At 71.3% G+C, this 40,747-nt stretch carries 40 protein-coding genes and 1 tRNA gene; 22 read left to right on the top strand and 19 right to left on the bottom strand.

From position 1 onward, the window contains the following. Positions 1-77: 77 nt before the first annotated feature. Positions 78-539, bottom strand: coding sequence for a MaoC family dehydratase (locus ACFVW8_RS20965; protein ID WP_389692107.1), 462 nt, complete (start codon positions 537-539; stop codon positions 78-80). Between the two features lie 133 nt (positions 540-672). Here ACFVW8_RS20965 and soxR point away from each other — a divergent pair, with 133 nt between their 5' ends. Continuing rightward, positions 673-1,215 carry a redox-sensitive transcriptional activator SoxR gene (soxR, locus tag ACFVW8_RS20970; protein WP_389692109.1) on the top strand — a complete coding sequence of 181 codons (543 nt, stop codon included), beginning with the start codon at positions 673-675 and terminating at the stop codon, positions 1,213-1,215. A gap of 75 nt (positions 1,216-1,290) precedes the next feature. On the opposite strand, the gene ACFVW8_RS20975 is transcribed toward soxR, so the two are convergent. Beyond that, on the bottom strand, positions 1,291-1,902 hold the full coding sequence (locus tag ACFVW8_RS20975) for a hypothetical protein (RefSeq protein ID WP_389692111.1): 612 nt from the start codon (positions 1,900-1,902) through the stop codon (positions 1,291-1,293). A gap of 231 nt (positions 1,903-2,133) precedes the next feature. Between ACFVW8_RS20975 and ACFVW8_RS20980 the strand changes: the two genes are divergently transcribed. Beyond that, a complete protein-coding gene (locus ACFVW8_RS20980; protein ID WP_389692113.1) occupies positions 2,134-4,980 on the top strand; it encodes a penicillin acylase family protein in 2,847 nt (948 codons plus the stop codon). 124 nt (positions 4,981-5,104) lie between these two features. Here the strand turns inward: ACFVW8_RS20980 and ACFVW8_RS20985 are convergent, their stop codons facing one another. Then, positions 5,105-6,391, bottom strand: coding sequence for an exo-beta-N-acetylmuramidase NamZ domain-containing protein (locus ACFVW8_RS20985; RefSeq protein WP_389692115.1), 1,287 nt, complete (start codon positions 6,389-6,391; stop codon positions 5,105-5,107). Positions 6,392-6,575: 184 nt separating this feature from the next. Here ACFVW8_RS20985 and ACFVW8_RS20990 point away from each other — a divergent pair, with 184 nt between their 5' ends. The 3 genes from ACFVW8_RS20990 to ACFVW8_RS21000 are packed head-to-tail and all read left to right on the top strand — an operon-like array spanning position 6,576 to position 9,627. Continuing rightward, entirely contained in the window at positions 6,576-7,340 is a 765-nt protein-coding gene (locus ACFVW8_RS20990) for an SDR family oxidoreductase (RefSeq protein WP_389692117.1), read from the top strand. Then, positions 7,337-8,995 carry an AMP-binding protein gene (locus tag ACFVW8_RS20995; RefSeq protein WP_389692119.1) on the top strand — a complete coding sequence of 553 codons (1,659 nt, stop codon included), beginning with the start codon at positions 7,337-7,339 and terminating at the stop codon, positions 8,993-8,995. The genes ACFVW8_RS20990 and ACFVW8_RS20995 overlap by 4 nt, the downstream gene beginning before the upstream one ends. A 38-nt stretch (positions 8,996-9,033) precedes the next feature. Then, positions 9,034-9,627 (top strand): TetR/AcrR family transcriptional regulator, encoded by a 594-nt coding sequence (locus tag ACFVW8_RS21000; protein ID WP_389692121.1) that lies wholly within the window; start codon positions 9,034-9,036, stop codon positions 9,625-9,627. Between the two features lie 3 nt (positions 9,628-9,630). Here ACFVW8_RS21000 and ACFVW8_RS21005 read toward each other — a convergent pair whose 3' ends face one another. Then, entirely contained in the window at positions 9,631-10,512 is an 882-nt protein-coding gene (locus tag ACFVW8_RS21005; protein ID WP_389692123.1) for a LysR family transcriptional regulator, read from the bottom strand. Positions 10,513-10,586: 74 nt separating this feature from the next. Between ACFVW8_RS21005 and ACFVW8_RS21010 the strand changes: the two genes are divergently transcribed. Further along, positions 10,587-10,751 carry a hypothetical protein gene (locus ACFVW8_RS21010; protein WP_389692125.1) on the top strand — a complete coding sequence of 55 codons (165 nt, stop codon included), beginning with the start codon at positions 10,587-10,589 and terminating at the stop codon, positions 10,749-10,751. A gap of 47 nt (positions 10,752-10,798) precedes the next feature. Here the strand turns inward: ACFVW8_RS21010 and ACFVW8_RS21015 are convergent, their stop codons facing one another. Together ACFVW8_RS21015 and ACFVW8_RS21020 are read right to left on the bottom strand one after the other, a co-directional pair. Further along, on the bottom strand, positions 10,799-12,013 hold the full coding sequence (locus ACFVW8_RS21015) for an acyl-CoA dehydrogenase family protein (RefSeq protein WP_389692127.1): 1,215 nt from the start codon (positions 12,011-12,013) through the stop codon (positions 10,799-10,801). Positions 12,014-12,021: 8 nt separating this feature from the next. Next, entirely contained in the window at positions 12,022-13,050 is a 1,029-nt protein-coding gene (locus ACFVW8_RS21020; RefSeq protein WP_389692129.1) for a phosphotransferase family protein, read from the bottom strand. A 155-nt stretch (positions 13,051-13,205) separates the two neighbouring features. Here ACFVW8_RS21020 and ACFVW8_RS21025 point away from each other — a divergent pair, with 155 nt between their 5' ends. Continuing rightward, positions 13,206-14,495, top strand: a complete 1,290-nt coding sequence (locus tag ACFVW8_RS21025; protein WP_389692131.1) for a glucarate dehydratase family protein — start codon at positions 13,206-13,208, stop codon at positions 14,493-14,495. 46 nt (positions 14,496-14,541) lie between these two features. On the opposite strand, the gene ACFVW8_RS21030 is transcribed toward ACFVW8_RS21025, so the two are convergent. Next, the gene (locus ACFVW8_RS21030; protein ID WP_389692133.1) at positions 14,542-14,883 is read right to left on the bottom strand and encodes a winged helix-turn-helix transcriptional regulator; all 342 of its coding nucleotides are present in this window, start codon (positions 14,881-14,883) and stop codon (positions 14,542-14,544) included. A gap of 110 nt (positions 14,884-14,993) precedes the next feature. On the opposite strand from ACFVW8_RS21030, the gene ACFVW8_RS21035 reads away from it, so the two are divergent. Both ACFVW8_RS21035 and ACFVW8_RS21040 read left to right on the top strand, forming a co-directional pair. Beyond that, positions 14,994-15,632, top strand: coding sequence for an NADPH-dependent F420 reductase (locus ACFVW8_RS21035; RefSeq protein WP_389692135.1), 639 nt, complete (start codon positions 14,994-14,996; stop codon positions 15,630-15,632). A 36-nt stretch (positions 15,633-15,668) separates the two neighbouring features. Beyond that, the gene (locus ACFVW8_RS21040; RefSeq protein WP_389692137.1) at positions 15,669-16,604 is read left to right on the top strand and encodes an NADP-dependent oxidoreductase; all 936 of its coding nucleotides are present in this window, start codon (positions 15,669-15,671) and stop codon (positions 16,602-16,604) included. Between the two features lie 18 nt (positions 16,605-16,622). On the opposite strand, the gene ACFVW8_RS21045 is transcribed toward ACFVW8_RS21040, so the two are convergent. The 4 genes from ACFVW8_RS21045 to ACFVW8_RS21060 form a co-directional block, all read right to left on the bottom strand. Beyond that, positions 16,623-16,934 (bottom strand): DUF202 domain-containing protein, encoded by a 312-nt coding sequence (locus ACFVW8_RS21045; protein WP_389692138.1) that lies wholly within the window; start codon positions 16,932-16,934, stop codon positions 16,623-16,625. Beyond that, complete coding sequence (locus ACFVW8_RS21050; protein ID WP_389692140.1) at positions 16,931-17,326, bottom strand: YidH family protein; 396 nt, start codon at positions 17,324-17,326, stop codon at positions 16,931-16,933. Before ACFVW8_RS21050 ends, ACFVW8_RS21045 begins: the two co-directional genes overlap by 4 nt. Positions 17,327-17,369: 43 nt before the next feature. After that, the gene (locus ACFVW8_RS21055) at positions 17,370-17,882 is read right to left on the bottom strand and encodes an NUDIX hydrolase (protein ID WP_389692142.1); all 513 of its coding nucleotides are present in this window, start codon (positions 17,880-17,882) and stop codon (positions 17,370-17,372) included. A gap of 71 nt (positions 17,883-17,953) precedes the next feature. Further along, complete coding sequence (locus ACFVW8_RS21060; RefSeq protein ID WP_389692144.1) at positions 17,954-18,847, bottom strand: DMT family transporter; 894 nt, start codon at positions 18,845-18,847, stop codon at positions 17,954-17,956. 218 nt (positions 18,848-19,065) lie between these two features. On the opposite strand from ACFVW8_RS21060, the gene ACFVW8_RS21065 reads away from it, so the two are divergent. Together ACFVW8_RS21065 and ACFVW8_RS21070 are read left to right on the top strand one after the other, a co-directional pair. Further along, positions 19,066-20,721, top strand: a complete 1,656-nt coding sequence (locus tag ACFVW8_RS21065; RefSeq protein ID WP_389692146.1) for an FAD-binding dehydrogenase — start codon at positions 19,066-19,068, stop codon at positions 20,719-20,721. 96 nt (positions 20,722-20,817) lie between these two features. Then, entirely contained in the window at positions 20,818-22,056 is a 1,239-nt protein-coding gene (locus tag ACFVW8_RS21070) for an aromatic acid exporter family protein (protein ID WP_389692148.1), read from the top strand. Between the two features lie 28 nt (positions 22,057-22,084). Here the strand turns inward: ACFVW8_RS21070 and ACFVW8_RS21075 are convergent, their stop codons facing one another. After that, positions 22,085-22,516 (bottom strand): ASCH domain-containing protein, encoded by a 432-nt coding sequence (locus tag ACFVW8_RS21075; RefSeq protein WP_389692150.1) that lies wholly within the window; start codon positions 22,514-22,516, stop codon positions 22,085-22,087. A gap of 110 nt (positions 22,517-22,626) precedes the next feature. On the opposite strand from ACFVW8_RS21075, the gene ACFVW8_RS21080 reads away from it, so the two are divergent. Next, complete coding sequence (locus ACFVW8_RS21080) at positions 22,627-23,391, top strand: molybdopterin-dependent oxidoreductase (RefSeq protein ID WP_389692152.1); 765 nt, start codon at positions 22,627-22,629, stop codon at positions 23,389-23,391. Beyond that, positions 23,333-24,022, top strand: coding sequence for a cytochrome b/b6 domain-containing protein (locus ACFVW8_RS21085; protein WP_389692154.1), 690 nt, complete (start codon positions 23,333-23,335; stop codon positions 24,020-24,022). The genes ACFVW8_RS21080 and ACFVW8_RS21085 overlap by 59 nt, the downstream gene beginning before the upstream one ends. A gap of 34 nt (positions 24,023-24,056) precedes the next feature. Here the strand turns inward: ACFVW8_RS21085 and ACFVW8_RS21090 are convergent, their stop codons facing one another. Beyond that, the gene (locus tag ACFVW8_RS21090) at positions 24,057-25,454 is read right to left on the bottom strand and encodes a GntP family permease (protein WP_389692156.1); all 1,398 of its coding nucleotides are present in this window, start codon (positions 25,452-25,454) and stop codon (positions 24,057-24,059) included. Between the two features lie 11 nt (positions 25,455-25,465). Then, positions 25,466-25,975 carry a gluconokinase gene (locus tag ACFVW8_RS21095; protein ID WP_389692158.1) on the bottom strand — a complete coding sequence of 170 codons (510 nt, stop codon included), beginning with the start codon at positions 25,973-25,975 and terminating at the stop codon, positions 25,466-25,468. 143 nt (positions 25,976-26,118) lie between these two features. Here ACFVW8_RS21095 and ACFVW8_RS21100 point away from each other — a divergent pair, with 143 nt between their 5' ends. Then, entirely contained in the window at positions 26,119-26,820 is a 702-nt protein-coding gene (locus ACFVW8_RS21100) for a FadR/GntR family transcriptional regulator (protein ID WP_389692160.1), read from the top strand. A 9-nt stretch (positions 26,821-26,829) separates the two neighbouring features. Here the strand turns inward: ACFVW8_RS21100 and ACFVW8_RS21105 are convergent, their stop codons facing one another. Beyond that, positions 26,830-27,543 carry a TetR/AcrR family transcriptional regulator gene (locus tag ACFVW8_RS21105; protein ID WP_389692162.1) on the bottom strand — a complete coding sequence of 238 codons (714 nt, stop codon included), beginning with the start codon at positions 27,541-27,543 and terminating at the stop codon, positions 26,830-26,832. Between the two features lie 52 nt (positions 27,544-27,595). Here ACFVW8_RS21105 and ACFVW8_RS21110 point away from each other — a divergent pair, with 52 nt between their 5' ends. The 4 genes from ACFVW8_RS21110 (at position 27,596) to ACFVW8_RS21125 (ending at position 32,712) form a co-directional block, all read left to right on the top strand. Then, entirely contained in the window at positions 27,596-29,155 is a 1,560-nt protein-coding gene (locus tag ACFVW8_RS21110) for an APC family permease (protein WP_389692164.1), read from the top strand. A gap of 50 nt (positions 29,156-29,205) precedes the next feature. Beyond that, positions 29,206-30,843: an amidohydrolase gene (locus tag ACFVW8_RS21115; protein ID WP_389692166.1), complete on the top strand. Its 1,638-nt coding sequence runs from the start codon at positions 29,206-29,208 to the stop codon at positions 30,841-30,843. Between the two features lie 154 nt (positions 30,844-30,997). Further along, positions 30,998-32,083 (top strand): S-(hydroxymethyl)mycothiol dehydrogenase, encoded by a 1,086-nt coding sequence (locus tag ACFVW8_RS21120; protein WP_389692168.1) that lies wholly within the window; start codon positions 30,998-31,000, stop codon positions 32,081-32,083. Beyond that, positions 32,083-32,712 (top strand): MBL fold metallo-hydrolase, encoded by a 630-nt coding sequence (locus ACFVW8_RS21125; protein WP_389692170.1) that lies wholly within the window; start codon positions 32,083-32,085, stop codon positions 32,710-32,712. The genes ACFVW8_RS21120 and ACFVW8_RS21125 overlap by 1 nt, the downstream gene beginning before the upstream one ends. An 11-nt stretch (positions 32,713-32,723) precedes the next feature. Here ACFVW8_RS21125 and ACFVW8_RS21130 read toward each other — a convergent pair whose 3' ends face one another. The 3 genes from ACFVW8_RS21130 to ACFVW8_RS21140 all read right to left on the bottom strand — a co-directional run bounded on the left by ACFVW8_RS21130 (position 32,724) and on the right by ACFVW8_RS21140 (position 36,909). Continuing rightward, the gene (locus tag ACFVW8_RS21130; RefSeq protein ID WP_389692181.1) at positions 32,724-33,659 is read right to left on the bottom strand and encodes a pseudouridine synthase; all 936 of its coding nucleotides are present in this window, start codon (positions 33,657-33,659) and stop codon (positions 32,724-32,726) included. Between the two features lie 115 nt (positions 33,660-33,774). Then, positions 33,775-36,687: a glycoside hydrolase family 2 TIM barrel-domain containing protein gene (locus ACFVW8_RS21135; RefSeq protein ID WP_389692172.1), complete on the bottom strand. Its 2,913-nt coding sequence runs from the start codon at positions 36,685-36,687 to the stop codon at positions 33,775-33,777. A 137-nt stretch (positions 36,688-36,824) separates the two neighbouring features. After that, positions 36,825-36,909, bottom strand: a tRNA-Leu gene (locus ACFVW8_RS21140). A gap of 183 nt (positions 36,910-37,092) precedes the next feature. Here ACFVW8_RS21140 and ACFVW8_RS21145 point away from each other — a divergent pair. The 3 genes from ACFVW8_RS21145 to ACFVW8_RS21155 all read left to right on the top strand — a co-directional run bounded on the left by ACFVW8_RS21145 (position 37,093) and on the right by ACFVW8_RS21155 (position 39,725). After that, positions 37,093-38,427 (top strand): M20/M25/M40 family metallo-hydrolase, encoded by a 1,335-nt coding sequence (locus tag ACFVW8_RS21145; RefSeq protein ID WP_389692174.1) that lies wholly within the window; start codon positions 37,093-37,095, stop codon positions 38,425-38,427. A 143-nt stretch (positions 38,428-38,570) separates the two neighbouring features. Continuing rightward, entirely contained in the window at positions 38,571-38,804 is a 234-nt protein-coding gene (gene chpH, locus ACFVW8_RS21150) for a chaplin ChpH (RefSeq protein ID WP_389692176.1), read from the top strand. A gap of 138 nt (positions 38,805-38,942) precedes the next feature. Continuing rightward, the gene (locus tag ACFVW8_RS21155; protein ID WP_389692177.1) at positions 38,943-39,725 is read left to right on the top strand and encodes a chaplin; all 783 of its coding nucleotides are present in this window, start codon (positions 38,943-38,945) and stop codon (positions 39,723-39,725) included. 65 nt (positions 39,726-39,790) lie between these two features. Here ACFVW8_RS21155 and ACFVW8_RS21160 read toward each other — a convergent pair whose 3' ends face one another. Continuing rightward, on the bottom strand, positions 39,791-39,979 hold the full coding sequence (locus tag ACFVW8_RS21160) for a DUF5703 family protein (RefSeq protein WP_250970632.1): 189 nt from the start codon (positions 39,977-39,979) through the stop codon (positions 39,791-39,793). A gap of 47 nt (positions 39,980-40,026) precedes the next feature. Between ACFVW8_RS21160 and ACFVW8_RS21165 the strand changes: the two genes are divergently transcribed. After that, positions 40,027-40,686, top strand: a complete 660-nt coding sequence (locus ACFVW8_RS21165; RefSeq protein WP_389692179.1) for a hypothetical protein — start codon at positions 40,027-40,029, stop codon at positions 40,684-40,686. The last annotated feature ends 61 nt before the right edge of the window (positions 40,687-40,747 follow it).

Consider the following 40,747-nt stretch of genomic DNA (forward strand, 5'->3'; position numbering starts at 1 on the left):
GGATGGGCGGGGGGTTCGGGCTGCGCCCGACCACCCCCCCCCCCGGCACTCGCGGGGGGCGGGGGCCCCGGCGGGCCTCAGAAGTAGTAGCGCGACACCGACTCGGCCACGCAGGCCGGCTTGTCGCCACCCTCGCGCTCGATCGTGACGACGGCGGTGACCTGTACGCCACCGCCCGCCTCCTCGACACTCTTCAGGACGGCCGTCGCCCGCAGCCGCGATCCCACGGGCACCGTCGAGGGGAAGCGGACCTTGTTGGTCCCGTAGTTGATTCCCATCTTCATGCCCTCGACCCGCAGGACCTGGGGCACGAGCGCCGGGAGCAGCGAGAGCGTCAGGTAGCCGTGCGCGATCGTCGTGCCGAACGGCCCGGCCGCGGCGCGCTCCGGGTCCACATGGATCCACTGGTGGTCGCCGGTGGCGTCGGCGAAGAGGTCGATCCTCTTCTGCTCGATCTCCAGCCAGTCGCTGTGTCCCAGCTGCTCGCCCACTCCGTCGCGCAGCTCCTGCGCGGACGTGAAGATCCTCGGCTCTGCCATGTCCCTGGTCCCTGCCTTCCCGCTCTCGACCAACCATGCACCGGCGCTGTCTAAGCGCTTGCTCAGCATGGTTCGCGGGTGCGTTCCTGTCAACGACGGACCGGCCGGGAACGGGCCACGTAGGGTTGGGGGAGTGCCCCAGATCCCACAGACACTCCATGAACTCACGGTCGGCCAGCTCTCCGCGCGCAGCGGCGCCGCGGTTTCGGCCCTGCACTTCTACGAGGCCAAGGGCCTGATCGACAGCCGCCGCACCAGCGGGAACCAGCGCCGTTACAGCAGGGACGCGCTGCGCCGGGTCGCCTTCGTCCGCGCCGCGCAGCGGGTCGGCATCCCGCTCGCCACCATCCGGGACGCGCTGGCCGAACTCCCGGAGGAGCGCACCCCGAACCGCGAGGACTGGGCGCGGCTCTCCGAGGCGTGGCGCTCCGAGCTGGACGAGCGGATCGAACAGCTGGCGCGGCTGCGCGACCACCTCACCGACTGCATCGGCTGCGGCTGCCTGTCGTTGGAGACCTGTGTGCTCTCCAACCCGGACGACATCTCGGGCGAGCGGATCAGCGGCTCGCGTCTGATGCCGGAGCGGAAGGTTCCGGAGCGGAAGGTGCCGGAGCGCAAGGCTGTGCGGCGCAAGGGCGGGGAGTGTGACAGCGAGGGGCGTGCGGGAGGGTGTTGAGCGCGGCCGTGGCCGGCCTGTGTTGCCCGTCCGGCAGCCGTGCGTCGCCGGACGCCGGGCGGGCCGCTCTGTTCCTCAGGCCACCGATGCCAGGTCGCCGATCCGGGTCCGCCGGGCCTTGGCCAGCGCCGCCTCGGTGAGCACGGGCTGCGGTACCACGATCCCGCAGCCGGTGCAGACCGGACCGGACCACGGCTCGCTGTGCAGGTCCTGTCGCCAGGCGATCCGGGCCTGTGCGCACACCGGGCAGCCGGTGCCCGGCTCGGACTCCAGGGCCGAGATCAGCCGGACCAGCACCTCCGCGAGCGGCGCCGCCGGGTGGACGGCCGGGTCGTCGCACCGCGCGACCCCGTTCCCGCCCCAGGTGCGCCGGTGCCAGTCGTCGAACGCGCCCGGCCTGCGCAGTCCGTCGTGCTTCTCGCGCCGGCGGCGTTCGGCGAACCCCGCCTCGTAGCCCAGCCAGACCGCCCGGGCCGTCTCCAGCTCCTCCAGTGCGTGCATCAGCCGCACCGGATCGGGGGCCCGGTCCTCGGGCCCGATTCCATGCCGGGCACACAGGTGATCCCAGGTTGCCCGGTGTCCATAGGGGGCGAAGCGCTCCAGGCATTTGCGCAGCGAGTACCGCCGCAGTGCCAGATCGCTCCGCGGATCGCGGACCTGTCTCGCAAGACTCCGGAAACCGGCCATTGCGCTGCCACCTCCGTCGCTCGTCATCCGTCGCCCGAATTTTCGGCGTCTATGAGTGGACGTACAACTGCCCGGATCGGTGCCATCCAAAGGTGTGATCGTCCATCTGGTGAGATGACCGCTCGTCATGTGACGGCATGTGGTGATTCGGAAAAGGTGACCGATGTTCACCTTACCGGCGGGTCATACCGCCGGTAACCTCCGGCGCATCGGCCTCTCCGAGGAGCATGCATGCCCCCACGCACCGGCACTTCCGCCCGCACCGGCAAGTCCCGCGCCGCCACGATCGCGGCCGTTCTCGCACTCGGTGCCTCCCTGCTGGCCACCGCGCCCCACGCGGGCGCCGCCGAGCCGGACCCCGTACCCGTCGCCGACTACTGCCAGGGGCAGTGCGACGACATCCTGCCACCGGGCGAGAACGGCAACGCCACCCTCGTCGACATTCTCGGCAACAAGGCGTTCGGTACGCATCCCGCGCACAGCGACGACCAGCTCGACCGCTACAACGGGCTGGTGGACGGGCATACCGGCCTCACCGACCAGAAGCTCACCGACTTCTTCAACGACGCCTCCTTCGGCGTCGCGAAGGACCAGGTCGAGTCCGTCACCTCGCCCCGCGACGACGTCACCATCACCCGCGACAAGGTGTCCGGTGTCCCGCACATCAAGGGCACCACCCGGTACGGCACCGAGTTCGGCGCCGGATTCGCGGCCGGGCAGGACCGGCTCTGGCTGATGGACCTCTTCCGTCACATCGGACGCGGCGAACTGACCTCGTTCGCCGGCGGCGCGCTGGCCAACCAGGGCCTGGAGCAGCAGTTCTGGCCGCAGGCCCCGTACACCGAGGCCGATCTCCAGGCCCAGGTCGAGTACATCAGGACCCATGAGGGCCCCCGTGGCGAACAGGCCATGGCCGACGCGCAGGCCTATGTGGACGGAATCAACTCCTATCGCGACAAGTCGAAGAAGGGCCGGTACTTCCCCGGTGAGTACGTCCTCACCGGCAAGATCGACGCCATCACCAACGTGGGCGAGATCCAGCCGTTCCAGCTGACCGACCTGATCTCGATCGCCTCCGTGGTCGGCGGCCAGTTCGGCGGCGGCGGTGGCGGTGAGGTGCAGGCGGCGCTCTCGCTGCTGTCCGCCCAGCAGAAGTACGGCGTCGCCGAAGGCACCAAGGTCTGGGAGTCGTTCCGGCAGCGCAACGACCCCGAGGCCGTGCTGACCGTCCACGACGGCACCTCCTTCCCGTACGCGAACAAGCCGGACAAGGCCGTCGGAACGGCTCTTCCCGACTCCGGCTCGGTCACCGCGGAACCGCTGATCTACGACCGCACCGGCTCCGCCGGCACCGACGAGAAGGACCCGGTCAAGGCCCCGGCCCAACTCAAGAAGGCCCAGGGCATCTACGACGACGGAGTCATCCCGGAGGGCTCGCTCCCCGGCTCCGGCTCGGGTGCCCAGAAGCGCGGCATGTCCAACGCCCTGCTGGTCTCCGGCAAGAGCACCGCGAGCGGAAACCCGATCGCCGTGTTCGGCCCGCAGACCGGCTACTTCGCCCCGCAGCTGATGATGCTCCAGGAGCTCCAGGGCCCCGGCATCAGCGCCCGCGGTGTCTCCTTCGCCGGCGTCGGCATGTACATCCAGATGGGCCGCGGCCAGGACTACGCCTGGAGCGCCACCTCGGCCGGCCAGGACATCACCGACACCTACACCGTCCCACTCTGCGAGCCCGACGGCTCCACGCCCACCAAGAACTCCACGCACTACCTCTACCGCGGCGACTGCACCGCCATGGAGAAGCTGGAGCGCACCAACTCCTGGAAGCCGACCGTCGCCGACTCCACGGCGAAGGGCTCCTACCGGATGCAGGTGTGGCGCACCGGCTACGGCGTCGTCACCCACCGCGCCACGGTGGACGGCAAGCCCGTCGCGTACACCACGCTGCGCACCACCTACCGGCACGAGGCCGACTCGATCATCGGCTTCCAGATGCTCAACGATCCGTCGTACGTCACCGACGCCGCCTCCTTCCAGCAGGCGGCGAGCAACATCGACTACGCCTTCAACTGGTTCTACGCCGACTCGCGCACCGCCGCCTTCTACAACAGCGGTATGAACCCGGTGCGTGCCCCGGGCGTCGACCCGGCGCTGCCCGTCAAGGCCGAGAAGGCGTACGAGTGGAAGGGCTACGACCCGGCGGCCAACACCGCCGAGTACACCCCGTTCGCCGAGCACCCGCACTCCAGCGGCCAGGACTACTACGTGTCCTGGAACAACAAGCAGGCCGAGGGGTACGCCTCCGCGGGCTTCGGGCTCAGTGCGGTGCACCGGGCCGATCTGCTCGACGAGCGGGTGTCGAAGCTGGTGGAGGAGGGTGGCGTGACCCGTGCATCCCTCACCCGTGCGATGGCGGACGCCGCCCTCACCGATCTGCGCGGGGAGCAGCTGCTGCCCGAACTGCTGAAGGTGATCCGCTCCCAGCCGGTGACCGACCCGGAGTTGAACGCGGTGGTCCAGCAGCTGGACTCCTGGCGGGCGGCGGGCGCCCAGCGCAAGGAGAGCAGCCCGGGTTCGCAGACGTACACGTACGCCGACGCGGTACGGATCATGGACGCGTGGTGGCCGAAGCTGATCGACGCGGAGTTCAGGCCCGGCCTCGGCGACGACCTGTACGGGGCGCTGACCGCCAACCTCGCCACCGACGAGTCCCCGGCGGCCAGCCATGGTCCGAGCGGCGCGCACAGCGGTTCGGCCTTCCAGTACGGCTGGTGGGGCTTCGCCGACAAGGACCTGCGTCAGGTGCTCGGGCAGCCGGTCAAGGGGCCGCTGGCCAAGTCCTACTGCGGCAACGGCGATCTGAGCAGCTGCCGTGCGGCGCTGCTGTCCACGCTGAAGGAGGCGGCGGCAGTACCGGCGGCGGAGGTGTACCCGGCCGACGACACCTGCAAGGCCGGTGAGCAGTGGTGCACCGACTCGATCATCCACCGGGCACTGGGCGGGATCGCGCAGAAGGCGATCCACTGGCAGAACCGCCCGACGTACCAGCAGGTGGTGGAATTCCCGGCACACCGCTGAGTCCGAACCCGCCGGGCGGGCAGCCCGAGCCCGTCCGGCGGGCAGTCCGAGACCGTCCGGTGCCTGAGGACGGAACCGGTTCGCCGGGCGGGCCCGCACACAACGACCCGCCCGGCGACCGGGCTCACCGGTACTGCAGATACCGCTTCCGCACCGCCCGGAACGCGGCAAGATCCTCCGCCCACGCCCCCACGACCTCATCCGTGTCCGCACCCGCGTCGATCATCGTGCGGACCCGGGTGTTGCCGGTGAGCTTGTCGATCCAGTTGTCCTCGCGCCAGGCGAACCCGCTCCAGGTCCGCTTCGCCGTGACCAGCAACGCGATCCCGGTGCGCACCGGGTCGAAGACCTCGCGGTCCTGGACGTGCAGCTGGACGCCGCCCACCGTCACGCCCTCGAACTTCGAGAACGTCGGCGCGAAGTACGCCTCGCGGAACGCCACTCCGGGCAGGTCGAGGGCGTTCGCGGCGGCCGCCCACGTGTGGTCGATCCCCTCCGCGCCGAGCAGCTCGAAGGGCCGCGTCGTGCCGCGCCCCTCCGAGAGGTTGGTGCCCTCGAAGAGGCAGGTGCCCGAGTAGACCAGCGCGGTGTCGGGCGTCGGCATGTTGGGGCTCGGGGGCACCCACGGCAGCCCCGTCGCGTCGAAGAACTCCGAGCGCGACCACCCCGACATCTTCACAATCTCCAACTCGGCCGGACGGTCCGCGAGGAACTCCCCGTTGAACAGCAGGGCGAGTTCGGTGACCGTCATGCCGTGCGCCTGGGAGATCTCCCTGCGGCCCACGAAGGTGCCGAAGGCCGGATCGAGGACCGGCCCGAGCGCCGCCCGTCCGGTCACCGGGTTCGGCCGGTCCAGGACGACGAACTTCTTGCCCGCGAGGGCAGCGGCCTCCATGCAGTCGTACAGCGTCCAGATGTACGTGTAGAAGCGGGCGCCCGCGTCCTGGATGTCGAAGACGACCGTGTCGACGCCGGACGCCGTGAAGACGTCGGCCAGCGGCTGCCCGCTCTTGAGGTACGTGTCGTAGACCGGGAGTCCGGTCGCCGGGTCGTCGTACCGGCCCTCGGAGCCGCCCGCCTGCGCGGTGCCCCGGAAGCCGTGCTCCGGTCCGAAGACGGCGGTGAGGTTCACGCGTCCGTCCGGGTGCATCACATCGACGATGTGGCGCACGTCGGAGGTGACCCCGGTCGGGTTGGTGACGATCCCGACCCGCTGCCCCTTCAGGAGCGCGTAGCCGTCCGCCGCCAGCCGGTCGAAGCCGGTGAGGAGCCTGCGGTGTCCGCCGCCCCCGTGCCCGTGTCCGGTGCCGTGCGGTGTACCCGCGGCTGCGGGCGCGGCCGACGCGGCCGTCGCCGCGAGAGCTCCCACGGCACCGCCGGCGGCCAGCAAACCACGTCTGGTCAGGCTCATTCGGCTACCTCCATGATCGCGACGTCTGTCATGGTCACGCACGCTAGCGCGCGCCCGGGCCGCAGGGAACGCGCCCGACGGGACGGATGCGGCAGGAGTGACGCACGAGTGGCGCCAGCCTCTTCCCCGAGGACATACCGACTGGTTAGTCTGCTGGTGCAGTCGGCTGAGAGAGGCGGGACCGATGAGTACGGTGCAGGGCGCGGGCGTAGTGGTCACGGGGGCCGGAGGCGGCATCGGAGCCGCGCTGGCCCGCAGATTCGCCGCCGAGGGTGCGCGGGTCGTGGTCAACGACCTCGACGAGGGCAGGATCAAGGCGCTCGCCGAGGAGATCGGGGGCACCGCCGTCGCCGGCGACGCCTCACAGATCGTCGACGCCGCCAGGGACGCCCTGGACGGCACCGTGGACGTCTACTGCGCCAACGCGGGCCTCGCCTCGCCCGGCGACGCCTTCGCCGACGAGGAGGTCTGGGCCGCCGCCTGGGACGTCAACGTGATGGCCCACGTCCGCGCGGCCAGGGCGCTGCTCCCGGACTGGCTGGAGCGCGGCAGCGGCAGGTTCGTCTCCACCGCGTCGGCCGCCGGACTGCTCACGATGATCGGCGCGGCGCCCTACAGCGTCACCAAGCACGGTGTGGTCGCCTTCGCCGAATGGCTCGCCCTCACCTACGGCCACCGCGGCATCAAGGTCCACGCGATCTGTCCGCAGGGCGTGCGTACGGACATGCTGACCGCCGCAGGATCGGCCGGGAAGCTCGTGCTCGCGCCGAGTGCCATCGAGCCGGAGGACGTCGCCGAAGCGCTCTTCGCGGCCATGGCCGACGACCGCTTCCTCGTCCTGCCGCACCCGGAGGTCGCCGGGTACTACCGGGCCCGTGCCAAGGACACCGACCACTGGCTCGGCAGCATGAACCATCTCCAGCAGAAGTGGGAGGAGACCGGCGCATGACCGAGTCGATCTACGCGGCGAAGCCCTGGCTGCCGCTGCTCAGTGAGGCCCAGCGGGCCCCTGTCCACCCGGCCGCCACCCTGGTGCACGCCTTCCGGGAGTCAGCCGCCCGCACCCCCGGGCACCCGGCGCTCGCCTACTTCGACGGGCGCCTCACCTACCGCGAGACCGACGAGCTCTCCGACTCCGTGGCCGGCCACCTCGCCGCCCGGGGGCTGGAGAGGGGCGACCGGGTCGCGATCATGCTGCAGAACTCGCCGCAGTTCGTGATCGCGCTGCTGGGCGCCTGGAAGGCCGGGGCGACGGTCGTCCCGCTCAATCCGATGTACAAGTCCGGCGAGGTCGGCCATGTACTGAAGGACGCCGAGGTCAGCGCGCTGATCTGCTCGGACCGGGCCTGGGATGCCTATCTGCGGGACACCGCGGCGGCTGCCCCGGACGTCCGGATCGCCGTCACCGCCTGCGAGCTGGACTTCCAGACGAAGAACGACGCCCGGGTGCTGAACTTCGGCCGGCTGCCCGCTGCCGAGGACGCCGACGATCTGGTGGCCGTCGCCCGCCAGGGCCGCACGGCCCCCGCAGGCCGGGAGCTCACCGCCGCCGACGTGGCGCTGATCAGCTACACATCCGGGACCAGCGGTACCCCCAAGGGCGCCATGAACTCCCACGGCAACATCATGGTCAACGTCGAGCGCCAGCGCACCGGCCACCCCATCGCCGAGGGCTCCGCCTATTTCGCTCTCGCTCCGCTCTTCCACATCACCGGCATGGTGTGCCAGCTGGCCGTCTGCCTCGCCAACGCCGGCACCCTCGTCCTCGCGTACCGCTTCCACCCCGGTGTCGTCCTGGACGCCTTCGCCGAGCACCGGCCCGCGTACACCGTGGGCCCCTCGACCGCCTTCATGGCGCTCGCCGCGACCCCCGGGGTCACGCCCGAGCACTTCTCCTCGTTCCAGGTGATCTCCTCGGGCGGCGCACCGCTGCCGCCCGCGCTCGTCGAGAAGTTCCGCGCGGGCTTCGGCCCGTACATCCGCAACGGCTACGGCCTCACCGAGTGCACCGCGCCCTGCGCGTCCGTACCGCCCGAGCGCGAGGCCCCCGTGGACCCGGTCTCCGGCACCCTGTCGGTCGGCGTTCCCGGCCCGGACACGGTCGTGCGGATCATCGACGAGAACGGCGCGGACGTGCCGTTCGGTGAGCAGGGCGAGATAGCGGTGCGCGGCCCCCAGGTCGTCTCCGGCTACTGGCGGCTGCCCGAGGCCACCGCCGCCGCCTTCCCGGAGGGCGAACTGCGCACCGGCGACATCGGCTTCATGGACTCCGAGGGCTGGCTCTACGTCGTCGACCGCAAGAAGGACATGATCAACGCCTCCGGCTTCAAGGTCTGGCCGCGTGAGGTGGAGGACGTCCTCTACACCCACCCCGCCGTCCGCGAGGCGGCCGTCGTGGGCGTCCCCGACGCCTACCGGGGCGAGACGGTCCGGGCCTACGTCAGTCTGCGGCCCGGTGCCTCGGTCGAACCGGACGAATTGGGTGTGTACTGCAAGGAACGGCTCGCCGCGTACAAGTACCCGCGCGAAGTCGAGATCCTGACCGAACTCCCCAAGACGGCAAGTGGGAAGATCCTCAGGCGGGAACTGCGTTCACCCCGCTAGAACCGGTTCACATACTGTACGGAAGGAAGGTGGCGGCTATGGCCAAGGCGACGGACGGGAGCGGTACCCCCGTTCCCCAGCGGCTGCTGGCCGCCGCCACCCGGCTCTTCGCCGAGCAGGGGTACGACCGCACCTCGGTGCAGGAGATCGTCGAGGCGGCCGGCGTCACCAAGGGCGCGCTCTACCACTACTTCGGCTCCAAGGAGGATCTCCTCCAGGAGGTCTACGCCCGGGTGCTGCGGCTCCAGCAGGAGCGCCTCGACGCCTTCGCGGACGCCGAGGCCCCCGTCGAGCAGCGGCTGCGCGACGCCGCGGCGGACGTGGTCGTCACCACGATCGAGAATCTCGACGACGCCTCGATCTTCTTCCGCTCGATGCACCATCTGAGCCCGGAGAAGAACAAGCAGGTCCGGATGGAGCGACGCCGCTACCACGAGCGCTTCCGGGCGCTGGTGGAGGAGGGGCAGCGCAGCGGGGTCTTCTCCACGGCCACCCCCGCGGACCTCATCGTCGACTACCACTTCGGCTCGGTCCACCACCTGTCCACCTGGTACCGGCCCGACGGCCCGCTCACCCAGCAGGAGGTCGCCGACCACCTCGCCGACCTGCTGCTGCGCGCGCTGCGTCCCTGACCGTCAGGCCGGACCGCCGCAGGCCAGCCGGCCCAGCAGTGCCTCGGCCGCAGGGTTGCGCGGCCGGGGCGCCCGGCCCACCAGCAGCACCGTGCGGCCGGGCTCCGGCTGCCGGATGGTCACGCACGGCAATCCGGCGTCCTCGCCGATCCGGCGCGGCACGATCGCCACGCCGATGCCCGCCCGGACGAGATCGACGAGCAGCCGGATCTGCGTGACGTCGCAGGTGATCCGGCGCTCCAGACCGCAGTGGGCGGCCAGCCGCCGCACCGCCGTCTCCAGACCGGTGCCGGCCCGGAAGTCCACGAACGGCTCTTCGGCGAGATCCTTGATCAGGGTGCGCCCGGCCGTCGCCAGCCGGTGACCCGGAGCGGTGATCAGCACCAGATCCTCCCGCCAGGAGGCGAACTCCGTGATGCCGTCGGGGAGCTGGGCGGCGTCCGGTGCCAGATAGGCGAGATCCAGCTCACCGGCGAGCACCCCCGCCAGCAGCTCCGGGGTCGTCGCCTCGCGCAGCGAGATCTGCACCCCGGGCCACAGGCGGTGGAAGGCGGCCAGCTCGGCGGCCAGATCCACACAGGTCAGGGTCTGGATCGTGCCGACCCGCACCCGTCCGGTCGCCAGACCCGATACGGCGGCCACCGCATCACGCGCCGCGTCCGTGCCCGCCAGTACCGTCCGGGCCGACGGCAGCAGCGCCCGACCCGCCTCGGTGAGCACCACCCGGCGGCCGGTCCGGTCGAACAGCTCGGCGCCCAGCTCCCGTTCGAGATTGCGCACCGACGTGCTCAGTGCGGACTGCACGATCAGTTCGGCACGGGCCGCAGCGGTGAAACTGCCGTGTGTGATCACCGCCATGAAGTGGCGGAGCTGACGTATCTCCATCCATCAACCGTATCGATGGGAGCCAGCGAATCCATCTGTTGGACCGACCGCGGGTACGGGGCGAAGCTGGAGACATGGCGCACATCCAGGCTTCGTCCCGAGTCCCTGCCCTGTGGACCGTGGCCTACGGGCCGCACCGGCCGCGGAGCGTACGGCTTCTCGCCCGCTGCCTGCTGCGGGTGCGGGCCTTCGCCCGCGAGCTGGCGCTCGCCGACCACCTGCCGTACGGCGGCTACTGACCGCCGGGCGGGCCCGTACCCGGTACGGGTCCGCCCAGGCCGGTCCGTTACAGGTACTTCTTGATCTCGCGCCGCGCCAGCGACCGCTGGTGCACCTCGTCCGGGCCGTCGGCCAGCCGCAGCGTCCGCGCCGCCGCCCACAGTTCGGCCAGCGGGAAGTCCTGGCTGACGCCGCCGGCACCGTGCAGCTGGACCGCCTGGTCCAGGATGGAGACCACCGCACGCGGGGTGGCGATCTTGATGGACTGGATCTCGGTGTGCGCACCGCGGTTGCCCACCGTGTCCATCAGCCAGGCCGTTTTCAGCACCAGCAGCCGCAGCTGCTCCACCGTGACCCGGGCGTCCGCGATCCAGTTCTGCACCACACCCTGCTGGGCGAGCGGCTTGCCGAAGGCGTCACGGGACACCGCACGCCGGCACATCAGCTCGATGGCGCGCTCGGCCATCCCGATCAGCCGCATGCAGTGGTGGATACGGCCCGGGCCCAGCCGCGCCTGGGCGATGGCGAAACCGCCGCCCTCCTCGCCGACCAGGTTCGTGACGGGCACCCGCACGTTGTCGAAGACCACCTCGGCGTGACCGCCGTGGTAGTGGTCCTCGTAGCCGTACACCTTCATGGCGCGCTTCACGGTCAGCCCCGGGGTGTCGCGCGGGACGAGGATCTGCGACTGCTGACGGCGGATGTCGGCGCCGTCCGGGTCGGTCTTGCCCATCACGATGAAGATCGCGCAGTCCGGGTTCATCGCCCCGGAGATGTACCACTTGCGCCCGTTGATGACGTAGTCCTCGCCGTCACGGGTGATCCGGGTCTCGATGTTGGTCGCGTCCGACGAGGCGACCTCCGGCTCCGTCATCGCGAACGCGGACCGGATCTCACCGGCGAGCAGCGGCTCCAGCCACTGCTTCCTCTGCTCGTCGGTGCCGAACTGCGCGAGCACCTCCATGTTCCCGGTGTCCGGCGCCGCGCAGTTCAGCGCCGTCGGCGCCAACTGCGGGGATCGGCCGAGGATCTCGGCCAGCGGGGCGTACTGGAGGTTGGTGAGCCCGGCGCCGTACTCGGCGTCCGGCAGGAAGAGGTTCCACAGCCCCTGCCGGCGCGCCTCGGCCTTGAGATCCTCCACGATCTGCGGGGTGTCCCACGGCGAGGAGAGCTGCTCCCGCTGCTCTTCCGCGGTCCCTTCGGCCGGGTGGACGTGCTCGTCCATGAAGGTGAGCAGCTTGGCGCGCAGCTCTTCGGTGCGGGCGTCGAATGCGAAGTCCATGGGGTTGATCAGCCTTCCTGGAGGGTGCTGAGGCCGTGCGCGATGAAGACGGGGACGAGATCGCCGATGCGGTCGAAGCCGGGGCCGACGGTCTGGCCCAGCGTGTAGCGGTAGTGGATGCCCTCCAGGATCACGGCGAGCTTGAACCAGGCGAACGCCGTGTACCAGGAGATGGCGGAGGTGTCCCGGCCGGAGCCCGCGGCGTAGCGCTCGATGAGTTCGGCGGGGGAGGGGTGGCCGGCCGCGCCACTGGTGGTGGAGACCGGCGACTCGGGCAGTCCGAGGTCGGAGCTGTACATCACCAGCAGCCCGAGGTCGGTCAGCGGGTCACCGAGTGTCGACATCTCCCAGTCGAGCACGGCCTTGATCCGGTCGTCGGACCCGAGCAGGACGTTGTCCAGGCGGTAGTCGCCGTGCACCACCGTCGGGGCGGGGGAGACGGGCAGCTTGCGGCCGAGCGCCGCGTGCAGTTCGTCGATGTCCGCCAGTTCGCGGTTGCGGGAGGCGTCCAGCTGCTTGCCCCAGCGGCGCAGCTGCCGGTCCAGGAAGCCCTCGGGGCGCCCGAAGTCGCCGAGCCCGACGGCCTCCGGGTCCACGGCGTGCAGTTCGACGAGGGTGTCCACCAGACCGAGCACGGCTGCCCGGGTACGCTCGGCGCCGAGCGGGGCGAGCTGTTCGGCCGTGCGGTACGGGGTGCCCTCGACGTACTCCATGACGTAGAACGGCGAGCCGATGACGGAGTCGTCCTCGCAGAGCAGCAGCGTCTCGGGGACCGGGACGGGCGTCGCGTGCAGCGCGCTGATCACCCGGTGCTCGCGCTTCATGTCGTGCGCGGTGGCCAGGACGTGACCCAGCGGCGGCCGGCGGACGACCCAGCGGCCGGTGCCGTCCGTGTCCGTGACGATGTAGGTCAGGTTCGAACGGCCGCCCTCGATGAGCCGGGCGTCGAGCGGTCCGTTCACCAGCCCCGGCCGTTCGCGGTCGAGGTGTCCGCGCAGTCGGTCGAGGTCGAGACCTGGCGGGTGGACTGGGCTCATCGTGCGCACCTCCGGGGTGAATGAACGGTCGGTGTTCATGATGCCGACCAGTCGGTATGTCGTCCAGTGAACTTCCGGAACCGGATGTGCCCACTCCGGTCCGATCCGTGGTCCGACCCCTGGTATTCAGTCGTATCTATGAATAGAGTTCACGTATGGATACAGCATTGTTGATCGACGAAGTCCGGCTGACCCCGATCCTCATTGCCGACCCGCCGCTCCTCAACACCCAGGGTGTCCACCAGCCCTACACCCCACGGCTCGTCGTGGAGGTCGTCACCCGCGGCGGGGCGACCGGCGTCGGGGAGACGTACGGCGACGGCAAGTACCTCGAACTGGCCGAGCCGCTCGCCACCGCCCTGGTCGGACGCCCGGTCAGCGATCTGAACGGACTCTTCGCCCTCGCCGACGAGGTGTGCGCAGACTCACGCGCGGCCGACGGGCGGGTCGACGCGGGCGGGCTGCGCGGTGTCCAGACCGCGGACAAGCTGCGCCTCTCGGTGGTGTCGGGCTTCGAGGTGGCCTGTCTGGACGCGCTGGGCAAGTCCCTCGGCCTGCCCGTGCACGCGCTGCTCGGCGGGAAGGTCCGCGACACCGTCGAATACAGCGCGTACCTCTTCTACCGCTGGGCCGGGCACCCGGAGGGTGGCGAGCGGGACGACTGGGGAGCGGCCCTCGACCCGGCCGGGGTCGTCGCCCAGGCACAGCGCTTCGCCCGCGACTACGGCTTCTCCTCCTTCAAGCTGAAGGGCGGCGTCTTCCCGCCCGAGCAGGAGATCGCCGCGGTCCGCGCCCTGGCCGAGGCGTTCCCCGGACAGCCGCTGCGGCTCGACCCCAACGGCGCCTGGTCCGTCGAGACCTCGCTGTACGTCGCCGAGCAGCTCAAGGACGTACTCGAATACCTGGAGGACCCGGCGAGCGGCACGGAGCTGATGGCCGCCGTCGCGGCGGGCACCGACGTCCCGCTCGCCACGAACATGTGCGTCACCACGCTCGCCGAGGTCCCGGAGGCCTTCGCCCGGGACGCCGTGCAGGTGATCCTCTCCGACCACCACTACTGGGGCGGGCTGCACCGCACCCGTGAACTGGCCGGGATCTGCCGCACCTTCGGCGTCGGCCTCTCCATGCACTCCAACACTCACCTCGGGATCAGCCTCGCCGCCATGACGCACGTCGCGGCCACCGTCCCCAACCTCGACTACGCCTGCGACAGCCACTACCCCTGGCAGACCGAGGACGTCATCACCGACCGCCATGTCTTCGAGGACGGCCGGCTCATCGTCTCCGACGCCCCGGGCCTCGGCGTCGAACTCGACCGGGAGCGCCTGGCCGCACTGCACCGCCGCTGGCTCGACGACGACGGCACGATGCGCGAGCGCGACGACGCCGCCGCGATGCGCAAGGCCGAGCCGCAGTGGCGGACCCCGACGATCCCGCGCTGGTGAGGGCCCGCCGCGGGGCGGTCCGTCCCGCGCCCGGCCCCGTGCCCGCTCAGTCGTCCCAGTCCTGCGCCGCCACGAAGGCGTCGCCGTGCTCCACGGCCCAGCGGCCCAGCGCCCTGACCGGCTCCAGCAGGGTCCTGCCGAGCTCCGTCAGCGCGTACTCGACCCGGGGCGGGGCCTCCGCGTACGCCTGCCGCTCCACCAGCCCGTAACCCTCCAGCCGGCGCAGCGTCTCGGTCAGTACCTTCGCGCTGATCCCGCCGATCTCCGCACGAAGGTCTCCCGGGCGGCGCGGGCCCTCGCCCAGCGCGTGCAGGACCACGGCGTTCCAGGTGTGCGAGAGCACATCGAAACCGAGTCTGGCCGGGCAGTCCGCGAGCAGCCGTTCCACAGGTCTCCCCTCCCCGTGGCGCCCGTTGGGCACCGAATGGTGAGCAACGGATCTTCTACCGTCCCCTCCAACGGCACGACGCTACGCCAACTGCGGTCAGGGAGACGGATATGCGCATCGGCATTCTCGGCACGGGAAACATGGCGGAGGCCCTCGGCACCCAGTGGGCCGGGGCCGGGCACCAGGTCCTCTTCGGCGGCCGCTCGCCCGAGCGGGCCCGCGCCCTCGCCGCACGGGCCTGCGGCAAAGCGGGAACCCTCCGGGAGGCCGCCTCCTTCGGTGACGCGGTGCTGCTCGCGCTGCCCCACGAGGCGGTGGCCGGCACCCTCAGGGAGCTCGGCGCCGCCGACGGGGCGCTGCACGACAGGCTGCTGATCGACTGCACCAACGCCGTCGGACCCGGCTTCCGCCTCACCACCGAGGGCGGCCCCGGCGCCGCCCGCGCCATCGCCGATGCCACCGGCGCCCGGGTCATCAAGGCGTTCAACCACCTCCCGGACACGGTCTGGCGGCTCACCCCGCCCGCCTTCGCCGACGGGCCCGTCGCCGTGCCGCTGTGCGGGGACGACGAGGAGGCGCTCCGGACCGTGGCGGCACTGGTGCGGGACCTGGGCTGCGCACCCCTGAGGGCAGGCGGTCTCGACCGGGCCGCGTATCTGGAGGCGACGACCGCCTTCCTCATCGGGCTCTGGCACTCGGGCCACGACCCGCGCACCCTGCTGCCGCCCTTCGAGGCAGCCACGGCATGACTTGCGCCGCCCCCGGCCTGCGCCGATGGTCGAAGGATGAAGGCGATCAGCTACAGCGGGTACGGCGGGGCCGACGTCATGGAATACGGCGAGCGGCCCGACCCCAAGGTGGGCCCGGACGCCGTCCTGGTGAAGGTGCGCGCGGCGGCGGTCAACCCGGTGGACCGCAAGGCCAGGGAAGGGCTGCTCGACGCCACCCTGGAGGCCGTGTTCCCGGTGATCCCCGGCTGGGACGTCTCCGGGGTCGTGGTGCAGCCAGGCGTCGCGGTCGAGGAGTTCGCGGTCGGCGACGAGGTGATCGGGTACGTGCGGGAGGACTTCCTCAGCCGCGGCACGTTCGCCGAGTACGTCGCCGCCCCGGTGCGCACCCTCGCCCGCAAACCACTGAGCCTGAGCTTCGAGGAGGCCGCGGGACTGCCGCTGGCCGGCCTCACCGCGTACCAGGTGCTCCACCGGTCGCTGCGGATCCGGGAAGGTGACACCGTCCTCGTCCACGCGGCGGCGGGCGGTGTCGGATCGGTCGCCGTCCAGCTCGCCCGGCACGCGGGATGCCGGGTCATCGGAACGGCGAGCGCGCACAACCACGACCATCTGCGGCAGCTCGGCGCGGAACCCGTGGAGTACGGGGACGGACTCGCAGACCGGCTGCGGGCACTGGCCCCGAACGGGATCGACGCCGCCTTCGACACCGTGGGCGGGGACGCCCTGCGGGTGTCGGCCGATACGCTCGCGCCGGACGGACGTCTCACGTCCATCGCGGACGCCGAGGTCTTCTCGTACGGCGGGAAGTACGCCTTCGTGCGGCCCGACGCCAAGGATCTGGCGCATCTGGCGGAGCTGGCCGAGCGGGGCATCGTCACGGTCCATGTCGACCGGGTCTTCCCGCTGGCGGAGGCGGCCGATGCCCATCGGCTCAACGAGCAGGGGCGCACCCGCGGCAAGATCGTCGTCACCGTGGACTGGGACGTCTGACGGCCCGGGTCCCGCATCTCAGAAGAGCATCGCCGCCGCGAACACGGCCAGCGCGACCGTGCACACCGCGGCCGCGGCGGCCTCGCGTGGGCCGAGTGTCCGCGGGCGGGCGGTGCCCATGCCCTGCACCCGGCGGTTGGCCACCCCCAGAAACCCGAGCCAGGCCAGCACGCTCAGCGACAGGGCGACGATCCCGGCCGGTCCTGTCCCGTCGTGCAGCGCCTGCTTGCCCGCCAGCAGGGCCACCACCGTGCAGGAGAGCGTGGTGCGTCGCCAGGCCAGCCTGGTCCGCTCCGGCTGGAGGCCAGGGTCCCGCTCCGGCCCGCTCACCGCCCCTCCCAGCCGAAGAGGACCACCACCACCATCGCCACGGCGACGACGCCGACCGCGAGACCCAGCAGCGTCGGGAACCGGGAGACCGGCAGGTCCTCGCCGCGCCGCATGGCCCGCTCGCAGCGCACCCAGTGGTTGACCGCCCGCAGGGCGCACAGCACACCGGCCGCGAGCAGCGCCAGCGCGAGACCGGCCCGGACGCCCCACGAGAGCTCCGGCAGGAACTGGTCGACGGCGAAACCGCCGCCGATCAGCGCGAGAGCCGTCCGGATCCAGGCGAGGAAGGTCCGCTCGTTGGCGAGCGAGAAGCGGTAGTCGGGGGTGTCGCCCTCGTCGCGGATCCGCTGCGGCGCGAACCACAGCCGCATGCTCTGTACGAATTCGTTCACGTTCGGACCTTATCTGCCGCTCTGTGACGCTCCGCGAGCAGGTTCAGGACGACTCCCGGAAGGCCAGCAGCCGACGGTAGCCGTCCAGTCCGTCCGGCACCCACGTCCAGTCTCCGAGCCGCGCCGCCAGCTCCGCGTCGTCGAGGAAGGTGTGCCAGGCGACCTCCTCCACCTGCGGCCGCACCGGCAGCTCGCACCGTACCTGGTAGACGTACGACCACCAGCTGTGCCGGTCGCCCTCGTAGAGGAACTTGAAGAGCGGCACCGGCCGGGGGAGCCCGGACACCCCCAGCTCCTCCTCGGCCTCCCGCAGCGCCGCCTCGTCGTACGTCTCGCCCGCACCGACCACCCCGCCGACGAACATGTCGTAGTGGGACGGGAAGACCAGCTTGGTGGCGGTCCTGCGGTGCACGAAGATCCGGCCGTCGGCGTCCCGGGCCTCGATGAACACACAGCGGTGGCGCAGTCCCCGCTCGGTCGCCTCGCCGCGCGGGGCCTGCCCGACGACCTCGTCGTTCTCGTCGACGATGTCCAGGATCTCGTCAGAAGGATTCATGCCCCTCATCCAACAGCAGACCGCCGGCCGTGATCATTGAAGGGCACGGCGGGGGGCAGCCCGGGAGGCACTCAGCGTGGCTGGAGGCTCTCCGCGCGGCGCCCGCCCATCGGCCCCTCCGGCATGGCCGGATGCAGCCCCAGCAGCACGATCCCGACCACGATCGCCGCGAGCCCGGTCGCCTGCCAGGCGAGGGCGGCCGTGTCGGTGCGCACCTGGTCGCCGAGGAACCCGATCCCGCAGGCGATTCCGGCCAGCGGCTGGGCCGCGGTCAGTGCGGGCAGGGACATCCGCAGCGGTCCGGTCTCGAACGCGCTCTGCACCAGGAGCAGCCCCGTCACCCCCAGCACCAGCACCGCGTACGGCTGCCAGCTCGTCACCAGCGCCGCCCAGCCGTCGTCCCCGAGCCGCTGGCCGCTGACCCGGGTCAGGGCGTCCTGGAGTCCGTACAGCAGCCCGGCCGCCACCGCGAGGAGCGCCGGGGCGGCCGCGGACCGCGAGCGCGCGGCGTACATGGTGAGCGCCACGGCGATGCCCGCCACCACACCGATCACCAGCCAGTGCCGCAGCGGGCTCGACACCGCCGCGCCGCCCGTGGGCTCGCCCGCCAGCAGGAAGGCCGCCACCCCGCACGCCAGCAGCCAGAGCCCGGCCCAGCCCTGCCGGCCGAGCCGCTGGCCGGTGCGGTGGCGCGACAGAGTCATCGCGAAGAGCAGATTGGTCGCGAGGAGCGGCTCGACGACGGAGACCTCGCCCTTTCCCAGAGCCAGCGCGCCCAGCACCATGCCGCAGACCATCAGACCGATACCGGCCAGCCAGCTCCGCACCCGCATCAGGTCCAGCAGCAGCCGGAACGACAGATAGTCGCTCTTCGGGGCGTGACTGGCCGCGGCCTGCTGCAGCACGAAACCGAACCCCAGACAGCAGGCGGCGCTCACAGCGAGTACGAGAACCAGCACCGACACGCTTCTCTACCCCAAGTCAGGCCGGAAGAGGGTGAATTGTTTCGACGATAGCGCCTGTACGCCACCGGTGCGGCCGGAGTGCCGCCGACCGGGCGGTTGACGCCGGGCCGGTCGGTACCGAAGATCTGACGCACCAGTAACTTCGCGAGCGGCCGCACGGGTGATGTGCGGTCCCGCCGCCGGACTGTGTCCGGTTCGCCCCGACAAGGATGGAACCCATGGCGTACGACGCTGATGTGATCGTGATCGGGGCAGGACTCGCGGGGTTGGCCGCCACAGCCGAGCTCGTCGACGCGGGCCGCTCGGTGCTCCTGCTCGACCAGGAGCCCGAGCAGTCGTTCGGCGGTCAGGCGCACTGGTCCTTCGGCGGTCTCTTCTTCGTCGACTCACCCGAACAGCGCCGGATGCGGATCAAGGACAGCCGTGAGCTGGCCCTCCAGGACTGGCTGGGCACGGCCGGATTCGACCGCGAGGAGGACCACTGGCCGCGGAAGTGGGCCGAGGCGTACATCGACTTCGCCGCCGGTGAGAAGCGCTCCTGGCTCCACGCGCAGGGCCTGCGGCTCTTCCCCGTCGTCGGCTGGGCCGAGCGCGGCGGATACGACGCCACCGGCCACGGCAACTCCGTCCCCCGCTTCCACATCACCTGGGGCACCGGCCCCGGCGTCGTCGCCCCCTTCGAGCGCCGGGTGCGCGAGGGCGTCGCCAAGGGGCTGGTCAGCTTCCGCTTCCGCCACCGGGTCACCGGTCTCGGCCGCACCTCAGGCGCGATCGACACCGTCACCGGCGAGATCCTGGAGCCGAGCGGCGCGGCGCGCGGGACCGCGAGCAGCCGGGAGACGGCCGGCAGTTTCGAGCTGCGGGCCCAGGCGGTGATCGTCACCTCCGGCGGCATCGGCGGCAACCACGACCTCGTGCGCAAGCAGTGGCCCGAGCGGCTCGGCACCCCGCCCGCCAAGATGCTGTCCGGCGTCCCCGCCCATGTGGACGGGCTGATGCTCGGCATCGCCGAGGACGCGGGCGCCCACCACATCAACCGCGACCGGATGTGGCACTACACCGAGGGCATCGAGAACTGGAACCCGATCTGGGCCAAGCACGCCATCCGCATCCTGCCCGGCCCCTCCTCGCTCTGGCTGGACGCCCGGGGCAAGCGGCTGCCCGTCCCGCTCTTCCCCGGCTTCGACACGCTCGGCACCCTCGAACACATCATGCGGACCGGTCACGACTACACCTGGTTCGTCCTGGACCAGAAGATCATCGGCAAGGAGTTCGCGCTCTCCGGCTCCGAGCAGAACCCCGACCTGACCGGCAAGTCCGTCCGCGGGGTCATCGGCCGGGCGCGCGCGGACGTGCCGGGCCCGGTCAAGGCGTTCATGGACAACGGCGTGGACTTCGTCGTCGAGAACGACCTCGGCGCCCTGGTCCGCGGGATGAACGCCCTCACCGGCGAAGGGCTCATCGACGAGGACGACCTGCGCCGCGAGATCACCGCCCGCGACCGCGAGATCGCGAACCCCTTCACCAAGGACCTCCAGATCACCGCGATCCGCGGCGCCCGCACCTACCTGGGCGACAAGCTGATCCGGACCGCCGCACCGCACCGCATCCTCGACCCCAAGGCCGGTCCGCTGATCGCGGTACGGCTGAACATCCTGACCCGCAAGTCGCTCGGCGGGCTGGAGACGGACCTGTCCTCCCGGGTGCTCACCGCGGACGGCACTCCGCTGGCCGGGGTGTACGCGGCCGGTGAGGCGGCCGGGTTCGGCGGCGGCGGGGTGCACGGCTACCGCTCGCTGGAGGGCACCTTCCTCGGCGGCTGCATCTTCTCCGGGCGTACGGCCGGCCGGGCCGCGGCGGAGGCGGTCGGCTGATCCCGCGGGGCTCCGTGCGCCGGGTCCGCGCGTCCGTCCGGTGGGGTTCGGGGCGCGGGGCAGTGCCGGGGCACCGGATGCGGGCATGAGAAGGAGATGCCAGGAGTAGCCGAGCCGGTGATCAACCTCGTCCGGCGCACCACCGAATCCGTCCGGGTCCAGACCCTGCGTTCCACGGGTGCCGCGGTGATCGCCTATGCCGTGGCGACGTCGACGCTGTCCCAGCCCGCCCCCCTGACCGCTCCGCTCACCGCGCTGCTCGTCGTCCAGGTCACCCTGTACGCCACGCTCACCACGGGGATCCGGCGCGTGAACGCCGTGGTCGTCGGTGTGCTCATCGCGAGCGGCTTCAGTTCCCTGGTCGGGCTGTCCTGGTGGAGCCTCGGGCTGACGATCTTCACCTCACTGATCATCGGCCGGCTGGTCCGGGTGAACGAGTTCGTCCCCGAGGTGGCGATCAGCGCCATGCTGGTGCTCGGTGTCGCGCAGGTCGCCGACACCGCGTGGGAGCGGGTGTTCGAAACGCTGATCGGTGCGGGCGTGGGGCTGCTGTTCAACCTGCTGTTCGCCCCGCCCGTGTGGGTGCAGTCGGCGGGGGCCTCGATCGACGGCCTGGCTCGTGAGATGGGGGAGATGCTCCGCGACCTGGGCGGTGACCTGGGCGGCCGGGTCACTGTCGGGCAGGCGGCCGAGCGGCTGCACCGGGCCCGCCGCATCGACCATGACATCGTGGCCGTGGACGCCTCGCTGCGGCAGGCCGAGGAGAGCCTCATGCTCAACCCCCGGGTCCGGCAGGGGCTGCTCTACCGCGTCGTGCTGCGCACCGGTCTGGACACCCTGGAGATCTGCGCCGTGGTGCTCCGGGTGCTGGCCAGGACGCTGACCGACCTGGCCAAGGACCGGGTCGACGAACCCCTCTTCCCCGCCGACGTGGCCTCCGGGCTCACGGAACTGTTCGGACAGCTCGCGGACGCCGTCGAGAGCTTCTCGATGCTGATCACCACCCCGGTCGCCGCCAGCGCGGAGGGCGCCGAGGCACGGCTGGCCGACGCGCTCACGGTCAGCCGTACGACCCGGGACCGGGTGGCGCAGATGCTGCTGGCGGCGGTCCAGGACCACCCCAGGAAATGGCAGCTGCACGGGGCGCTGCTCGCCGAGGTCGACCGGGTTCTGGACGAGCTCGACATCGAGAAGCGCACGGAGCGCCTCGGCAAGGAGCTGGACCGCCGCTCGGGAGAGATGCACGAGCGCCATCCCCGGCTGCTCGCGCTCAGGCGGCGGCTGGACCTCGTCAGGCGCGTGGACCGGGCGGGGGCCGACGCGGGCCGCACATGAGGGCCGGCCCCGCCCGCCTGCCGCACGCTCAGGCCGGTTCGATCAGCTCCACGACCCGGAACCGCTCGGCGACGACCAGCGTGTCTTCGTCGACCGTGAACCCCGGGTCGTCGAGCGCCTCGCGCATCTCGTCGCTGTGCCAGAACCGCTCGTGGCCGGCCCGCCACTGCGCGACCGACGTGTCGCCCTCGCCCTCGTCCAGCACATGCTGGAGGTCGACGTCCCCGAGGCGCAGGATCCGCACCTCCGTCACCTCCAGCACCGCGATCTCCCGGCCGTCCGAATCGATCAGGGCCGACCGCTCACCCACCGGGGGCGGCTCCTCCTTCTCCACCTGGTACTCCACGAGCAGTCCGGTCGTCGACACCTTCCGCCCGTCGAGCACCGCGGCGACCAGCTGGTCGCGCAGCGGTCCGGGGAAGACGAGGAGGAAGGGCTTGAGCGCTTCACGGTTCGGCATGGCGCAAGTCTGACATCCGGGGTCCGCCCGTGACCGGGAGAATCTGACGGACCGGTGACGGACCGCGGCCGCCCCTGGCGTCCGGCGGCCCGGAGTGCTCGAATCGAGGAGTGAACAGTCCCCCTCCCGGCGCCGGCCCCGATCCGGCGGCGCCCGGCCCCGATCCGGACTCCGTCGGCACCCCGGTCGGCCGTCGTCTGGTCCTGACGATGCTCGGTCTCGGCGCCGCCGGGCTCGTCGCCGCCCCCGTTCTGCAACGGACCCTGGAATCGGGCCTGGGCGCGGTCGCGGACAAGGACCCCACCGGGCTGACCGGTCTGCTGCCCAACGGCGGCGGCTTCCGCTACTACTCCGTGGCCGCGTCCGTGCCGTCGAAGAGCGCCGCCGACTACCGGCTGACCGTCGGCGGGCTGGTCGACCGCCCGGCCACGTACACCCTGGACGCGCTGAAGGCGCTGCCGCAGACCCGGATGGTCCGCGATGTGCAGTGCGTGACCGGGTGGCGGGTGCCCGAGACCCCGTTCGAGGGCGTGCGGCTCTCCGCCCTCCTGGACGCGGCGGGTGTCCGGCCGGGGGCGAAGGCGATCCGGTTCACCTGCTTCGACGGCACCTACAGCGAGAGTCTCACCCTCGCCCAGGCCCGCCGCGCCGATGTGCTGGTCGCGCTGCGCATGCAGGACCGGCCGGTGTCGCACTCCCACGGCGGCCCGGTCCGGCTCTACGTGGCCCCGATGTACTTCTACAAGTCGGCGAAATGGCTCTCCGGGATCACCGTCACGGACTCCGTACGCCCCGGTTACTGGGAGGAGCTCGGTTATGACGTCGACGCCTGGGTCGGCCGGTCCAACGGCCGTGACGACGCCCCCACGACCTGAGGTGTCCGGCCGGGTGCGGCGGTTCGGCCGGCCGGTGCGGTGGGTGCACCGCAGCACGGCGGCGCTGATGCTGCTCTGTGTGGCGACGGCCGCCTGCCTGTACGTGCCGCAGCTCGCCGAACTCGTCGGCCGCCGCCATCTGGTGGTCACCGTGCACGAATGGTCCGGGCTGCTGATCCCCGTACCGCTGCTGGCCGGGCTCCTCTCGCGGGCCGTGCGGGGCGACCTGTCGCGGCTCAACCGCTTCGGACCGCACGACCGGACGTGGCTGCGGGCCGTGCGCCGCCGCGACCACCGGCCCGGCTCCCGGCCGGCCGGCAAGTTCAACGCGGGGCAGAAGCTCTACGCGGCGTGGATCGCGGGTGCGGTCCTGGTGATGGCCGGCACCGGGCTGCTGATGTGGTTCACCGGGCTCGCCCCGCTGATGTGGCGGACCGGCGCGACCTTCGTCCACGACTGGCTGGCACTCGCGATCGGCATCGTGCTGGGCGGCCACATCGCGATGGCGTACGCCGACCCGGAGGCACGCCGTGGCATGCGCACCGGGTCGGTCGAGCGCCGTTGGGCCCGTCGCGAGCACCCGCTGTGGCGGATCCCCGCAGACCCGGCCGAGCCGCCGGACGAGCGGTGACGGCGGCGGGCCGGGGCGGCAGGTCGCCCTACGCCTAGAGAACCAGCGACAGCAGCAGGATGAAGACCAGCGAGACCACGGAGATGATGGTCTCCATGACCGACCAGGTCTTCAGCGTCTGGCCGACGTCCATCCCGAAGTACTCCTTCACCAGCCAGAACCCGGCGTCGTTGACATGGCTGAAGAAGAGCGAGCCCGCGCCGACGGCGAGGACCAGCAGCGCGACGTGCGAGGTCGACATGTCGGCGGCCAGCGGGGCGACGAGACCGGCCGCCGAGATGGTGGCCACGGTCGCCGAGCCGGTGGCGAGCCGGATCGCCACGGCGATCAGCCAGCCGAGCAGCAGGGCGGGGATCGACCAGTCCTCGGAGAAGTCCAGGATCATCTGGCCGACACCGGCGTCGACGAGGGTCTGCTTGAAACCGCCGCCCGCGCCCACGATGAGCAGCACACCGGCGATCGGGGCGAGGGACTTCTCCACGGTGGTGGAGAGCCGCGCCTTGGTGAAGCCGGCGGCCCGGCCCAGTGTGAACATGCCGACGACGACGGCCGCGAGCAGGGCGATGAGCGGCGAGCCGATCACGTCGGTGACCCGCTGGAGGCCCTGCTCGGGGTCGTCCACGACGATCTCGACAAGGGCCTTGGCCAGCATCAGGACGACGGGCAGCAGGATCGTCGCCAGGGTGGCGCCGAAGCTGGGCCGGCGGTCCAGGTCCTCGGCCGGGCGCTGCGGGACCATCGCCTCCGGCGCCTTGATGTCCACCCAGCGGGCGGCGAAGCGGGAGAAGACCGGACCCGCGAGGATCACCGTCGGGATCGCGACGACCACACCGAGGGCCAGGGTGATGCCCAGGTTGGCGTCGAGGGCGTCGATCGCGACCAGCGGGCCGGGGTGCGGGGGAATGAGCCCGTGCATGACGGAGAGACCGGCCAGGGCCGGGATTCCGATCCGCATCAGGGAGTAGTTGCCGCGCTTGGCGACCAGCAGCACCACCGGGATCATCAGCACGATCCCGACCTCGAAGAACAGCGGCAGTCCGACGATCGAGGCGATCAGGACCATCGCCCAGGGCATGGCCCGCCCGCTCGTCCTGGCGAGGATGGTGTCGACGATCTGGTCCGCGCCGCCGGAGTCGGCGAGCAGCTTGCCCAGGATCGCGCCGAGCGCGATGAGGACCCCGACGCCGGCGACGGTCGAGCCGAGGCCCGCGGTGAAGCTCTCTATCGTCTTGGCCGGCGCGGCTCCGGCGAACGAACCGAGCGCCAGTGAGCCGATGGTCAGCGCAAGGAACGCGTGCATCTTGAATTTGGTGATGAGCAGAACGATGACGGCGATGCCCGCCAGGACTGCGATGCCCAACTGCGCGTTGCCGGCCGAAGTGATCGGTTCGGCGGCGTCCGCTGCCAGCATCTCGACGCTGAGACTGGTCACGGTGATGATCCTTAGCTGTCCAGCCGGCGCAGTGCCGCGACGGCTCGCTGGGTGATCTCTTCGGGGGTGCCGGACACATCCACGGCGACGCCGGCCTCGTCGTCCTCAAGGGGCTGCAGGGTGGCGAACTGCGAGTCGAGGAGTGCGGTGGGCATGAAGTGGCCCTTGCGGTCCGCCATCCGCTCCTCGATCAGGGACCGCTCGCCGGTCAGGTGGAGGAACACCGCACCGGGGGCCTCGCTGCGCAGCCGGTCACGGTAGGCGCGCTTCAGCGCTGAGCTGCTGACCACACCGCCGAGCCCGGCCCGGCCGTGTGCCCACTGCCCGATCGCATCCAGCCAGGGCCACCGGTCGGCGTCGTCCAGCGGGGTGCCGGCCGACATCTTGGCGATGTTCGCCGGGGGATGGAAATCGTCGCCCTCGGCGTACGGGACGCCCAGGGCGGTGGCGAGCAGGGGGCCGATCGTGGTCTTGCCGGTCCCTGCGACGCCCATCACCACGACGACGTGGGGGGTGCTCATTGCGGTGCCTCGCTGTTCTCGTCGATGTCTTCCTCGACATCAGTCCGTCGCGCTACTGAAACCCATACGTACGACTTATTCAAGATGCTGTGACATAAACGTCGTACTTTATGTTCCCGTGAGGGCCCCCGTACTCTTGGTTCATGACGACACAGAGCCAGGGGCTGCATACCCATGTGCTGGACACCCTGGGTCTGGAGATCGCCGCGGGTGAGCATCTGCCCGGCCAGGTGCTGCGGACCGACGAGCTGGCTCAGCGGTTCGACGTCTCACGCACGGTCGTCCGGGAGGTCATCCGCGTCCTGGAATCCATGCACCTGGTCGAGTCCCGGCGCCGGGTCGGCGTGACCGTGCGGCCCGCCGAGGAGTGGAACGTCTACGATCCGCAGGTCATCCGGTGGCGGCTGGCCGGCGCCGACCGGCCGCGCCAGCTGCGCTCCCTGACCGTCCTGCGCTCGGCGATCGAGCCCGTCGCCGCCTCGCTCGCCGCCCGCCACGCCACCGCGGAGCAGTGCGCCCAGCTCACCGAACGGGCCCTCGGCATGGTCGCCACCTCGCGCGGTCAGCAGCTGGAGGGGTACCTCGAACACGACATCGCGTTCCACCGGATCGTCCTCAACGCCTCCGGCAACGAGATGTTCGCCCGGCTCGGCGACGTGGTCGCCGAGGTCCTGGCGGGGCGCACCCATCACCAGGTGATGTTCGAGGACCCCGACCCGGCGGCCGTCACCCTCCATGTCCGGCTCGCCGACGCGGTGCGCGAGGGCGACGCGGCCGGGGCCGAGCAGCTGACGAAGGAGATCGCGGTGGGCGCCCTGCACGAACTCGACGTGCTCGCGCCCTGATCCGACGCGTCACGGTTTCACGTGCTGCAGCCGCGCGGCGGCCGCGGCGAGCATCATCTCCAGTGCCGCCGGATACCCGCTGCGGCCCATCTCCGCGACCAGTACCGGCGCGGTCGCCGCGATGTTCGGGTGGCTGTGCGCCGGCTGCCGGGCGTAGACCTCCGGCCAGGCCTGGGCCTCCAGGGCCCGCGCCTGCGCCGACAGCACCAGCGTCGACGCGTCCAGCGCCGCGAACGACAGCGTCTGGTCGACGAAGACGTGGTAGATCCGCACCGCCTCCGCATCCGGGAAGCCCGCGCCCCGCAGCACCCCGAGAATCGCCTCGACCGAACTGACCTCATGGGTCCGGCCCGTCACCCGTGAGCAGGTCAGCATCGCCGCCTGCGGATGGGCCAGATAGTCCGCGTGCATCCGCAGCCCCAGCGTCCGCAGATCGGCCCGCCAGTCACCCGTCGGCCGCCAGGTGCGCAGGGTCCGGCCGATCAGCTCGTCGGCGACCGCCAGCAGCAGCTCGTCGGTGTCCCTGAAGTACCGGTAGAGCGCGCTCGGATCACAGCCCAGAGCCGCCCCGAGCCGACGCACCGTCAGCGCCGCCGCCCCGTGCTCGCCGATCAGCCGCAGCGCCGTCTCCACGATCAGCTGCTCCGAGAGCACCGTGCCCTGCTTGGTGGGCCGCCTGCGCCGCCGCGCACCCTCCGGCACCACCCGCTCGCTCGCCTTCATGCGGGGCACCTTATGACAACGGCGTTGACCTGTCGAACCCCCGAGGAGTTCGATGTGCCGCCATCGGGGCCGAAAAGCGCCCCCCGGTGAAGGAGCGACCGTGACGTCCTCTCGTACTCCCAGCGGCGACGCACCACCGGCACCCGCGGCCCTGCGCAAGAGCCTCGGAGTGGTGGACGGGTTCGCCATCGCGGCCTCGTCGACCGCAGCCACCACAAGCATCGGCATCGGACTCGGTGTCACCGCGGGCGCCGTCGGACTGCATCTGCCGATCATCATGCTGCTCGCCTTCCTGCCGATCCTGGGCATCGCGAGCGCGTACTCCCGGCTCAACAGGGTCGAGCCGAACATGGGCAGCGGCTACGTCTGGGTCGGCCGCTCGCTCAGCCCCTGGCTCGGCTTCCTCGTCGGCTGGATCGGCATCGTCTCCACCGTCGTGTTCCTCGCGTACACCACGACCGTCACCGGCTCGGCGCTGCTCCAACTGGCGGGGGAGGGCGGGCTGCACCGGCTGGCCGGCCTCCGGCTCGACCCCGACTCCACGGCCCAGTCGACCGCCCTCGGCATCGTCGTCCTGGTCGCCGTCACGCTCACCGCGATCACCGGCATCCGGTCGGCCGCCAACCTCCAGAAGTACCTGCTCGTCTTCGAGTACGTCGTCCTGCTCGGCTTCTGCGGATACGGACTGTTCGCCGGCCCGCACCCGTTCAGCCTCGACTGGATCAACCCGTTCACCATCCCGTCCGGGCAGCAGCTCGCCCAGGGACTCCTGCTCTCCGTCTTCTGCTTCTGGGGCTTCGAGTCCACGTTCAGCGTCACCGAGGAGATCCGCGACCCGCAGGACGCCTCCAAAGCGGGGCTCATCACGCTCTTCACCATGCTTGGCCTGTTCCTGCTCGGCTCCTTCGCCTTCCAGCGCGTCCTCTCGCTGGACGAGCTCACCGGTCACGGCGCCCAGGGGCTCACCTACTTCGGCGACCGGCTGGCCGGTCAGCCGCTGGCCGCACTTCCGTTGATCGCCCTCACCTTCTCCGCCGTCGCCTCCCTGCAGTCCGGGGTGATACCGACCGTGCGCGGCATGTTCGCCATGAGCCGCGACCGCACGCTCGGACCGCTGTGGACCAAGGTCAGCCCGCGGTACGGGACTCCTGCCGCCGGGACCGTCGTGATCGGCTGCGTCGCCGCCGCCATCGCCGTGCTCTCGCTCGTCATCCCCAAGGTCGGCGACCTGATCCTGGCGTCCGTGAACGCGATCGGCGTCGTCGTCGCGCTCTACTACGCCCTCACCGCGCTGGCCGCCGCTGCCCGCTTCCGCGGCGCCCTGCGCGAGGGCTGGGCACCGGCGTTGCGAGCCGTGGTCCTTCCCGTGGCGAGCGCCCTCGTCCTGCTCGGCCTCGGCGGCTACCTCTGCTGGACGTTCTACAGCTCGGCCGACCACTTCGAGATCAGCCCGGACAACGGCTGGTTCATGCTCTTCTGCCCGGCCGTCATGCTGCTGACCGGCGTCGTCGCGGCCGCCTGGGCCAAGTGGGTAAGGAAATCCCCCTACTTCGTCACCGGCCGGTCCGTGCCGCCTGAGGCCCTCGCGGAACCCGCCCCCGGCCCGGCCTGACCCCCACCCCTGCACAGACCGACCGCATCACCACACGGAACGGAAATCCCATGCCCCGCACCCCCGCCGACCTCGTGTTCACCGGTGGCCCCGTCCACACGACGGACGCCGCCCGCACCCGGGCCACCACCGTCGCCGTCACCGGCGAGCGGATCACCGCGGTCGGCCACGACGAGGTACGCGAACTCATCGGCCCGCGCACCGAGGTGGTGGACCTCACCGGGCGCCTCCTGCTTCCCGGCTTCCAGGACGCCCACGTCCATCCGGTCACCGCCGGCCTCGAACTCGCCCGGTGCAACCTCACGGACGCCGGGGACGCCGCCGCCACCGTCGCCGCGGTACGGGCCTACGCCGAGGCGAACCCGGCGCGGGAATGGATCACCGGCGGCGGCTGGTCCATGGACGCCTTCGAGGGCGGCGCCCCCACCAGGCAGCAGCTCGACACCGCCGTACCCGACCGCCCCGCCTACCTGTTCAACCGGGACCACCACGGAGCCTGGGTCAACACCCGGGCGCTCGCCCTCGCCGGGATCGACCGGCACACCCCGGACCCGGCCGGCGGCCGCATCGAACGCGACCCCCGGGGCGAACCCACCGGACTCCTCCAGGAGAGCGCCATGGACCTGGTCGCCCGCCACACCCCCCGCTCCACCCCGGCCGACCGGCTCGACGCCCTGCTGCGCGCCCAGCGACTGTTGCACGCGTACGGCATCACCGCCTGGCAGGACGCCATCATCGGCGAGTACGGAGCGATGGACGACGCCTCCGACGCCTATACGACCGCCGACCGCGACGGCTCGCTCACCGCCCGCGTCGCCGGCGCGCTGTGGTGGGACCGGGAGCGCGGCACCGAGCAGATACCCGGGATGCTGGCCCGGCGCGAGGCGTTGAGCGGCCGGCGGTTCCGCGCCGGATCGGTGAAGATCATGCAGGACGGCGTCGCGGAGACCGGCACGGCGGCCCTCCTCGCTCCGTACCTCGACGCCTGCGGCTGTGCCACCGCCAACAGCGGCACCAGCTTCGTCGACCCCGTCGAACTGCGCCGCTACGTCACCGAACTGGACGCCGCCGGCTTCCAGACCCACTTCCACGCCCTGGGCGACCGGGCGGTGCGGGAGGCGCTGGACGCAGTCGAGGCCGCCCGCACAGCCAACGGGCACACCGGCACCCGCCCCCACCTCGCCCACCTCCAGATCGTCCACCCCGACGACATCCCCCGCTTCCGCGCCCTCGGCGCCACGGCCAACATCCAGCCGCTCTGGGCCGCCCACGAACCGCAGATGGACGAGCTGACCATCCCCTTCCTCGGCGAGGAACGCGCCGCGCTCCAGTACCCGTTCGGCGCGCTGCTGCGGTCCGGCGCCACCGTGGCCGCGGGCTCCGACTGGCCGGTCAGCAGCGCCGATCCGATGCACGGCATCCACACCGCGGTCAACCGTGTCGCCCCCGGGGGCGACCGGCCGCCCTTCCTCCCGCGGGAGCGCATCTCCCTGACGGACGCCCTCGCCGCGTACACGGCGGGCTCGGCCTACGTGAACCACCTCGACGACACCGGCAGCATCCGTGCCGGAGCCCTGGCCGACCTGGTGGTCCTGGACCGCGACCCGTACGCCGCATCCGCCGCGGAGATCGCCGAGGCACGGGTCATCGGTACGTACGTGGGCGGCCGCCGGGTGTACGGGGACTGACACAGGGCATCCCGTCCGGCCGAAACCGGCGTACTCACGCGGATCGGCGGCGCCCGGACCGCGGCAACGCGGCGCGCCGCCGTGACACCCCCGCACGGCGTACGGTTGCCCGTGATCGAACGAGCGGAAAAGTCGGGAAAGGGAGACCACGGGAATGGCGCAGCAGGTACAAGGGGTCATCGCACCGGGAAAGAACGAGCCGGTACGGGTCGAGACGATCGTGATCCCGGACCCCGGCCCCGGTGAGGCCGTCGTGAAGATCCAGGCGTGCGGTGTCTGCCACACCGATCTGCACTACAAGCAGGGCGGCATCAACGACGAGTTCCCGTTTCTCCTCGGCCATGAGGCCGCGGGCGTCGTGGAGTCCGTCGGCGAGGGCGTCACGGACGTCGAACCGGGGGACTTCGTCGTCCTCAACTGGCGTGCCGTGTGCGGACAGTGCCGTGCCTGTCTGCGAGGCCGCCCCTGGTACTGCTTCGACACCCACAACGCCAAGCAGAAGATGACCCTGCTGGACGGCACGGAGCTGTCGCCCGCACTCGGCATCGGCGCGTTCGCCGAGAAGACGCTGGTCGCCTCCGGCCAGTGCACCAAGGTCGATCCCGAGGTCGCCCCGGAGGTCGCCGGCCTCCTCGGCTGCGGCGTGATGGCGGGTATCGGCGCCGCCATCAACACCGGGCAGGTCGGCCGCGGCGACTCGGTCGCCGTCATCGGCTGCGGCGGCGTCGGCGACGCGGCGGTCGCCGGTGCCCGGCTGGCCGGAGCGGCGAAGATCATCGCCGTGGACATCGACGACCGCAAGCTGGAGACGGCGAAGAAGATGGGTGCCACGCACACCGTCAACTCCCGCAGCAGCGACGCGGTCGAGGCCATCCGCTCGCTCACCGGCGGCAACGGCGCCGACGTCGTCATCGAGGCGGTCGGCCACCCGGAGACGTACAAGCAGGCGTTCTACGCCCGCGACCTCGCCGGCACCGTGGTCCTGGTCGGCGTCCCCACCCCGGAGATGCAGCTCGAACTGCCGCTCCTGGACGTCTTCGGCCGCGGTGGCTCGCTCAAGTCGTCCTGGTACGGCGACTGCCTGCCCTCGCGCGACTTCCCGATGCTCATCGACCTGCACCAGCAGGGCCGGATCGACCTCGGCGCGTTCGTCACCGAGACCATCGGGCTCGGCGACATCGAGCAGGCCTTCGGCCGGATGCACGACGGCGACGTCCTGCGCTCGGTGGTGGTGTTCTGATGACCGCCCGCATCGACCACCTCGTCACCTCCGGCACCTTCGCCCTCGACGGCGGCGAATGGGACGTCGACAACAACGTCTGGATCGTCGGCGACGACACCGAGGCGGTCGTCATCGACGCCGCCCACGACGCCGCCGCGATCGAGGCCGCGCTCGGCGGCCGTACGCTGCGCGCCATCATCTGCACCCACGCGCACAACGACCACATCGACGCTGCCCCGGCACTCGCCGACGCCACCGGCGCACCGATTCTGCTCCACCCCGACGACCTGCCGCTGTGGAAGCAGACCCACCCGGACCGGGCCCCGGACGGTGAACTGGCCGACGGCCAGGAGCTGCGGATCGCCGGGACGACCCTCAAGGTCCTGCACACCCCGGGCCACGCCCCGGGCGCCGTCTGCCTGTACGCCCCCGAGCTGTCCACCGTCTTCACCGGTGACACGCTCTTCCAGGGCGGGCCGGGCGCCACCGGGCGGTCGTTCTCCCACTTCCCGACGATCGTCGACTCGATCAGGGACCGGCTGCTCGCCCTGGCCCCGGACACCGCCGTCCGCACCGGGCACGGCGACTCCACGACCATCGGCGCGGAGGCCCCGCACCTGGACGAATGGATCGCCCGCGGCCACTGAGGCCGGGGGAGTCACCCCTGCGGCCACGCGGAGAGCCGCAGCCCGCTCTCGAAGCGGCGCGGCTCTCCCGTGACCGGATCGGTGAACTCCAGCACCCGCGCCAGCAGTTGGAGCGGGCGCGACCAGTCGTCCGGCGCCCCCTCCGCCTCGACCACGGGGTAGACCGGGTCGTGGACGAGCGGCAGCCCCAGGCTGTTCATATGGACCCGCAGCTGATGCGTCCGCCCGGTGGCGGGCAGCAGCCGGTAGCGCCCGAGCCCCGCCCGGTGCTCCAGCAGCTCGATCCGGCTCTCGCTGTTCGGCTCGCCCGGCTCCTCGCGGGCGGCGATCACCCCGCGCTCCTTGACGATCAGGCTGCGCACGGTGCGCGGGAAGGCGAGCCCCGGGTCATGGGGCGCCACCGCCTCGTACTCCTTGCGCACCAGACGGTCCCGGAACAGTGTCTGGTACGCACCCCGTTCCCCCGGCCGGACCACGAACAGGACCAGCCCCGCGGTCAGCCGGTCCAGCCGGTGCGCCGGCTGGAGCAGGGGAAGCCCCAGCTCACGGCGGAGCCGGGCCACGGCCGTCTCGGTGATGTGCCGCCCGCGCGGCGTGGTGGCGAGGAAGTGCGGCTTGTCCGCGACGACCAAGTGTGCGTCGCGGTACACGACACCGACCGGGAAGGGCACCGGCTCCTCCGGTGCGAAGTCCCGGTGGAACCAGAGGTGCCGGCCCGCCTCGTACGACTCGTCACCCGTCACCGGACCCCGGATCCAGACGAACCTGCCCTCCGCGAGCATCGCGTCGACCCGGTCGGCACCGATCGCGTCGCCGAACCGCGCCAGCAGATGATCACGGACCGTGCGCCACTGCCCGTCCGGATCCTCCGGCAGCCGCACCCGGACCGGATCGATCCCGTCACGCTGGGGCAACGGGGACGGGGGAGGCTTGGCGCGGCCCCTCACCGGGGCCCGCCCGGCGCCCGGGTGCTGGTTCTCATGGTGAGACGAATCCTTCCACAGGGACGGCACGCCCACGCTCATGAGCCCGGCACCTCAAGCGGTCAGGCACCAGGGAGCGTCACCTTCGGCGGGACGCGGGCCCCCGGGTTCGGCCCGACGCGGAGAACACGAACGAGAACTCCGCCGGGGCCGCGTGGAGCCGGTGCTCCGGCAGCACGCCCGGCCCGCACGACTGCGAGCCGATGCCCTGCACCGCATGGTCCAGATTGACCCAGACGTGTTCCCCGGCCACCGTGTCCGGCAGATGCTCCGCAGCGTCCAGCTGCTCGCTCGTCCAGCGCCGCGCGGTCAACCAGAACGGAGTGCCGCCCTCGGCCCGCAGCCCCGCGCCGCCGGCGTCCGTCAGCTCCGCCCACCTGACGCCGGTCCGCGCACCGTTCTCCTGCGGCCTGACGTACGGGGTCTGCAGCGCGTCCACGTCCCGCTCCCAGAGCCCGAGCATCGCGGCGGCCCGGGTGTCCGGATAGGCCTCACCCGGACCGCCGCCGAACCACCGCACCCCGCCGTAAGCGGCCGGCAGCCCGAACCTGATGCCCAGCCTGGGCAGCGGCACCGGCCACTCGCCCTCCGGAACCACGGACACCGTGAGGCCGAGCCGGTCCCCGGCCGCGGTCCACCGGTACGTGGTGCGAAGGCCCAGGTCCCGGCCGGCCGGCGCCACCCTGGTCCGCACCGTCAGCGCGTCCTGGCCGGCCTCGACCGCGTCGACGCGGTGCCGCATCCGGTGCAGCCCCGACTCCCGCCAGCGCAGCCCGTACCGCTCGTCCGGCTGCCACGGCGCGCCGTTGTCGTTGTCGGTCGGCGCCCGCCACACATCCAGCCGCAGTCCCTCCACCGCGATGTTCCCCAGCCGCACCGGCGCCCCGGTCACCGCGTCGAAGACACCCGGCCCCAGCGTGATCACACCCGCACCCCGCACCGGCCGCGCACCGGCCGCCGGTGCGGGGGCCGCCGGCGCACCGAACTCCGCCTGGCCCCACGCCACCACATGCCCGCGCCCCGCCCAGGAGGTGTCCTCGGCGAGCACCGCACGCACGGTCCACACGCCCTCGCCGGCCCCCGCGGCCACCTCGGTGGAGGCGCCAGGGGCCAGCTCCGGCACCTTCAGGGCGCCCGATGCGACGACCACTCCGTCCACCTCGTGCGACCACAGGAAGTCCAGATGCCCGGTCCCGGCGAAGTCGTACCCGTTGGTGACCGTGAAGGCGCCCGCCGGGGAACCGGGGCGGATCCGCACCGGCTCGATGACCTTCTTGTACTCGACGAGTCCGGGGGAGGGCGTGCGGTCGGGGAAGAGCAGGCCGTCGCAGACGAAGTTGCCGTCGTGCAGCTCCTCGCCGAAGTCCCCGCCGTAGGCGAAGCCGTGCTCCGGGTGGGCGAAACCGTGATCGATCCACTCCCAGACGAAACCGCCCTGGCAGCGCTCGTACCGCTCGAACAGCCTCTGGTACTCGCTGAGTCCGCCCGGACCGTTCCCCATGGCATGGGCGTACTCGCACATGATGAACGGCATCGCGCGCCGCCGGGCGTCCAGCTCCGGGTCGCCCCACGGCTCCTCCGCCCGCTGCCCGATCAGCTCGACCTCGGCGTGCGTCGGATACATCCGCGAGTACAGATCGACGTCCTTGCACGACAGGTCGCCCTCGTAGTGCAGCAGCCGCTCCGGGTCCCGCCCCCGGATCCACTCGGCCATCGCGCTCAGGCCGCGGCCCGAACCGCACTCGTTGCCCAGCGACCAGATGATCACCGCGGCGTGGTTCTTGTCGCGCTCGACCATCCTGGCCGCCCGGTCCAGCAGCGCGGGCGTCCACCGGTCGTCGTCGACCGGGTTGTTGCGCCACTCCAGGTCGACAAAGCCATGTGTCTCCAGATCGCACTCGTCGATCACCCAGAGGCCCAGTTCGTCGCACAGATCGAGGAAGGCGGGATGCGGCGGATAGTGGCTGGTGCGTACCGCGTTGATGTTGTGCCGCTTCATCAGCACCAGGTCGCGCCGCATGGTCCGCGCGTCCACGGCCCGGCCGGTCTCCGGATGGAACTCGTGCCTGTTCACGCCGCGGAAGAGCAGCCGCCGCCCGTTGACCTTGATCACGCCGTCCTCGACGACGACCGTACGGAAGCCGACGCGCAGCGGGATCCGTTCACCCGGTGTCACCAGCTCCGCGTCGTACAGCCGGGGCGTCTCGGCGGTCCACGGCTCCACCGGCAGGGTCACCGGTTCACCCGCCGGAACGTCGATGCGCAGCTCCGGTACGAGAATCCGCCCTTCCGCGCCCTCGCAGTCCACACGCAGCGTCCCGGAGCCGTCGTGGTGGTCGTACCCGGCGTGCACGAAGAAGTCCCGGGGAGCGCCCTGCGGCCGGTGCAGCAGCGTCACATCGCGGAAGATCCCGGGCAGCCACCACTGGTCCTGGTCCTCCAGATAGCTCCCCGATGACCACGCGTGCACCCGCACGGCCAGTACGTTCTCCCCGGCGCGCAGCAGCCGGCCCACGGCGAACTCATGGGGCAGCCGCGACCCCTTGAAATCGCCCAGATCCTGCCCGTTGAGCCAGACCCGGGCGCACGACTCCACCCCGTCGAACCGGAGCACGGCCTCGCCGTCCTCCGGCCAGCCGGCAGGCAGGGCGAACGTCCGCAGATGGTCGCCGGTCGGGTTCTCGGACGGCACCCGCGGCGGATCGACGGGGAAGGGATAGACCACGTTCGTGTACGCGGGAGCGCCACCGGCTCCCTGGAGCACCCAGTGCCCCGGCACATCGACCGTTCCCCACGCCGAGGCGTCGAACCCCGGCTGGGCGAACGACTCGTCCTCGGTTCCCGCGCCCGGCGAGAGCCGGAAGGCCCACTCACCGTTCAGGGACACCCGCGCGGCGTCGGATGCCGCGTACCAGCAGCGTGGCCCGAGTCCGCCCGAGCCCGGACTCATGTCCTCGTACCAGGGCAGCGCATCGGCAGCTGTGCGGCTCATGGGTCTCCTCGGTCGGCAGCGCCCTTCTCACCGGGGACGTTAACCAGGGCTGAACCGATTCAACAAGGGTGCGCAGCTCGCTTCCCAGGGAAACGCGAAGTGCCGACCAGGATCGCTCCTGATCGGCACTTGCTCTGTGTCCGAGGGGGGACTTGAACCCCCACGCCCGATAAAGGGCACTAGCACCTCAAGCTAGCGCGTCTGCCATTCCGCCACCCGGACAAGGTGTCTGTCTCGCGGGCCCGGCCCGTTCCGACGTGGAAAACCATAGCAAACATTGAGAGGTGCTCGATCACGCCCGGGTCTGTGTGAAGGGCGCATGACGAGAGGTGGGGGGCCTTGGGTGTGCGGGCCGGGCGCGGGAGGATGAGGGGGAGCACCGCAGCGACAGTGGAAGGAACCAGCGTGAGCGAGACCAGAGCGGCCCGGACCGGCTCGGGCGACACCGCCGAGAACGAGGTCGTGGACCTCTGTCGTGATCTGATCCGGATCGACACCAGCAACTACGGGGACCATTCGGGCCCCGGCGAGCGGCAGGCCGCCGAATACGTGGCGGAGAAGCTCGCGGAGGTGGGTCTGGAGCCGCAGATCTTCGAGTCCCACAAGGGCCGCGCCTCCACGGTCGCGCGGATCGAGGGCGAGGACTCCTCCAAGCCCGCCCTGCTGATCCACGGCCACACCGACGTCGTACCGGCCAATGCCCACGACTGGACGCACCACCCCTTCTCCGGGGAGATCGCGGACGGCTGTGTGTGGGGCCGGGGCGCGGTCGACATGAAGGACATGGACGCGATGACCCTCGCGGTCGTGCGCGAGCGGATGCGCAGCGGCCGCAAGCCCCCGCGGGACATCGTGCTCGCCTTCCTCGCGGACGAGGAGGCGGGCGGCACGTACGGGGCCCGCTATCTCGTCGACAAGCACCCCGATCTGTTCGAGGGGGTCACCGAGGCGATCGGCGAGGTCGGCGGCTTCTCCTTCACGGTCAACGAGAACCTCCGGCTGTATCTCGTCGAGACCGCGCAGAAGGGCATGCACTGGATGCGGCTGACCGTGGACGGCACCGCCGGCCACGGCTCCATGACCAACGACGACAACGCCATCACCGAGCTGTGCGAGGCGGTCGGCCGGCTCGGCCGGCACACCTGGCCGGTGCGGGTGACCAAGACCGTGCGGTCCTTCCTGGACGAGCTGTCCGATGCGCTGGGCACGCCGCTGGACCCCGAGGACATGGATGCCACGCTGGCCAAGCTGGGCGGCATCGCCAAGATGGTCGGCGCCACCCTGCGCAACTCGGCCGCCCCCACCATGCTGGGCGCGGGCTACAAGGTGAACGTGATCCCGGGGCAGGCCATCGCCCATGTCGACGGCCGCTTCCTGCCGGGGTACGAGCAGGAGTTCCTGGCCGACCTCGACCGGATCCTCGGCCCGCGGGTCAAGCGCGAGGACGTGCACGGCGACAAGGCGCTGGAGACCGATTTCGACGGATCGCTGGTCGACGCGATGCAGATCGCGCTGAAGGCGGAGGACCCCATCGCGCGAGCGGTCCCGTACATGCTCTCCGGCGGTACGGACGCCAAGTCCTTCGACGACCTGGGCATCCGCTGCTTCGGATTCGCCCCGCTGAAGCTCCCGCCGGAGCTCGATTTCGCGGGCATGTTCCACGGCGTGGACGAGCGGGTTCCGGTGGACGGCCTGAAATTCGGCGCCCGCGTTCTCGACCGTTTCATCGACAACAGTTGACCCGGCACCGAGATATTCGCCAGCGTGTACGTACCTAACCGGTACGAGTGAAAGGGGCTTCCTGCTCGTAGCCCGATTGCCTCCTCCTCGTTACAGGTGATGCGGTCCGCGGCTGGGACCGCATTTGCCAACTAGGAGGAATAATGATCAAGAAGATCGTCGCCGCTGCGGCTGTCACCGGTGGTCTGGTGCTCGCGGGTGCCGGCATGGCCGTCGCGGACTCCGGCGCCCAGGGTGCCGCCATCGGCAGCCCCGGTGTGCTCTCGGGCAACGTCGTCCAGGTTCCCGTCCACGTTCCCGTGAACGTGTGCGGCAACACGGTCTCCGTGATCGGGCTGCTGAACCCCGCCTTCGGCAACACCTGCGTCAACGCCTGACGTTGTGCGTCAACCCGCAAGGGTTTGAGCCCGGTCGGCCCCGGAGCGCATGCCATGTGCTCCGGGGCCGTCGGGTCCTTTGCCCCCGCACGGTCAAGTCCGGGGGTATTCCGGAAGGTAGAAGGCAGGAAACAACCTATGCGACAGGTCACGCGTAAAGGCCTGATCACCATGGCGGCGGCGGGCGGCGTGCTCGCGCTCAGTGGCGGTTACGCGCACGCCGACGCGGGAGCGTCCGGCGGCGCATCGAATTCCCCGGGGGTGCTTTCAGGGAATTCGGTACAGATCCCGGTCGATGTTCCGGTCAACGTCTGCGGCAACTCCGTGAGCGTCGTCGGACTGATCAACCCGACCTTCGGCAACGACTGCGGAAACGGTTCGGGGGGTGCGGCCGCGGGCCGCAGCGGATCGACCGCCGGCTCGTCCGGCAGCCACGCGGCGGACACCCGGTCCGGCAGCCGTGCGGCGGACGACCGCAGCCAGGGGGCGCGGGCGGGCACCGGTAAGCACCGGGCCGTCGGCAGCGACAACGGGGGCGGGGCAACAGCGGAGGGGTACACCCAGGGCTCGCCCGGTCTGCTCTCGGGCAACCAGGTCCAGGCTCCCATCGACATCCCCGTGAACGCCTGCGGGAACAGCATCGACATCGTCGGCCTGCTGAATCCCAGCTTCGGCAACACGTGCGAGAACGACAGCACACCGCCGGCCGACGTTCCGGTCACACCGGTCACCCACGAGGCACCGCCGGCGCCCGGACCGCGCACCATCCCGAACGCGCCGGAGCCGCAGGCCGTGCCCGAGAGCACGCCGCAGCTCGCCCACACCGGATCGGGCGGGCTCGACCTGCTGATCCCGGCGAGCGCGGGCCTGCTGCTGGCAGGCGCGGGCACGGTGCTGTACCGCCGCGGCAGGGCCGCCTAGACAGACGGCACCAGGCAAAGCAAGGCGAAGGGAGCGGGCCCCGCGAGAGCGGGGCCCGCTCCGTTTCACCAGGTGGCCCGCAGCTGGCGGATGATCCGCCGGCGCAGCCGCACCCGGCGGCTGCCGTCGCGGCGCAGCGACAGACGGTCCAACTCCCAGTGCCCGTACTCGGCATGGTCGGTCAGCAGGCGGGTCGTCTCCTTCCGGGACACCCCGCGCGGCACGTACACGTCGACAAATTCGTATTCCGGCATCGCATCTATTGTGCGGGCAGAGCCCGTGTACGGATAGCGTCTGCCCTATGTCTGATGCTGCGCAGCCATCCGCTGCCGAGGTACGCGCCGCCGCCGATGCGGTCAAGGTCGCGCTCGACCGCCACCTCGAGGCGGTCGAACGCCGGTCCGGGGACGACGACCCCGCTGTTTACGACGCGTTCAACGCACTGGCCGCTGCGGCGGAGGTCTATGACGAGCTCCTCTACGACCGCCACGACGAGGTCACCCCGTTCGAGATTCCGGGGGCGCAGGACGCCCTGCCGCCCTACAGCGGTCCCGAGGAGCCGAACGCACTCAGTGTGCTGATCCGCCGCGACTACGCGGTGGCGGAGCCGCAGCGGCTGCTCGCGCAGGCACAGCGCCTCGCCGACCTGGACCCGGACGACCGGGACAGTGCGAGCGCGGCCGTGGTCGGCAGCAGCGTCCATGCGGCGCTGGGGGTGCTCTTCGGGGAGTACGAGGCCGACGAGATCGCGTCCCGGCACACGGAATTCGGTCTTGAGGAGGGCGACTCCACGCTCTGGGTCGCGGCGGCGGACGAGCTGTCGGAGCCGGGGGAGTGGCTGGGCGCCCCCTTCGACGACGTGGACCCGCAGCTGGTGGTGTGCCGGTTCGACGTCAGCGCCGTCTTCGACGAGGACGAGCTGGACGGGGAACTCGACGGTCTCGCGAGGGACGGTTCCTGACCCGCCTCTTCTGACCGTGCCGTGGCCGGTGCCGGGCGGCCGGGCGGATGCGCGACGCATC

The sequence above is a fragment of the Streptomyces sp. NPDC058221 genome, assembly GCF_042882365.1.
In the GTDB taxonomy this organism is placed as follows: domain Bacteria; phylum Actinomycetota; class Actinomycetes; order Streptomycetales; family Streptomycetaceae; genus Streptomyces.

Coding starts and splice junctions, on each gene's coding strand:
- ACFVW8_RS20965 (WP_389692107.1), bottom strand. CDS start 539: ATGGCAGAGCCGAGGATCTTCACGTCCGCGCAGGAGCTGCGCGACGGA.
- ACFVW8_RS20975 (WP_389692111.1), bottom strand. CDS start 1,902: ATGGCCGGTTTCCGGAGTCTTGCGAGACAGGTCCGCGATCCGCGGAGC.
- ACFVW8_RS20980 (WP_389692113.1), top strand. CDS start 2,134: ATGCCCCCACGCACCGGCACTTCCGCCCGCACCGGCAAGTCCCGCGCC.
- ACFVW8_RS20985 (WP_389692115.1), bottom strand. CDS start 6,391: ATGAGCCTGACCAGACGTGGTTTGCTGGCCGCCGGCGGTGCCGTGGGA.
- ACFVW8_RS20990 (WP_389692117.1), top strand. CDS start 6,576: ATGAGTACGGTGCAGGGCGCGGGCGTAGTGGTCACGGGGGCCGGAGGC.
- ACFVW8_RS20995 (WP_389692119.1), top strand. CDS start 7,337: ATGACCGAGTCGATCTACGCGGCGAAGCCCTGGCTGCCGCTGCTCAGT.
- ACFVW8_RS21000 (WP_389692121.1), top strand. CDS start 9,034: ATGGCCAAGGCGACGGACGGGAGCGGTACCCCCGTTCCCCAGCGGCTG.
- ACFVW8_RS21005 (WP_389692123.1), bottom strand. CDS start 10,512: ATGGAGATACGTCAGCTCCGCCACTTCATGGCGGTGATCACACACGGC.
- ACFVW8_RS21010 (WP_389692125.1), top strand. CDS start 10,587: ATGGCGCACATCCAGGCTTCGTCCCGAGTCCCTGCCCTGTGGACCGTG.
- ACFVW8_RS21015 (WP_389692127.1), bottom strand. CDS start 12,013: ATGGACTTCGCATTCGACGCCCGCACCGAAGAGCTGCGCGCCAAGCTG.
- ACFVW8_RS21020 (WP_389692129.1), bottom strand. CDS start 13,050: ATGAGCCCAGTCCACCCGCCAGGTCTCGACCTCGACCGACTGCGCGGA.
- ACFVW8_RS21025 (WP_389692131.1), top strand. CDS start 13,206: ATGGATACAGCATTGTTGATCGACGAAGTCCGGCTGACCCCGATCCTC.
- ACFVW8_RS21035 (WP_389692135.1), top strand. CDS start 14,994: ATGCGCATCGGCATTCTCGGCACGGGAAACATGGCGGAGGCCCTCGGC.
- ACFVW8_RS21040 (WP_389692137.1), top strand. CDS start 15,669: ATGAAGGCGATCAGCTACAGCGGGTACGGCGGGGCCGACGTCATGGAA.
- ACFVW8_RS21055 (WP_389692142.1), bottom strand. CDS start 17,882: ATGAATCCTTCTGACGAGATCCTGGACATCGTCGACGAGAACGACGAG.
- ACFVW8_RS21065 (WP_389692146.1), top strand. CDS start 19,066: ATGGCGTACGACGCTGATGTGATCGTGATCGGGGCAGGACTCGCGGGG.
- ACFVW8_RS21070 (WP_389692148.1), top strand. CDS start 20,818: ATGCCAGGAGTAGCCGAGCCGGTGATCAACCTCGTCCGGCGCACCACC.
- ACFVW8_RS21075 (WP_389692150.1), bottom strand. CDS start 22,516: ATGCCGAACCGTGAAGCGCTCAAGCCCTTCCTCCTCGTCTTCCCCGGA.
- ACFVW8_RS21085 (WP_389692154.1), top strand. CDS start 23,333: ATGACGTCGACGCCTGGGTCGGCCGGTCCAACGGCCGTGACGACGCCC.
- ACFVW8_RS21095 (WP_389692158.1), bottom strand. CDS start 25,975: ATGAGCACCCCCCACGTCGTCGTGGTGATGGGCGTCGCAGGGACCGGC.
- ACFVW8_RS21100 (WP_389692160.1), top strand. CDS start 26,119: ATGACGACACAGAGCCAGGGGCTGCATACCCATGTGCTGGACACCCTG.
- ACFVW8_RS21105 (WP_389692162.1), bottom strand. CDS start 27,543: ATGAAGGCGAGCGAGCGGGTGGTGCCGGAGGGTGCGCGGCGGCGCAGG.
- ACFVW8_RS21110 (WP_389692164.1), top strand. CDS start 27,596: ATGTGCCGCCATCGGGGCCGAAAAGCGCCCCCCGGTGAAGGAGCGACC.
- ACFVW8_RS21115 (WP_389692166.1), top strand. CDS start 29,206: ATGCCCCGCACCCCCGCCGACCTCGTGTTCACCGGTGGCCCCGTCCAC.
- ACFVW8_RS21120 (WP_389692168.1), top strand. CDS start 30,998: ATGGCGCAGCAGGTACAAGGGGTCATCGCACCGGGAAAGAACGAGCCG.
- ACFVW8_RS21125 (WP_389692170.1), top strand. CDS start 32,083: ATGACCGCCCGCATCGACCACCTCGTCACCTCCGGCACCTTCGCCCTC.
- ACFVW8_RS21135 (WP_389692172.1), bottom strand. CDS start 36,687: ATGAGCCGCACAGCTGCCGATGCGCTGCCCTGGTACGAGGACATGAGT.
- chpH (WP_389692176.1), top strand. CDS start 38,571: ATGATCAAGAAGATCGTCGCCGCTGCGGCTGTCACCGGTGGTCTGGTG.
- ACFVW8_RS21155 (WP_389692177.1), top strand. CDS start 38,943: ATGCGACAGGTCACGCGTAAAGGCCTGATCACCATGGCGGCGGCGGGC.
- ACFVW8_RS21160 (WP_250970632.1), bottom strand. CDS start 39,979: ATGCCGGAATACGAATTTGTCGACGTGTACGTGCCGCGCGGGGTGTCC.
- ACFVW8_RS21165 (WP_389692179.1), top strand. CDS start 40,027: ATGTCTGATGCTGCGCAGCCATCCGCTGCCGAGGTACGCGCCGCCGCC.